We start from the raw sequence: 57,671 nt of genomic DNA, 5'->3' as shown, positions 1-57,671 counted from the left end.
GGCGAGGTCGTCGTGATGCTGCACGGCAACCCGTCGTGGAGCTATTACTGGCGGCATTTGGTGCTGGGTTTGCGCGACCGTTACCGCTGTATCGTGCCCGACCATGTAGGCATGGGCCTGTCGGATCGCCCGGATGACGGTGCTTCAGCGCAGCCGCATTACGACTACACACTGCAATCGCGTGTCGATGACCTCGATACCCTACTTGCGAAGCTGGGCATCACAGGGCCGGTGACGCTGGCGGTGCACGACTGGGGCGGCATGATTGGTTTCGGCTGGGCGCTGCGCGATCCGGCGCGGATCAAACGCCTCATCATTACCAATACCGCTGCGTTTCCGTTGCCCGCAGCCAAGCGCTTTCCCGCGCGTTTGGCCATGGGGCGTGATTCGAAGTTGGGTGGCTGGCTGATCCGCCGCTTTAACCTGTTCGCACGCGGTGCGGCACGTTTTGGCACGGTGCGCAAACTACCTGCGGGCGTGCGCAAGGCTTATGCAGGCGTGTATGACGGCTGGGCGAACGCCATTTCTACCTTACGCTTTATGCAGGATATCCCGCTGCAGGTGGGCGACCGCGCCATGCCTTTGGTGGAAGCCAGTGCCAAGGCGCTTCCCGGTTACGCGGATCGCCCCGCTTTTATTGGCTGGGGATTGCGTGATTTTGTCTTCGATAAGCATTTTTTTGATGGCTTTTGTGCCGCGCTACCTAATGCCGAAGTGCACGCGTACGAAGATGCCGGGCACTATGCGCTGGAAGACAAGCACGAAGCATTGGTGCCGCTTATTCGGCAGTTTTTGGACGCGCATCCACTGCAGGTTTAGGCGGCGGCCAGTCGGCCGGGGTCAGTACCGGCAGGCCGTGCGCAAGCCGCGCCTTGTCGCACTGTGGGCTGGGTGTGCCGTATTCCCATGAGGCATCGACCTGCCTGCATACCGATGGCCGGTTGGGGTGAATCGTGCAGCGGCTGTAGTGTCCAATATCGGCGTCGAGTGCGGTGCAGCGCACGGGCTCTGAGTAGGTGCCATTCATCACCAAGCGGTGCGCATCGAGCTTTTCTGTCAACACGGTGGGGACACCACCAGGTGTGCTGTCGTCGGATTCCATCCAGTGAAACGCAACGCGAAACATGGCGCAGCAGGCGCCGCAGCTGAGACAGGGGTGCATGGTAGCCGGGCCTTGCGCGGCAAATGAATCAAGTGGGGCGCAATTTTTTTCCAATCGGCGGTCTTGCGCAAGTAAGCGGGCGATAATGGGCGCATGAACGAGATTTGCAATATAGCGGCGTCGTTACCGAGGCTTGCGCGCGAGCGGCCGGACCAGATCGCCATGCGCTGCCCCGGTCGCGATGGACGCTACGCCGAAGCGTTGAGCTATGCGCAGCTGGATACGCGAAGCGATGCGATTGCCGCCGGGCTGGCCCAGCACGGCATTGCGCGCGGTAGCCGGGTGGTGGTGATGGTGCGGCCCACGCCAGAATTCTTCCTGCTGATGTACGCCCTGTTCAAAACCGGCGCGGTGCCGGTGTTGGTGGATCCTGGCATTGATAAGCGCGCGCTCAAACAGTGCCTGCAAGAAGCTCAGCCGGAGGCGTTTATCGGTATTCCTCTGGCGATGCTAGCCAAGGCGCTGCTGGGCTGGGCCAAGGGCGTGCGCCTGCGCGTCACCACGGGTCGTACAGCGTTGCTGGCAGATACCACGCTGGCGCAGATTGAAGCGGCGGGTGCGGGCGCTGGGCCGCAGCTAGAAGCCACCGATGGCGAGGATGTGGCCGCGATTTTATTTACCAGTGGCAGCACCGGTGTGCCTAAGGGCGTGGTGTATCGGCATCGGCATTTTGTGGCGCAAATTCAAATGCTGGGTGAAGCCTTTGGCATCGCGTCCGGCGGCATTGATTTCCCCACTTTTCCGCCGTTCGCACTGTTTGATCCGGCATTGGGCCTGACCAGCATCATCCCGGATATGGACCCCACGCGCCCGGCGAAGGCCAACCCGCACAAACTGCATGCGGCAATCAAGCGTTTCGGTGTGACCCAGCTATTTGGTTCGCCTGCATTGATGCGGGTGCTGGCGCAGCATGGCGAACAACTGCCCACGTTGCAGCGTGTGACCAGCGCAGGCGCGCCGGTGCCGCCAGAAACGGTGCAAACCATGTTGGCGCTGCTGCCCGCCGGTGCGCAGTTTTGGACGCCCTATGGCGCCACCGAATGTCTGCCTGTGGCGGCGATCGAGGGGCGCGAATTGCTCACCCTACGCGCGCATACCGAAGCCGGAGCAGGCACCTGTGTGGGCCGCCCGGTGGCGGGCAATACGGTGCGCATTATTCGGATCGATGATGCCGCGCTGCCCGACTGGCGCGATAGCGACGTACTGGCAGCGGGCGTGGTGGGTGAAATCACCGTGGCCGGGCCAAGTGCAACCGATGCCTACTTCAACCGCGACGCACAAACCGCACTGGCAAAAATTCGCGAGTCTTTGCCCGATGGCACGCAGCGCATCGTGCACCGTATGGGCGATTTAGGCTATTTCGATACGGGAGGCAGGCTGTGGTTTTGCGGGCGCAAATCGCAGCGCGTGGTGATTGATGCCACAACCACGCTATGCACCGAGCAAGTGGAGCCAGTGTTCAATGCCCACCCTGCGGTGGCACGCACGGCGCTGGTGGGAGTGGGTGAAAAAGGCGCGCAGCAGTCGGTGCTGTGTTTTGAACTAAAACCCGAGGCGCGCGCAAAGGCCAACGAAGTTGCATTGGCACTACAAGATATCGCGCAAGCGCTGGTATACACCGCGGCGATAAAAACATTCCTGCATTACCCCAAGCCATTTCCGGTGGATATTCGGCATAACGCCAAAATTGGCCGTGAGAAGCTCGCGGTATGGGCGGCTGCACAGCTTGCGAAGGGGGCTGTATGAAGGTGTTGGTGACAGGCGGTGGCGGGTTCTTAGGCCAAGCACTGTGCCGCGCCCTCCTCGCACAAGGGCATGCGGTTACCAGCGTGAGCCGTAGCCGCCACGCCGCATTAGACGCGCTGGGCGTACCGCAGTTGCAGGCAGATCTGGCCGATCGCGATGCCGTTTTGCATGCGTTTTCGCAAGGCTTCGATGCGGTGCTGCATAACGCCGCCAAAGCCGGTACTTGGGGGAGTTTGGAGAGCTATTATTCGGCCAATGTGACCGGCACTCAAAACGTGCTGGATGCCTGCCGCGCGCATGGTATTCGTAAATTAGTGCACACCTCCACCCCCAGCGTTGCGCACCGCGCGACACATCCGGTTGAAGGGTCGACGGCGGATGAGGTGCCTTATGGTGAGGGCGTCAAAGCACACTACGCCACAACCAAAATTGAAGCAGAACGTCGTGTGCTGGCGGCCAATGATGCGGCGCTTGCAACGGTAGCCCTGCGCCCGCGCCTGATCTGGGGGCCTGGTGATACGCAAATTTTGCCGAAGCTGGTGGAGCGCGCACGCAGCGGAAAAATTCGCCTTGTGGCGGGCGGAACGAACCTTGTGGACACCACCTATATTGATAACGCGGCCCAAGCGCATGTGCAGGCGCTGGCGCATCTGCAGGTGGGCGCGGCCTGCGCTGGCAAGGCTTATTTCATCAGCAATGGCGAGCCGTGGCCGCTGCGCGATGTGCTGAATGGCTTGCTGCGCGCCGCAGATGCCCCTGAGGTAAGCAAAAGCATTCCGTTTGGCCTTGCCTATGCCATTGGTGGCGTGTGTGAAGCGCTTTGGAATACCTTGCCACTCTCCGGAGAGCCCCCACTGACGCGCTTCTTGGTCGAACAGTTAAGCACGGCGCATTGGTATTCCATGGCCCCGGCGCAGCGCGGCTTTGGCTATGTGCCGCAGGTGAGCATGGCCGAAGGGCTAGAGCGTCTGCGCGCTTCATTGCAGCACAAGTAACCCCATGTTTCGCCCTACAATGCCCGCATGACCGAACTCTCGTTTAATTGGAAACAGCCTGCGGGCAAAGCGCTGGAGCTGGCGCTTAATCGTGCGCTTGCATTGGATGACGATACACGGGCGAACCTGCAGGCGCTCGATGGCCAGCGCGTCGCACTCAGCTTAATGTCGCCACCGCTGGCGTTAGAAGTGCGGGTGGAGGGCCAATCCCTGCGCGTAGGGCCTGTGGATGCTACGCACGAACCGGATCTGGGTGTACGCGCCAACCTTGGTGGCCTGCTTGGGCAGTTGCCGTTTTTACGTGACGCCAAAGCAAAGCCTGAAGGTAAGTTGCGGATCGAAGGCGATGCGCAGCTGGCGCAGCGGCTGCAAAAACTGGCGCAAGGGTTTGATCCAGACTGGCAGCAACCTTTTGTCAGCGTCTTTGGCGAAGTGCTTGGCGTACAGATCGCAAAAGCCGTTGCGGGTGCGTTCAAGCAGGCACAGGTAGTGAGCAAAAATCTAGCAGAATCGGCTGCGGAATATGTCACTGAAGAAAGCCGTGACGTCGTGCCGCGCGCGGAGTTAGACGCGTTTCATGACGACGTGGACACGCTGCGCGATGACGTTGAGCGCATGGCCGCCAAATTGGCGCGCCTGCGCCGCACGTGCGGGTTAGACGCATGAAGTCGGTGCTGCGCGCACTGCGCATTGGGCGCATCTTGCTGCGTTACCGTCTAGACGCACTATTGGATGGTACGGCCGCAGAGCGCTGGTTAAACCTAATGCGGCCGTTCGTGCCGCGTGCTTCGCGTGACGTGGCCGCATTGTCGCGTGGTGCGCGTCTGCGGCTTGCGCTGCAAGACCTCGGGCCGATCTTCGTTAAGTTCGGTCAAATTCTCTCTACTCGCCGCGATTTAGTACCGCCGGATATCGCAGTAGAGCTGGCGCTACTGCAAGACCGCGTGGCTCCGTTCGATGGCCAACAAGCACGCGCATTAGTGGAAAGGGCTTTAGGGCGTTCTATTGAAACGGCGTATGCCAGCTTTGATGTCACGCCCCTGGCTTCGGCCAGCATCGCGCAGGTGCACGCCGCGCGTTTGCATGACGGGCGCGAGGTAGTGGTGAAAGTGCTGCGCCCAGGGATTGAACGCCAAATCGAAGCGGATATGGCGCTGCTTAAAGCAGTGGCGGCACTCGTGGAACGTACGCATCCGCGCGCCGATAAAATTCGTCCGCACGAAGTCGTTGCTGAAATCGAAAACACACTTGCCGCCGAGCTCGATCTGCAGCGCGAAGCTGGAAATGCCAGCCTGCTGCGCCGCAACTGGCAAGACTCACCTGATCTCTATGTACCCGAAATTATTTGGTCGCATAGCGCAGAAACCGCGCTCACCATGGAGCGCGTGCACGGCATCCCTTCGGACGATATCGCCGCGCTCGATGCAGTCGGAATTGATCGTAAGGCACTTGCTGCAAAAGGCGTGCGCGTGTTTTATCAGCAGGTGTTCCGCGATAATTTCTTTCACGCCGACGCGCACGCGGGCAATATCTGGGTGGACCCTAACCGCAAAACGGATCCTCGCTTCATTGCGTTGGATTTCGGCATCATGGGCCAGCTTTCCAGCGATGATCAATACTGGCTCGCGGAAAACTTCATGGCTATTTTTAACCGCGACTACCGCCGCATTGCCGAGCTACATGTGCAAGCTGGATGGATGCCCGCGCATATTCGGATTGATGAATTAGAAGCTGCAGCGCGCGCCGTGTGCGAGCCATATTTCACCCGCCCACTTTCAGAAATTTCACTGGCGGAAGTGTTGGTGAAGTTATTCCGTACCGCGCAGCGCTACGAGCTCACCTTGCAGCCACAGTTAATTTTGTTGCAAAAAACTTTGCTCAATATCGAAGGCGTAGGTCGTCAGTTAGACCCGCAGATCGATATTTGGGCGGTGGCAAAACCGGTGCTTGAACAAATTCTGCGCCAGCGCTATAGCCCAAAACGCCTGTTAACAGAATTCAAAAAACGCGCCCCAGAATTGATAACGCGTGCGCCAGAAATGCCGCGTCTGCTGCATGCGTGGCTACAGCAGCAAGTGCAGGGCAAGCACACTCTGGCGATGCATTCAGAAGATATTCGCGCACTCAATCAAACCTTGCACAATCTACAACGACGCACGGTGTCCGCAATTTTGGGTGTGGGCCTGATGATCGTGGCGGTGGTGCTGTATGCGCAAGACGCGGGCGGGCCCAAATTAGGTGGGCTTCCGGTCGCCACTTGGATTGCCGGTATTGGTGGGCTGTGGGCGCTGTTGGCGGCGTGGCCTAGGCGGTGAAATTGTGTAACGCGGGCGCTCTTCGCTAGGCTAACCGCGCCTTGAAACGAAGACGCCTGATATGTCGCACGATCACGCACACGAGCATGGCCACGATCATGCGCATAGCCACGTACCTGCGGTGATCAAGCACGAACGGCCACTCTGGATCGCCTTCGCGCTGACCTTTGTGGTGTTGTTGGTGGAAGTGGCGGGCGGCCTTCTGAGTAATAGTTTGGCGCTGCTGTCCGATGCGGCGCATATGATGACCGACGTTGCGGCACTGGGCGTATCGCTGTTTGCAGTGCGCATGAGCCGTCGCCCGGCCGACGCGCAACGTAGTTATGGTTATGCGCGCATGGAGGCCATCGGCGCGTTGATCAACAGCAGCCTGTTGTTTGTCGTGGCTGGATATATTTTGTGGGAAGCGCTGCAGCGTTTCCGCACACCGCAAGAGGTGGCTTCACTTGGCATGCTGGTGGTGGCGGTAATTGGGCTCGCGGCGAACTGGATTTCAATGAAGCTGCTCGCCGCCGGTGCGGGCGATAGCCTGAATGTCAAAGGCGCCTATCTAGAAGTCTGGAGCGATATGCTCGGTTCGCTCGGCGTGATTGCGGGCGCGGTGTTGATCCACTTCACGGGCTGGACGTGGGTCGATCCTATCGTGGCGGTATTGCTTGGGCTTTGGGTGCTTCCGCGTACATGGGTGTTGCTGCGACAGGCGGTGCATGTCTTGATGCAAGGTGTGCCTGCGGGCATGGATGTTGAACGTGTGCGCGCAGTGATGCTGGCCGTGCACGGCGTGACAGCGGTGCACGATTTGCATATTTGGGCGCTAGGTTCCAAAGAACCTATCTTGACCGCGCATATCGTGTTCGATGCAGCGCACGAAGCCGATGCTGTGCGTGCCGCTGTGGCGGAGGTGCTGCACGAACGCTTTGCTGTAGAACATGCCACGCTGCAGATGGAGCGCCGCCACTGCGGCGAACCCCATCTGCATGCGTGAGTACAGCCGCGTTATTTCTTGGGCGCAGTGTCGCTTGCCTTGGCCGCAGCAAAATCCCCAGCCACAAATACGCTGAGCTGTTCAGGCTTTAAGAATTTGCGAATGGCCGCGTTGACCTGCGCAACGGTCAGTGACGCGTACTTGGCGTCGGTTTCGGCACGGCCTAGCATTTTGCGATCCAAATAAGCATCGGAATTGAGCATGCCCGCAACGCTGCCATCATTGGCGCGGCCCTGCTGGCGTGCCACCAAAATGCTGTTAACGGCGTCTTTCAGTTCCGCTTCGGTAATGCCGCTTTCAACAAAACGCGCAAGCTCTTCGCGCACAGCGGCTTCCAGCTTGGCCATGTTTTGCGGTGCAGCGCTGGCTTGAATGGTAAAGCTACCGGCATTATCGGTATTGCTTCGGCTGGAGTCTGCGCTAATGCTGCTGCCGATGCCGTAGCTCAATCCGTCTTGCTGACGCACGCGGTCACCGAGACGCGACTTCAAGCTGCTGCTGCCGAATACATTATTTGCCACTTGCAGCGCTTCGTAATCAGGGTCCACGTCATTTAGCGGTAAGTTCATGCGCGCCGAGAACACCGCGTTGGCTTTGTCGGGTGTTTCAAAACGCTCGTTGCGTGGTGCAACAGCGGTGTAGTGGGTGTCAATCGGCACAAACGCGACGCCCGGCTTCCACGATGCAAAGAGCGAGGCAAGCAGCGGCTTGATCTGTGCGGGATCAAAATCTCCCACAATCGCAATTTGGCCTGCACTGCTGCCGTACACCTCGCGGTGATAGCGCTTGATGTCCTCTAGCTTGAGCGCTTTAAGATCGGCGAGTATTTGATCCAGACTGCGGAAATGGTATGGATGGTTGACGGGCCAAGGGTCGAACGCTTCGCCCATCGCTTGGCTAATGACCGTACCCGGTTCTTTGCGGCCTGCTTCCACACCGGCAATGGCCTGAGCGCGCATTTGTTCAAACTCGCTTTCAGGAAACGCCGGATGGCGCAGGATATCGGCCGCGAGCGTCAACGCTTGGGCAAGGTTATCGCGACGCGACAGCAGGCCGATGGAGGCGATGTTGCCACTACCGTTGATGCTGGCCTGTGTCTTGAGTTCTTGGAAGCGTTTGTCGATCTGTTCGCGGTTCAGACTTTCACTGCCGCGCATCAGCAGCCCACCGATAAAGGGCTGTGCGACTGCAGGAATGCGGCTTAGGGTATCGACATTCGCGAAGCGGAAGTTGGCAGACAACGTGACCGTGCCACCGCGCGTTTTCTTTGGAAGCAGCGATACAGTCAGCCCATCGCCCAGTGTGTAAATTTCGCTGCGCGCAGCGATGTTGGCAGGCGTTGGGTCAAAGGCTTCACCCGCATCAACGGCGGCACGGCCCTGATAATTATCTACAAGCGTCGCCGCCGCTGGGGCTTTGCCAATCACGGCGCGTACCGGTGCATCTGTAGGAATAAAGCGTGCGGTGGTGCGATTGCTGGGGATCAAGTAGGTGCGTGCAACGCGATTGACATCGTCCAATGTCACCTTGTTCATTGCATCGCGCAGCACGAAGCGCAGCCGCCAGTCGCCTGCGGCAATCGACTCCGACAGTGCCAAGCCAATCGCGTTCACATCATTGAATGAAAGCTCATATGCATTGGCGATCCGCTGCTTGGCCGCCTCTAGCTCTTCTGCGGTAATGGGCTTTGACGCCAGTGCTTCGGCCTGCTGGCGTAGCTCTGCTTCGGCTTTGCCAAGGTCCGCATCTTTGGCGACAACCGCAATGAGGTTGAACAGGCCAGGGTCGTGCGAGGCCCCAGCCGAGGCTGCAGTGGCCACCGCTAGTTTATGTTCCACCAGTGCTTTATGCAGACGGCCGCTAGGCGTGTGGGCCAATACATTGGCCAGCACCAGCAGTGCCGGTGTGTCGGGGTGCGTGGCCGCTGGGACGTGATAGGCCAGCCCAGTAATTTGAATATCACCGCTGCGGCGCACATCAACGCTGCGTTCACCGTCTTGGGTGGGTTCTTCGGTCCACGCCACAGGCAGTACACGCGTGGGCTTTTTTAGCGGGCCGAATGTGGACGCGATGCTGGCAAGTGCCGCAGCAGAATCAAACCGCCCGGCCAGAACAAGAACGGCGTTATCCGGCTGATACCAAGTGCGATAAAACGCTTGCAGGTGCGTAATTGGCACATGTTCAACGTCGCTGCGCAGGCCAATGGTTGGTTTGCCGTAGTTATGCCATTGGTAAGCGGTTGCGCGCAGGCGCTGGTTGAACACGCTGCCAGGGTTGTTCTCGTTGCGTTCCAGCTCGTTGCGTACCACCGTCATTTCGCTATCAAGGTCTTTTTTCGCAATGAAGGAATGCAGCATGCGGTCAGCTTCAAGTGCCAGCACATAGTTCAGCGTGGCGTCGTTGGCAGGGAAGCTGCTGAAGTAATTGGTGCGGTCAAGAGATGTGGTGGCGTTAAAGCCAATGCCGCGTTTTTTCATTTCACCGGGAATATCGGTATAGGTGGGCGTGCCTTTGAATAAGAGGTGTTCCAGCAAATGCGCCATGCCGGTTTCGCCGTAGTTTTCGTGCACCGAACCGACCAGATAAGTGAGGTTGACGGTGACGGTGGGCTTGCTGGCATCGGGGAATAGCAAGACGCGCAGCCCGTTCTGCAGGCGATATTCGCAGATGCCTTCGATACACGTATTGGCTGAAACGCCTTTGGGGAGCTTGATGACCGCATCGGCGAGAGCAGTAGCGGGCATGGCCATCAAGCAGGCAAGGGCGAGAGTGTGCAGGCGAATCAATTTCATGATTGGCGTCTTATGCAGGAAAATAGGCGCAAGTTTAGCAATGTCACTGGGAGCCCCTGATGTCTGATTCGTCATGCCTGCATATCCTCTATGCAGACAGCACGCTTGCTGTGGTGTGCAAGCCTGCAGGGCTGATGGTGCACGACAGCGCACTGGCGCGTGGAGAAACCGACTTTGCCGCCGACCGGCTGCGCGAGCAGTTTGGTAAGCCGATTTTTCTTGTGCACCGGCTAGATCGCGCAACCAGTGGCTGTCTATTGCTGGCGTTCGATCGCGACACCGCTTCGGCATTGGGAAAAACGTTGATGGCGCAGGAAGTGGAAAAAGACTACTGGGCCATTTGCCGCGGCTGGCCTGCCGAAACACACTTCACCGTGGAGCATCCGCTGGACGGCGGCCCTGGTAAGCCGGTCAAAAAGGAGGCCACCACAGAGTTTGAAGTATTGAGTCAGTGCGAATTGGCGCTGCCTTCGGCGGGCTTTGCAACCTCGCGTTATGCGTGGTTGCGTGCCTCACCCAAAACTGGGCGGTTTCGGCAGATTCGTCGGCATTTGAAGCATCTTTCCCATCATCTTATTGGTGATACCAGCCACGGCGATGGGCGGCATAACCGCAGTTTTCGTATGTTGGGCATTCACCGCATGTTGCTGCACGCACGCCGCTTGGCGTTTACCCATCCGCATACGGGAGAGCGCATCGAGGCATTGGCGCCAACGGATGCCGAATTTGAGAAGGCGCTGGCCTTCTTTAATCCGCCGAATGCAGGCCTAGCGCCGTAGAATTGCGCTATGCAAATTGGCCGTGTCCACATCGATGATGACGAACTGATCGAACGCTTCGTGCGTGCGTCGGGGCCGGGTGGGCAAAACGTCAATAAGGTGGCGAGTGCAGTGGAGCTGCGTTTTGACGTGGCAAGCTCGCCCTCACTACCCGAGCCAGTGCGGGCGCGGCTGCTGGCCAAACGCGATCGGCGCATGACCGCTGAAGGCGTGCTGGTTCTGCAGGCGCAGCGGTTTCGCACGCAAGAGCGTAACCGCGAAGATGCACGTGTGCGTCTGGCCGCATTTATCGAATCGGGGTTGCGCGCCCCAACACCGCGCATCGCCACCAAGCCAACCCGCGCTTCCAAAGAACGGCGCTTGGGTGAGAAGCGTGGGCGTGCGAATATCAAACAGGGCCGCAGCGGGCGAGGTTGGGATTGAGTCATCAAGAGAAGCACACCGTTGTACTGCCCCTGCCGGCGCAGGCCCCCAAAATGCCGCGTTATCGTTTGGCGCAGTGGCTCGGACGCACGGTGCTGCGTCTTGGCGGTTGGCGCATGGTGGGCGAATTTCCAAACATTCCCAAAGCGGTGTTGATCGCGGCGCCGCACTCGTCCAATTGGGATGGCGTGTGGGGAATCTCCGCCAAGTTGGCTTTAGGTATTCGCCTGTCGATTTTGGGCAAGCACAGCCTGTTCCATATTCCGCTGCTGGGGCCGCTGCTGCGCTGGCAGGGGGTTATTCCGGTCAATCGTTCGGCCCCGCAAGGTGTGGTGGAACAGGCCGTCGCGGCCATGCGCGCAAGTGATTGCATTTGGTATGCCATGGCCCCCGAAGGCACGCGCAAGCAGGTGGCCAAATGGAAACCGGGGTTTTGGCGCATCGCGCATGGGGCGGGTGTACCGGTGATTGTGGCCTCGTTCGACTACCCCAGCCGCACCATTACCATCGGCCCAGCAGTGGCACTCTCCGATGATATGGACACCGATATCGCCCGTATCCAGAGCTGGTACGCGCCGTTCAAAGGGCGCAATCATGATGTGGTGCAGCCAGTGCCGAACAGCGCGACGACATGCGTCGATAAGTGACGTAAATATGGCTGTATACAAGGCGCGTGTGTCTACAAACGCGTGGAAATTCAAGTCATCGATGTGAATGGCATGTGATTTGCATCACACTTTTTTAGATATACTTTCGACTAAAGCCAAGCTGCGTACCTGCCGACATACAGGGAAGTCCTCTGTCAGAAGAGGGGTGGGCGGTCTTTTGCTGCGCGCAATCTACAAGGGGGAGTGGGTGTTCAAGATTCAGTCAAAAAAACGTCTTTGGGTAGGACTTTTGCTGTTGGGGCTATTGGGCTTCTCATTCGGCGTTTGGGTGCTGTTGCACCCGGCAAGCGTGTTCGTGCAGCCGTGGCGGGCCGAGCGTGCGGAGAGCGCCGTCAACGGTGTGCTGTTTGGGCCTTACCCAGTAGAGGCGGATTTTTCCGAGCTAAAAAAGCGCGGCGTGACCACCATCATCAGCCTGCTCGAACCCAATGTGCCCTATGAAAAGGTGCTGCTGGAGCGTGAGCGCAAACTGGCGAGCCAATACGGAATGCGGGTCGAGAACTTCCCCATGGGCAGTATCTTGGGGCAAAAGTTTGGCAACAACTACAGCAAGAACTCCAAAGCCGCCGCGCAAGCCGCACTGGATGCCGACGGCACGGCGTATATCCACTGTTATCTGGGTCTTCACCGGGCGAAAAACGTGCAGCGCTATCTGGCCGAGCATGCCCAAGTACAAACGCAAACCTATGCCGGGACAAATGCCACCAGCGATACAGATTTAGCCACGGAGCGAGCGGCAAAGAAGTTGTTCCGCGCAGGTGAGTTTGAGAAGAGCCTTGAGCTATTGGCCACCATTGAGCGACAGACTCCGCGCGTGCTGCGCGTGAAAGGCTGGAATTTATATCGCATGTCGAAAATTGATGAGGCGCGCGATGCGTTTGGCGATGCGCTGGCGCTAGCCCCCGGAGATTTCGATTCACGCGTGGGCCTTGCTTATTGCGATCTCGCGCAAGACAAGCCGGAGCAGGCCGAGCGCCAGTTCGCCGCGTTGAGCCAAGAGAAGCCGGGCGATGCCTCCGTTCAAGAAGGGCTGGGGAATGCGTATTACCGGCAGGCGCGTTGGGCGGAAGCGGAGAAAGCATTTTCCAAACTGTTAGAAATCGCTCCAGAAAATGAAGAAGCAAAACAAGCGTTGGCGCGGGTAAAAGGCTTCCAAGAGCCTGCTACGTCGGCCGCAACCGACGCGCCCTAAGTATTGACTGCGCAGACAGATCGTGCGCAAAAGGATATGACAATGAATCCCTGGTTATACGGAAATCCACAAATCGTGTTTGCGATTTGGGTGGGGATCGGGGTGACGCTCGCGTCCCTCATCCTATTTATCGCCATCTTGGTGATCCGCCAAGTGGGCAAGCAGCGCGAGCAAAATCACCTGCGCGCAGTTGCGCTCTGGCGGAAGGTTTTGATCGATGCGATGCAGTCCCCTCCGGCGGAGGTGCCTGCCCTCACCAGTAAGGATATGAGTGGTTTTGTGGAAGTGTGGAACGAGCTGCATGAAACGCCTGTAGGCACCGATAACCCGGGCATGTTGCAGGTGGCATCGCTGGTGAATCTTGCACCGAAGCTCGAAAAAATGACGGCGTCCGGCAGCTTTAGCCACCGCGTGATGGCGGTGGTGGCGTTAGGGCATTTGCGCAGCACGTCGAGCTTTGATCGGCTGGCAGGCCTGATCAATGACCGCAGTCCTATTGTTTCCATCACCGCAGCTAGAGCATTGATGCGTATCAATGCTGAGCGCGCCGTGCAGCGTGTGGTGCCGCAGATCGTCGAACGCCACGACTGGGTGGATGGCGGTATTGCACAAATGCTCAACGAGGCGGAACCCGAGACCGTCAAGAATGAACTGGGTGCGGCAACGCTGCGTGCAAATGACGAAGTAGCGCCGCGCTTGGTGCGCTTCTTGGCAGGTGTTAGCCCGGATGCGGCAGCGCCGGTGATACGCAAACTATTGGCCGAGACACACGATGAGCATTTGGTGTCCACCTGCTTACAAGTGATGGTGGACGCGAATGATCTCGATAAAGTGCGGCCCTTGCTGCACCATGAGCGCTGGCATGTACGCATGCACGCCGCCGCCGCGTTAGGCCGTTTGGGGAAAGAGTCCGATACCTCCGTGCTGATGCCGTTATTGGCCGATACCCAATGGTGGGTGCGTTACCGCACGGCGCAGGCTGTGCAGCACCTGTTTGGAAATGATGCAAGCCGACTGGAGCAAGTGCGCGACAGCCGCGAAGACAAATACGCGCGCGATATTTTGACCCAAGTCATTGCCGAGCGTGCGCTGGGAGATGCGTCATGAAAGAGTTTTTCTTTTCCCCAGAAGTCACCTCAACGCTTGAAATGTTGCAGTGGGGGTTTCTTTTCTACTTCATTCTGATCAACGTGGTGTATCTCGCGCTGAACTTCATTTCGATGTTCGCGATCTTGCGCTACACGCGCGAGCACGGCGCTGGCTTTCGTATCAAAAGCTTTGCCGAATACCAGCCGCCGGTCAGTATTTTGGTGCCCGCGCATAACGAAGAGCGCACCATCATTACAACGATCCGTTCGCTGCTGCGCTTGGGGTATCCCAATTTCGAGATCGTAGTGGTCAACGATGGTTCTACCGACAAAACGCTTGAGACTGTGGTGGCGGAGTTTGGGCTTGTCGAATTTCCAGAAGCCTACCGTAGCCGCCTTCCAACGAAGCCGGTCAATCGCATTTTTGCTTCACCGAATGGCGGGCGGGTGCGGCTTGTCGATAAGCAAAATGGCGGTAAGGCCGACGCACTCAATGCGGGGGTCAATACCGCACGCTATCCGCTGTTTTGTGTCGTCGATGCCGATTGCATCTTGCAACAAGATAGCTTGGCACGCGTGGTGCAGCCCTTCCTCGAAGATTCCAGCATGATTGCCACTGGTGGGGTGATTCGCGTGGTCAACGGCTGTAAGGTCAAAGACGGGCTGTTGTCTGAAATCGATTTACCCAAGAAGGTGTTGCCGCTGGTGCAAACCGTGGAATACCTGCGTGCCTTTTTGTTCGGCCGGTTGGGCTGGTCGCCAATCAACGCACTGCTGATTATCTCAGGCGCATTTGGGGTGTTCTATAAAGAACGCGTTATCGCCGCGGGCGGTTATAAAAGCGACTTGGTCGGTGAGGATATGGAGATGGTGGTGCGTCTGCATAAGCAGATGCGCAAAGAAAAACGCCCTTACCGAATTTCGTTTGTTCCCGACCCAATTTGCTGGACGGAGGTGCCTTCGGATTTGCGTTCACTGTATAGCCAGCGCGTGCGTTGGCAGCAGGGTCTTGCGGAAAGTTTGTTCGGCAATTTTGGGCTGATGTTCCGCCGAAACGGTGGCGCTGTGGGCTGGCTGGCATACCCGTTTATGCTGTTGTTTGAATGCCTTGGGCCACTGGTGGAAGTGTTTGGCTATGCGGCAGTGATTATTTTAGGGCTCACCGGGCTACTCTCGACGGAGGCATTCTTTGCCTTCTTGTTCGCAGCGGTAGGCTTGGGGATTTTGCTATCGGTCAATGCGATGATGCTGGAAGAAATTTCCTTCCACCTGTATCCGCGCCCGGGGCAGCAGCTCAAGCTGCTTTCCGTCGCCATTTTAGAAAACTTCGGATACCGCCAGATGACCTCACTATTCCGCGTGATTGGGCTAGGTCGTTGGCTGATTAAGTTGGGCCGTCGTTCAAAATGGGGGCATGTGCGGCGCAATGCGCATTGGCAAGAACAAGAGCACGAACCGCAGGCACCGGCATCGGTGACCTCTCCGGCTGTTCGTTAATCAACGCTAATTTGAAGGAAGCGACCATGAGTTTGCTGTTGTTGGCTGCGCTACAAGCGGCAGGAGTGGCGGGGGGTGTCCAAACGGCGCCTACTCCAGTACAAGAAGTGGTGCAAGCGGCAACGCCAGCGCCAGCGTTGGGGTATGAAGACCAGCTTCGCCAAGCGCGAACGTTGGCCACATCAGGTGACCCGACGCAGCGTGAGCAGGCCATTAGTGTGTACAACGCAATGCTGCAAACCTCGCCTGAGAACAGCGACGTGCTGTTGGCGCGAGGGCGCACGTTCGCGTGGATGGGGCGCTACACAGAAGCCGAGACGGATATGCGTGCGGTAACGACCCGCAAGCCTGATTATGCCGATGCTTGGTCGGCGCTGGGTGATATGTACTTATGGAGTAATCGCCCGCAACAGGCGGCTGAGGCGTATGGCCATTGGATCGCGTTAGTACCAGACAGCAGTGAAGCGCTAATTGCACGTGGCCGCGCTTGGCGCTCGGCCGGGCAAATGGAGCAGGCGCGCGCTGATTTCGCTGCAGCAGGAGCGCATGGCGCAGACGCGGCGCAGGTAGCAAGCTTGAACGACAGCACGATCATTCAACTGGCGCAACCGGATGCATTTCTCGCCGACGGTTACACGTGGCAGTTACGCGCGGGGCTGGATAGCACCGGCTTTAGCGGAGGCCGTGACCGTTGGTTGGACGCCAATGTATCGCTACGACGCAAATTTGCACGCGGCTCACTGGCTTTGGAAATGCTCAACGCCAACAACTTCAAGCGCAGCAATAGCGCGTGGGCGCTGGATGGCTATGTCAGTTTGTGGCCACGCGCCTATGCCAATGTGCGCTATCAGGTGGGCCCATCCAGCGGAATTTTGCCGCGTGATGCGTGGCGCGTGGAAGTCTTTCAAGGTGTGGGTAGCGGCTGGGAGGTGTCTGCCAGCATCGATCACTTGCGGTATAGCTCCGACACCGAGTTTTATGGCATCGGTGTGGGGCGCTACACAGGCAATTGGTATTTCCGTTACAAGCTCCAGCACGTTCCCGGTGTTGGCTCAGGAAGTTGGAGCCATCGCGGCGTGGCGCGCAATTACTATCGCGGCAATGCCGATGATTACATTGAAGTTAGTGCCAGCACCGGACGCAGTTCGGACTTGGATCGGCTTGGCGCACTTGTACGCAATAGCAACGCTTCCTTCGGTGTGAATTGGGTGCGTTACTTCAAGCCGAATTGGGGCGTAAAGCTGGGCGCGGGCTATTCTGATGACGCCGATGGCTTCAACGAGCACGATATTTCCATCGCCCTGTATCGACGCTGGTGAGACGCACAAATGCGCCCGCCGCCGCACCTAGCGGGCACGATTCTGCGGCTTCCCGGTTTCTTGCGGCGCTCCCCGCGCTGCTGCTGGCGCAATTGCTGTTTGCTGGAGTAGCTGCGGGCCGGGCGCTAACAGGCAGCGACGGCGGGTTCTCCGTGCTCGCGTTGGCGGTGGGCAACCAGCTGCTATTTTTGCTGCGCGCGCTGCCACTACTTTTTTTGCTGAGCTGGCCGTTATTGCGCGTGCAAAAACAGACGTTGCGGCTGGGGCTTTTAGCCGCGCTATGGTCGCTGTTTATTGCGCTGGAATTTGCATTGGAGCAGTACTTCCTTACCGCGCGGGTTGCGCTTGGGGCGGATTTATTTGGCTATCGCCTTGATGAAATTCGCACAACAGTAGGGGGCGCTGCCGAAGATGGGTTTGGCATTGGTGCATGGCTCAATCTCGTGCTGCCGCTGGTACTGCTATGGGCCGGTATCTATTGGAACAAGTGGAAGGTGGTCGCATCTGCGTGGGTGCTGGGTGTTTTGTTGGCCGCCGGGATTGGCGCTTGGCTGCTGCCAGCGGCCGTGGGCGTGCAGGGGCTGCGCAGCGAGTCGGCGCGCCTTGTTGCCACCAGTAAAGGGGCTTTCTTTGTTGCAGATACGCTGCGCTATTGGCGAAGTGCGCCGGCAACTATTGCCGCACCATCTCCAGCGTTAAGCAGCAGTGATGCAAAGACTGCGACAGAAAAACAGCTCGACCCGCGCTATCCCTTTTGGCATGAAGAAACAACGCCCGATACGCTGGGGCCGTATTTTTCAGCCACCCAAAATGGGCAGCCACCGAATATCGTGTTGATCGTGGTGGAGGGATTGGGGCGCTCCTTCTCCGGACCCGACGCGACACTTGGCAGCTTTACACCCTTTTTAGATCAGTTGGCCGGACAGAGTTTGTATTTCGACAACTTCATGGCCAACCAAGGGCGCACGTTTGGCGTACTGCCCTCGCTACTCGGCTCGTTACCTGTGGCCGAGCAAGGGTTCGCCGAACTTGGGCCAAAAATGCCAGCGCATGTGGGGCTGTTCAACGTGCTGCACCGGCAGGGCTACCACAGCACCTTTTATTTAGGCACCGACAGCAAGTTCGATAACGAACGCGGCTATCTTCAATTGCAAGAGATCAACAAAATTGTGGATCTACGCAATTTTGGTAGCGGCTACCAAAAGAACCCATTTAGCGAATGGGGCTATCCCGATCGTGAGCTGGTGTCACGGGTGCTGGCCGACAACGCGAACCAGCAGACGCCGTTCGTGCAAGGGATACAAACCATCAGCATGCACACGGCTTATGAGTTTCCGGGGCAGGCCGAGTACAAACAGCGCGTCGAGCAGCGGCTCGATGCACTCGGTATTCCGGCGATTCGGAAGTTTGAATACCGCGCTCATGTGGATATTTATAGCGCGATTCTCTATACCGATGACCAACTGCGGCGCTATTTTGAATCTGTCAAAAAGACCGCGTGGTATCCCAATACGATCTTTATTGTTACTGGCGATCACCGCCTCGCGGAGCTTCCGCAGGATACGCATATCGAGCGCTATCACGTGCCGCTGCTGATCTACTCGTCTTTGTTGAAGAAGCCTGCGCGGATCAAGGCGGTGTCGTCGCATGTGGATGTCACGCCCTCGCTACTGGCGCTGCTGGCGCATACCTATGGGCTGAAACGCCCAGAGCGCGTGACGTGGGTAGGTACGGGCTTGGATATGGCCACGCATTTTCAAAGCACACATAGTTTTGTACTGAAGCAAACCAAAACCAGCGTGCCGGATTTTGTGGATGGCCGTTGGTTCTTGCACGATGGCCAGCTGTTTGAACTTGGTGATGGTATTCGCGCTTCCGCAGTGGACGATCGAAGCACACTAGACAAAGTGCAACAGCACTTTGTGCGCTACCAAGCCGACAACGCCAGTTTCTTGCAGCGCCTCGCGCTCTCACCCGACGGCGCCACGCCGCCGCTGGTGGCGTTCAATAGTGCGGTGGAAGCCCCGCCTTCAGTGGATAGCTTAGCGTTGGCGGCGCAGCCTCCTGGGCTTGCGCTAGAAGAAGTGAAATTAGAGCGAACGGGACGCAATGCCGCACAGATCGTGGCGACGTATGTCAACGGCGATAACGCGGCGTCCCGCATCTTCACGCCCTTGGCTGTTTTGACCGGAGGAGATGGGCGCGAACTGGGTGAAGGCTACGGCACTTCGATTCAGTTGAATGCACACGAACGGCGCGAGGTGCTGTTCTCCATCACCTTGCCGTCGCTCTCACCCGGGCGCTATTTTGTTTCAGTGCTGGCATCGGACCCGGATAGCGGAAAATCGTTTGGTCGGGGCCGTTATCACATTCCATTGGATATCGCGGAGGCAGTGCAGTGAGCATGTGCAAAGGCCACTTCGGTGGAATTGTTTTAGCGCTCTTTCTGCTGCTGGGTACGGCGCGCGCGCAGCAGGCGCACGCACCGTCGCGTGCGGTGTGGACGTGGGAGGAAGACTCTTATGCGATGTTGGAATCCAAGCAGGTTGCAGAAGAAGCACTGACGTTTATGCAGCGCAAGGGTATCAATATCATCTATCTGTACGCCGATGCATTTGAGAAGCGAAACCTGATCGAAAGCCAGCCACAGCTGTACCGCGACTTCATTAGCGCGGCGCACAAGCGTGGCATTCAAACCTATGCGCTGCTGGGCTCTTGGTATCTGCACACCGAGCGCTATGTGTTACCAAAATATCGTCGCACCGCAAATGCGATGACCCAGCGTGTATTGGATTACAACGCGGCCGCCGCACCAGAGCAGCGTTTTGATGGCATCAACTATGATATCGAACCGCATTTGCTGGACGAGTGGGAGGACGCCACGCGGCCGCGCTTGCTGAGAGGCTTTTTGGAGCTCACGGCGGCGATGATGGAGGCCAAGCGCAAATCGGGGCAAACGCTGTTAATTGGCCCGGCGATGCCGTTTTGGTGGGATGGCATTACCCTAGAGTGGCACGGCAAGCGCAAGACAGTGGCCGAACATGTGACCGGCATGACAGATTATGTGGCGCTGATGGATTACCGCAATTTTGCCGAAGGCCGCGACAGTATTTTGTCGCACGCACAGGCCGAGATGCAGTACGCAAAACAGGTGGGAAAGAAAGTGGTCATCGGCCTTGAGTTCAACAAAGGTGAGCCTGCCAAGTTGAGCTTTTATGGCATGAGCGAAGCGGCATTCGAAACCGAGGCCAAGAAGGTTGAAGCGGCCTATCACGGCAATGCGGCATTTGCTGGCTTTGTGTTTCACCATTACCAAGGCTATCGCCGCTTCGTGGGTGAGCCGGTACCGAAGGAATAGCGCATAAAAAACGCCCCGGAAAACCGGGGCGTTAGGTACAGCAGGTGCAGTGAAATTACAGCGGTGCGCCGCCGAATTTGTAGGTGAGCTGGATAAAGTAGCTGCGGCCGATCGAATCGAACCACGAGGTGTCGTAGTACGGATACGCAGACCAAGTTGCGTCTTTCGGCGGCATCTTGTCGAGCAGGTTGTTGACGGTCAGCGCTACGCGGAAATGGCTGCTGATGTCATAACGGGCGGTGCCGTTAAGGCGCCAGGTAGCTTCGGTCCACGCATCGTCGTCGTAGTTGGGTACGCGGCCTAGGTAGTTGCCGAACAGGCTGGCGCCCCATGCATCCTTGTCCCAGCTCACGCCCAGATTGGACTTCACGCGCGGTAGCGCTGGGCTGTAGGAGCTGTAGTCCAACATGTCTTGGGTGGGGTCACCGGGGAACTGTTGGAAGCTATGCTTTTGCACCCATGTGTAGTTGCCGCTGAAGCGGAAATTACCTGCTTGGGCAGTTTGTAGGCGGTAGTTCGCGGTGACATCAAGGCCAGAGGTTTGCTCGTTGGCGATATTGATGGGCCCAAATAGCACGCTGGTGATATCGCCGCTGCTATCACGAACAACACGGGCGATAGCGTCCTGACATGTCGGCGAGTTGATGTCCACACTGGCGCCGGAGTCGGTAGTACCTAAGCGGCAGTTGGCTTCGGTAATCCGCAGCAACTCACGGTCTTGGGTTTGAACTTGGTTGGCGATTTTGATGCGATAGTAATCCACCGCAAGGTCGAAGCTGGCGCTGGGCGACCATACAAACCCAACGGAAGCCGACGTGCTGGTTTCCACGTCCAGCTTGCGGTTGCCGCTGTAAACATCGCGGGTGCTGATATCCCAGCTGCCGTCGTCATAGCAATCGCCATCGCTCATGCTGGGGTCGTCGCTGCGGCAGGTGAAGTAGTCCGTTGATGTTTTGCGGTAGTAGTCGTTACCCGCGAACAGATAGTGCATGTCGGGTGCACGGAAGCCGGTGCCGTAGGAGCCCCGCACAAGCAAGGTGTCCAGCGGGCGCCATTCAAGGCCCATGCTGTAAGTGAATTTGCCGGGGTTCTCGCCGCCATAGCTGTATTGATCATAGCGCCCAGCAAGGCTGGCCTGCAGCGTATTAAGCAGCGGCATACGCAGCTCAGAGGCCACGCTCCAGCGATTGCGGCTACCGCTACCATCGCCATAACGGGGGCCGAAATAGGCGTCGGCGGTCAGGGCCAGGGGATCGGGATTGATGCGGTAGGTCTGGCGGCCATATTCAACGACGCCTGCAAAACCAGCATCACCGGCGGGTAGGGTGAACAGGGCCGAGTTATCGAAAGTGAAGCTGAGGTTGTCGTTTTGGGCCTTGGGGCGGAATGTGGACATGGCCGCCATGGAGGCGAATTCGGCCTCGGTGAGCGGTTTGAATAGACGGTCCGGATCCGACGCATAGATCGCGTAGCCGTCGGCGTCATAGCCAAGGCTGTTGCCGAGGAAAAACTGGTTAGCCACATCCGTTTTGATACGCGGCATCTTCACGATGGCCTTGTACTGGGAGTGGTTGTATGCAGCTTCCCAATTCCAATCTTCACCAAAGAAGCCCTTGAAACCCGTTGTGAGGGCGATGGTCTTTTCGGTGGTGCTATTCATTCGGTTTTTCAGGCCGCCCACTTCTTCGGGGCTAAATTGGCGCTGCCAAACTTCAATATGGCCGGTGTTGGCGTTGTAGAACCGCCCACGGTTGCTGCCGGTGGCATTGGCGTCTTGGAACTGCCAGCCCATATTGTCGCTCACATCGTCGCTGGCGCCGTTGCCGGTCATTAGTTTGACTTCTTGGTGACCTAGTTGGACGTCTGCAAACCACGACAAGCTGTCGTTGATACGGTACTCAAACGAGCCGTAGGCGGTGACGCCTTTGCGCTGGTTGTTGATCGTGCGCTGAGCGATCACGCTGTCGCTGCCGCAGTAGGGCTCGCCGTAGCCGTCGCTGGCAAGAATGGTGCTGCCGCCATTCAGGCCAGCCAGTGCGCTGCAGTCGCCGTTAGGCGACATGGCGACGTCGTCATCCCAGTCGTAGCGACGTGCGACGAGGGTAGGAAGGCGGCTGTCTTCTGTCGGGCCGTCTAATGTGGAGTCTTGGATGTTGCGCTGATAGCCCCACAGCGGGCGCTGATCGACGAACTCAAGGCCCACGATGCCGGTGAACGCGCCGCGCTCAAAACCGGAGGTGAAGGTGAGGTTATGGGATTGTCCGCCGCCGTGTTGGGTGTCGCCGTAGCGGTAATCAATGGTGGCACCGTCGGTAGATTTCTTCAAAATGAAGTTGATCACACCGGCCATTGCGTCCGAACCGTACACCGCCGAGGCGCTGCCGGTGAGGATTTCGACGCGGTCGATCATGCCCAGCGGGATATTACCGATATCGGTGAAGTTGCTCTTGCCGTTCAGCGGTAGCGGGAAGTCGGCGATGCGGCGACCGTTGATCAGCACCAAGGTGTGGTTGGGGCCAAGGCCGCGCAGGTCCACTGCCTGTGCGCCGGGGGTGGACTGTGCACCGGTGGTGTTCTGCTGGCCCTGCACGGTGCCGCTGTTTTGGCTGAGCGAGCGCAGCACGTCGGGCACGGTGGTGAAACCAGCGGCTTGGATCTGCGCCGAGGTGACCACGGTGATCGGCGCCGGGCCTTCGATCTGCGCGCGCGGGATACGCGAGCCGGTGACCTGTATGGCTTGCATATTGGTGACCGGCGCATCTGCTTCCGCTTGCGCGGGTTTGCTCTGCGGTGCTGGGCGGGCGGCGGCGGGTTTGGGGGCCGATGCTGCGGCAACGATCATTACTGCGCCGGAGGCGTCACGCTTGGCGGCAAAGCCGCTGCCTTTAAGTAGATGATCCAGTGCCTGCGGCGAGGCCGCTTGGCCGCTAAGGCCTGCGCTATGTGCGCCTTTGAGCTGATCGGCGCGGTACACCAGTTGCGTGCCAGACTGGCGCGCGTAGGCATCCAGCGCCGAGGCGAGATCACCCGCCGCGATATTGATGGGGGCGGCGGTCTGTGCCTGGGCCGCCAAGGCAGCGGAACAGGCCAGCGACAGCAAGAGCAGGCGGTATGGGCGTGACGATTTCATGTGGAGGTTCCCCAGGGTGCGCCGGATTTGGCGCTGTTATGGTTGGTGACGGACAGAGAGCAAAAATCCCGCCTAGTTTGGCTGATTCAACGCGAATGCAACACGATTTGGGCGCTGGAATAGTCTGCGCGTATTGGGAACCCAACTTCCAGTAGGCGGGCAAAGCCTTCTTCGTTATCCCAGCGAAAACTACCGCCAATCTGCAAATTGGCCGCTTCCGCGTCGGCAACGACCAGCTTGCGCGCGTTGAAGCGGTTAAATTCTGTGACGACTTCAGTCAATGTGGCGTCACGGAAGACCAGTAAGCCGTTTTTCCAGTCGAGCAGGTGCTGGGCTTCCGCTAACGGCAGACTGCGCACCAAGACATCACGGCCGTGGATCAGTGCCACGCTACCCGCTGGAAGTAGGGCCGACGGCGTTGAAGAGGCTGTGCTGGCGGGTGACTCCAAGCGCACGGTACCTTCGGTGACGACAACACGCAGTTCATCTGGGGCGCGCCGCACCGAAAAGCGGGTGCCCACCGCGATGGCGTGATAGCCCTCAGCCTCCACACTAAACGGCCGCTGTGGGTCTTTGGCGACATCAAAAATCGCCTCGCCCTGATGCAGCGAGATGTTGCGCGCTTGGTGCGAAAGCTGGACGTCAACGCGGCTATTGCTCGCAAGAGTGATATGCGAGCCGTCGGCCAGCGGTTGGGTTTGGATTTCCCCTAGTGCCGTATTAAAGGCATATACCGTAGCGGGGGGATGGCGTTCCCACATGGCGGTTGCACCGAACGCGCAGCATGCGAGTGCGGCGGCGATTGCGTAGTGGTGGGTACGTTTTACGGGAGTACGTGCGCGCGGGCGAAATGTAGCGTGCAGCATTTGGTCGCGGCGCAGGCTGGGTGCGGCTTGTTTGCGCGGCGGTGGTCCGCTGCCGCGCTGCCCGGCCGCAAGCGCCTGCAGGCGGCCGCTCTCCTGCCACGCGGCCTGCAGGCGTAGAAACGCGATGCGGTGTTGGGTAGCCGCCCGCAGCCATAGCTGCAGTGCGGCTTCGTCTGCGTCTTGCCAATGCCCACTATTGCGGCGCGCCAGCCACTCGGCGGCGGCCTGCTCGATGCTCAGGCTGTCCTTGGGCGCGGCATTAGTCGGCGTGGCGTTGGGCATCACGGCTTTCGTCCAAGAGCGCTGAATGAAGAGGAGACTCGGGCGTGCCGTACAGCGCATCGGCGAGCAAACGCATTCCTTTTGCGATATGTTTTTCCACAGTTTTTTCACTAATTCCCAAACGTCGCGCCACTTCTTTTTGGGAGAGTTCTTCTACTCGGCGTAGCCACACGACCTCGCGACAACGGTCGGGAAGCTGATCAAACGCAGCGGATAGGTGATGCAAGGCTTGCCGCCCACCGCACCAGCGCTCCGGTGATACTTCATCCAATAAGACGTGCGAAGGTTCAAAATCACCCATTGGTTCGATCGAGACCACTTTGCTGCGACGCAGACGGTCGGTCATCAAGTTGCGTGCACAGGCAAATAAAAAGGCTTTGGGGTTGCTGGGAAAGCCTTTGGCCGCAGCCTCATAGGTACGCGCATACACCTCTTGGCGTAGATCATGTATCTCATCGCGTTGCGGCCAGTGGCGCTGCAGCAAGCGCGTGAGCGCCGCCTCATGGATCAGGATGTCCCGTATGAACCACTGGTCGATGATGTTCTCCATATGCCTAAGATAGCGAAACTTGGCAGTCGCGTGCGGGGGGAAATCCGTGTACGTTCGTCTAAACCCTTATCACCCCAAAAACGGATAAGAAGACGATGAAAAAACGGTGCTCCGGTTGGTCGATTCTGTTTGCAGCGGTTATGGCGGCACTGCCCGCTTCAGCGGCATGGGCTGCAAGTACGGCCGACTATTACGTGCTTGGGAACCCGGCCGCCAAGACACCGGGCAAGGTGCAGCCGGGGCTGTTGCTCGTGGGCGGGGGCGATCGCAATTACGACGCGATGCGCTGGTTTATGAAGAAGGCAGGCAATGGCCACATCGTGGTGCTGCGTGCGTCTTTGGGTGGCCAGATCGGCGAGGAATTCTTCAATAAAGTCGGCGGCATCCAGTCGGTTGAAACCTTTGTCTTCAAGGATCGCGAATCGTCGAGTGATCCAAAAATTCTCGCAGCGCTGAAGCATGCCGACGGCATTTTTATTGCCGGTGGCGATCAGTCGCGCTACGTGCGTTTCTGGCGCGGTACGCCGGTGGCGAAAGCGCTGGATGACCACGTGCGGGCGGGCAAGCCGCTGGGGGGCACCAGTGCGGGGCTGGCGATTCAAGGTGAGTATCTCTACGGCGCAATGGACGGCGGCAGCATCACCAGCCCGCGCGCGCTGGCCGATCCAATGGGCGATAGCAATACCATCGAAACGGGATTTTTGAATTTTAGTTTGCTCGAAGGCGTGGTCACCGATACCCACTTCAGCGAGCGTGCGCGGCTAGGGCGGCTGGCGGCGTTTCTGGCCAAGAGTGAAGAAGTGGCGGGGCGTTCGCTGCTGGGGCTGGGCGTAGATGAGAGCGCGGCCGTTGCGGTGGAGGGCGATGGACGGGCACGCGTGTACGCCACGGTGCCGGGGGCTGGGGCCACCATCGTGCGCGGCAACTTTAGCGCGAAGCAGGTCGCGGACAAGGCGATGCAGCTTGAACGCTTAGATACCGTGGGTGTTGATAAGCATTCAACCTTGCATCTGCCCTCGGGTGAAGTCGAGCGGCCCGCATTCAACCGCCACTATGCCGTACGCGATGGGGTGCTGGTGGCACTGGATACGCCGATGCTGGTGATCCACGGCGGCGCAGGTGTGGAGCCGGGCGATCTCACGCCGGAGGAAGAAGAGGATGTGCGCAAAGCCCTGAAGAAGGCGCTGCGGATGGGCTATGCCAAGCTGCAAACCGGTGCAAGTTCGGTGGATGCCATCGTCGATGCCATCAAGGTGCTGGAAGACGCGCCGCAGTTCAATGCGGGGCGTGGCGCGGTATTTACCCACGATGGCCGTAACGAGCTGGATACCTCGATCATGGACGGTACCAGTGGCAAGGCGGGAGCGGCGGCAGGGCTGCATAAGATAAAAAACCCGATTACGCTGGCGCGCGCCATTATGGACAAGTCCAATCATGTGATGATGATTGGCGACGGCGCTGAAATTTTTGCCAAAGAGCAGGGTGTTGAATTCGTCGATCCTGCTTATTTCCGTACGGAAAAGCGCTGGAATTCGCTGCAAAAAGCACTGCAGGAAGAGCAGAAAGCACAGGCGTCCAATACACCGCTGGTGCTGCCGGGCAAGGCCTATTTCGGTACGGTGGGCGCCATTGCGCTGGACGCACACGGCAATCTTGCGGCAGGGACGTCCACGGGCGGCATGACCAATAAGCGCTATGGCCGAGTGGGGGATTCGCCCATTATCGGTGCAGGCACTTGGGCCGATACCGGCTGCGCGTTCTCCGGCACCGGCTGGGGTGAGTACTACATTCGCAATGCCGCCGCGCACGAGGTCTGCGCGCGGGTACGGCTTGCCGGTGAACCATTGCCGAAAGCGGCCGATACGGTCATCAATAAAGTGATCCCCAAACAAGGGGGCGATGGTGGCGCAATCGTATTAGGGGCCGATGGCGTGCTGTCGTTTCCGTTCAACACCGGCGGGATGTACCGTGGCTGGATTGGCACCGATGGTGTGCCGCATGTGGCCATCTACAAAACCGATGATCTGGAAATGCCCGGTGACAAGCAGCCCGGCGAATTGCCGGATATCGCGATGGATTACTGAGGCGCTTAGCGTTCGGAATGCCCGCTCTCATCGTGGCTGCGCGATGAGAGCGCATCGGGCTTGATCAGCCCCACAAACGCGCGCGCTTGTGGCGATAGAAACTTGCCTTTGCGCATCACGATGCCGTAACTGCGTGGTGGAAACCAGCGCGCCAATGAGCGCGCCACCAAGCGCTGCCGGTCGGCGTCGGTTAGGCAGATGGCCGTCACGATGCTGATGCCCAGCCCCATCGACACATACTGCTTGATGACCTCCCAGCCGCCAACTTCCAGCGCCACGGTGTAGGGCACGCGGTTTTGTTGAAAGACTAGGTCCACCAGTCGGTAGGTGGTGAGCCGTTTAGGCGGGAGAATCAGCCCGTAAGGCGACAGATCTTGCAGGGTGAGCTCTGGCTTGTTCGCCAGGGGGTGCTCGGGCGGCGTAATCAGCATTGGATCGAAGCGATACACCGGCGTGTAGCTGAGGTCGCTGGGAACGTCCAACATCGAGCCTACCGCAAGATCCACCGCGTCGCTGCGCAGTAGATCAAGGCCGCTTGCGCCCGTGACGTTGTGCAGTGAGAGGCGCACGTCGGGATGTTTCTGCCGAAACGCATCCACGATCTCAGGGAGCAAATACAAAATGGTGGAGCTCCCCGCGGCAACGTGCAGCTCGCCTGCATCAAGGCCGCGCACCTGCTCACGAAACTGCGCGGCGATATTGTCTAGGCCTTCCACCAAAGGCCGCGCCATTTCGTAAAGCAGATCGCCTTCGCGGGTGGGCGTTAGGCGGCGGCCGCTGCGCTCAAATAATCGCGCACCGAGCTCGCGCTCAAGCGCCTGTAGCTGCAGGGTGATCGCGGGCTGGCTGAGATACAGCGCCTCGGCGGCGCGCGAAATAGAGCCGAGCCGTACCACCTGACAGAACGCACGCAGGGGCTTGAGGCGGGAGCCTTTGTAGGCAAAACGCAGTGCGGCAGGCGGCTTGGATGTCATGGTTTCAAAACATATTTATTTAATTTATACAAAACATTGATAAAACTCGTTTGTCAAATACTACACGCTAGCGGATGGTTGGTTTCCCCCATCATTACGGAGAAGCTTGATGTCTGCAGTGCTGCAAGAACGCCCCGCGTTGGGGGTGGAAGTGATCGCTCAGCTGGCTGGGCAAGAGGCTGTGCTCAATCCGGCTGCGCAGGAATTTTTAGCCGACCTACACCGCCGCTTTGACGGCACGCGTCAGCGCCTGTTGCAGGCCAGGCGCATGCGTCAGGCCGCATTTGATGCGGGTGCGCTGCCGGGGTTTCGCGCGGAAACGGCGACCATTCGCCAAAGTGAGTGGAAAGTGGCCCAAGCGCCCGCCGCGCTGCGCGATCGTCGCGTGGAGATCACCGGCCCGGCCGAAGCCAAGATGCTCATCAATGCGCTGAATTCTGGCGCCAACTGCTTTATGGCCGATTGCGAAGACAGCACCAGCCCAACCTGGGCGAATATGGTGAACGGCCAGCGCGCCTTGTGCGAGGCGGTGGCGGGAACGTTGTCGTTGACGGCTGAGAATGGCAAACACTATGCCCTCAAGCCAGAGGCCGAACGCGCGACGTTGATTGTGCGCCCACGCGGCTGGCATTTGGATGAAAAGCACGTGCGCGTGGACGGCCAGCGTTTATCGGGCGCGCTGTTTGATGCTGGGGTGTTCCTGTGGCACAACGCGCGTGCACTGGCGAGCAAAGATCGCGGCCCATACCTGTATCTGCCCAAGCTGCAATCGATGGAAGAAGCTCAGCTGTGGGAGAAGGTGCTTAGTCATATCGAACACTCACTGGCGCTGCCGCACGGGCAGATCAAGGTGACCGTGTTGATCGAAACCTTGCCGGCCGCGTTCGAGATGGACGAAATTTTGTTCGCACTCAAAGACCGCATCGTTGGGCTGAACTGCGGCCGCTGGGACTATATTTTTTCTTACATCAAAACGTTCCGCCGCCATCGCGACCGTGTGCTGCCCGAGCGCGGCCAAGTGGGTATGACCCAAGCATTTTTACGCGCTTATTCCGAACTGCTGATTCAAACCTGCCATAGGCGCGGCGCGCACGCGATGGGCGGCATGGCGGCGCAGATTCCCATTCGCGGTGACGAGGCCGCCAATACTGCAGCGCTCGCGCGGGTGCGTGCCGACAAGTTGCGTGAAGTCACTGCTGGCCATGACGGCACATGGGTGGCGCACCCGGCGCTGGTGCCATTGGCGCGGGAAGTGTTCGATGCGCGCATGCCGCAGGCCAATCAACTGCACGTTGCGCGCGAAGACGTCATGGTGGAGCGCGATGACTTGATCAAGCCTTGCCTTGGCACGATTACCCGCGTCGGGTTTGAAAACAATGTCGAGGTGTGCGTGCGCTATTTGGCCGCGTGGCTCGATGGCAATGGCTGCGTACCCATTCACCATTTGATGGAAGACGCGGCGACCGCTGAAATTGCCCGCGCCCAGCTGTGGCAGTGGCTGCATTTTTCCGATCACGGCGGCGACATGCTGCATTTAGATGACGGCACGCAGGTGGATTTCATGCTGCTTGAGCGCGCGCTGATTGGGCTTCCTAGCCGCCTCAACGCGATTCCCAACCTTCCCGGCGCCAGCCGTGTCAGCGAAGCGATCGGCATGCTCGATCGCCTCACCCACGCCGACGAATTGGCAGATTTCCTCACTGTTCCCGCTTACGAACGTATCGACTCATTCATTTAAGGAGCACGCCATGAAAACCCATTTTCCTACCGCTGAGCAGCTGAAGATCGATTGGGCCAATAACCCGCGCTGGGCCGGCATTACGCGTACCTATTCGGCCGAAGACGTGGTGCGCCTGCGCGGCACCGTGGCGGTTGAACATTCGTTGGCAAGGCACGGCGCCGAGAAGCTGTGGAAGTCGTTGCATCACGAAGATTTCGTCAACGCGCTAGGTGCGCTCACCGGCAACCAAGCCATGCAGCAGGTCAAGGCCGGATTGAAAGCGATCTACCTTTCTGGTTGGCAAGTGGCGGCCGATGCCAATGTGGCGGGGGAAATGTATCCCGACCAGTCACTGTATCCGGCCAACTCGGTGCCTCTGGTGGTCAAGCGCATCAACAACACCCTGCTGCGCGCCGACCAACTCAGCCACGCCGAAGGTGATAACAGTATCGACTATCTGCAGCCCATCGTGGCCGACGCTGAGGCGGGCTTCGGTGGCGTACTCAATGCTTTTGAGTTGATGAAGGCGATGATCGAAGCCGGTGCCGCAGGTGTGCACTTCGAAGATCAGCTCGCTAGTGTCAAAAAGTGTGGGCATATGGGCGGAAAAGTGCTGGTGCCAACGCGCGAAGCGATTGAAAAGCTCACCGCAGCGCGGCTGGCTGCCGACGTGATGGGCGTGCCAACGCTGATCGTAGCGCGCACCGATGCCGAAGCTGCCGATCTTCTCACCTCGGACGTGGACCCTAATGATCGCCCGTTTTGCACCGGCGAGCGCACCGTGGAAGGGTTCTACAAAACCCACAAAGGGTTGGATCAGGCCATTAGCCGCGGCCTTGCCTATGCTCCCTATGCGGATTTGGTGTGGTGCGAAACCGGCAAGCCGGACCTGGATTTTGCGCGTAAATTTGCCGAGGCCATTCACGCCAAATACCCCGGTAAGTTGCTCGCCTATAACTGCTCGCCAAGCTTCAACTGGAAGAAGAACCTAGACGACGTCACCATCGCGAAGTTTCAAAAGGAAATTGCCAGCTATGGTTACAAGTTCCAGTTCATTACCTTGGCCGGGTTTCATGCACTGAACTACGGCATGTTTGAGCTGGCGCACGGCTATGCGCGGCGGCAGATGAGCGCCTTTGTTGAATTGCAGGAAAAAGAGTTTGCCGCCGCAGACCGTGGCTTTACGGCGGTGAAGCACCAGCGCGAGGTTGGCACTGGCTATTTCGATGCGATCACGCAGACCATTCAAGGTGGGCAAAGCTCCACCGTAGCGCTGAAAGGGAGCACCGAAGAAGAGCAGTTCCACGGCGCGCGCGAGGCTGCCTAAAGAGGCAGGGCGGTGGCTAAGCAGGCTCAGGCCGCCGCCCTTGTACTCCCACGCTCCAGTGTGCGGTAGCCAATTGCTTCGCTTAGGTGGGGTGTTTCGATCTGCGCGCTGCCAGCAAGGTCGGCGATGGTACGGGCCACGCGCAAGATGCGGTGCAGCGAACGTGCAGAAAGCTGCAGCGCATCCACTGCGCGCTCAAGCAGTAATGAATCACGCGTTTCTAAGCGGCAGAACGCATTGGTTTGTGTTTGGCTAAGCCGCGCATTGGGTGTTTCGCTACGTGTCTGCTGGCGCGCGCGTGCAGCGACCACGCGCGCACGCACGTCTGCGCTTGCCTCAACAGGGGGCGCATCGGTGCGCAGCGCACTGGGTGGCAAACGCGGTACTTCAATATGCAGATCGATGCGCTCCATCAGAGGCCCGGAAATGCGCGCGCGGTAGCGCTGGATCATCTCGGGCGTGCACAGGCAGCGCCCTGAAGGATCGCCGGCCCAGCCGCAGGGGCAGGGGTTCATGGCGGCAACCAGCTGAAAATTGGCGGGAAACTCACAATGCCGTGCGGCACGCGAAATGTGCACATGGCCCGATTCCAGCGGTTCGCGCAATACTTCTAACGCGTGCCTGCTCCATTCGGGGAGTTCGTCGAGAAACAGCACGCCGTTGTGGGCAAGAGAAATCTCGCCGGGCCGAGGGTCGGCGCCGCCACCGACCAAGGCCACGGCACTGGAGGTGTGGTGCGGGGCGCGAAACGGGCGCTGCCGCCAGCGGGTAAGGTCTAGTCCGCGGCCGCTGGTGGAAGCAATACTCGCCGCCTCCAGCGCTTCTGCCTGCGTGGGCGGCGGCAGAATGCCGCCAAGGCGCGAGGCCAGCAGCGTTTTGCCACTTCCCGGTGGGCCAATCAAAAGGAGGTGATGCGCGCCTGCGGCGGCAATTTCCAGTGCGCGCCGCGCTTGGGTTTGCCCGCGCACGTCGGCAAGGTCGGGTTCGGTGCTGGGGCGCTGCGGCAGTGGCTGCGCCGCAGGAAGTGATTTTCGCCCCTCTAGTGCCGCGCACACTTCCAGCAGCGTGCGCGCGGTGTGGGTTTCAACCGTTCCAGCCAATGCCGCTTCAGCGCCGTTATGCGGGGCCACAAGGAGTTTGCGGCCGGACTGGCCTGCCGCCAGCGCAGCGGCAAGTACGCCATCCACCTCGCGCAGCTCGCCGGTGAGCGCAAGTTCGCCCAAAAACTCCCAACCATCGAGCGCCGCAACTGGAATTTGCCCACTCGCCGCGAGAATGCCGAGGGCAATGGCTAGGTCAAAGCGGCCACCACTTTTAGGAAGATCAGCAGGAGCGAGGTTAATCGTGATACGACGTGCGGGAAACTCAAACTGGGCGCACTGAATGGCGGCACGTACACGATCTTTGGCCTCGCGCACGGCCGCCTCAGGTAGGCCAACGATCGACATCGCAGGCAGCCCCCCCGCGAGATGCACTTCGACCCGAATTTCAGGCGCGTGCACACCCACGCGCGCACGGCTGTGCACGATTGCAAGGCTCATGGTGGCGGCGCTTAGTGGCGGGGCGTGGTGCTATCGGCAGAGGCGGCGTCTGCCAGTTCGGTGAGCTGGCGCTCGAGAGCGTCTAGTTTTTCGCGGGTGCGCAAGAGTACCGCGCGCTGCACGTCAAACTCCTCGCGGGTGACAAGATCCAGCTTGCCAAGGCCTGCCTGCAGCACGGTTTTGAAGTTTTGCTGCAACTCGTCGCGGCCTTCGCGTAGGGCGGGCGGCACAAGGCTGCTGAGGCGGCGGGCGAGGTCATCCAGTTGCGAAAGATCGATCATGGGGGCGGTCATCATGGGGGTTCTCCTGCACGTGTGGCCAGCATGCCGCAAGGAGGGGCATGAACGCCGTCGGTGCAGGGCGCGGCGCGGCGTCAGAAAAATCTTAAATTACCAAGGATGCAGTATGCACGGAATAGTCAAGGTATGCTTTGACGCATTGATGAGGAGGCTTACAAGATGAAAATGGTCATGGCGGTGATTAAACCGTTCAAGTTGGACGATGTGCGCGAAGCGCTGGCCGATGTTGGCGTGGCCGGGATCACCGCGACGGAAGTGAAAGGGTTTGGCCGCCAGAAGGGCCATACCGAGCTGTATCGAGGCGCGGAATACGTGGTGGATTTTCTGCCGAAGATCAAGCTGGAAATCGCGGTGACCGATGATCAAGTGGACGCGGTGACAGAGGCGATTATCAAAGCCGCCGGAACAGGCAAGATTGGTGACGGCAAGCTCTTTGTTTGGGATTTAGAACGAGTGGTGCGCATTCGCACGGGCGAGCTGGATGGCGACGCGCTGTGATGTAGGTAAGACGCCGCCAGAATGCGGGCACAGGCGTCTTTAGAGCACAACCTGATTGCGGCCTTGCTGCTTGGCTTGATAGAGCGCCGCATCGGCGCGGGCAATCAGTTCTTCGCGCGTTTCATTCGGCTGGCCTTGGGCGATACCGATGCTGGTGGTGATCGGCAGCAGATCGTGGGCGATTTCAGGCAGCCGCATCATGCGGGTAGTTTGCAAAAGCCGGTCTGCGATCAGTTGTGCCTGCGCTGCATCGGTATTTGGGCAAATAATGATGAATTCTTCTCCGCCAATCCGCCCCAGCGCATCGTTGTCGCGCAGCTGTTCTTTCCAGCAGGCGGTGACTGTGCGCAGCACTTCGTCACCAATGGGGTGGCCGTGGCGATCGTTGATGGCTTTGAAGTAATCAAGATCCAGCATCATCACGCTGATGGGCTGCGCGTGTTGCTGAGTGCGCACAAGGTGACGATCGAGGGCCGCTTCAACCGCACGGCGGCTGAGCGTGCTGGTAAGCGGGTCGGTCATTGCAAGGATGCGTAACTGCTTGGCGCTGCGGATCTGTCGCAGAACAAGCACAAGTAGTGCAACTAGCAGCAGTACGCCAAGCGTAAGCGCGAGGATTTGCCAACGACGCTCACGTTCAAGCGATTGCACTTGCTTTTGCTGGCCCGCCGCTTCGGTGCGTAGTCGTTGGTTTTCAAATTCGCGGCGGCGAATTTCATACTCGTACTCAAGCAGCCGACTTTGCTCCAGCCGCATTTTTTGTTGCAAGCCCAGTTGCAGCGTGCTGTAGCGGCGGTAATCATTCAGTGCTTCTTTGCTGCGGCCAAGCGCTTCCTCGCTCGCCGCCTGCGCTTGGTAGAGCAAGGCAAGGTAACGTTCGTTGCCGTCGCGTTCGATCAGTGGCAGTGCCTTCTGATAGTAAGCAAGCGCTTCGGTATGTTGCCCTTTGCCTGCATGGGCTTGCCCGGTAAGCAGAAGCAGCATGTCTTGGCGCGGGTCGATTCCCGCCTCGGCATACGCGGCCTTGACCTCGGTGAGTGATTGCAATGCATTGTCGAACTGACCTTGGCTGATCTGCGCAGAGGCAAGCCCTAGTTTTGCGCCGCCGATATCGGTGGGGTCTTTGTGCTCGGTCGCCACGGCAACGGCTTGCTCAAAGGCCGCCAGCGATTTTTGCGGGTTGCCGGATTCGTCGTACAAAAATCCAAGTTGGATAAGATTGGTAACAGTGCGCGTCCAGTCTTGCTTGTCCTGCATGCGCTGTACGGAGGATTTGAAATAGCGTTCGGCCTGCGCCCAATCGCCAATGCGGCGATAGGTAATCGCTGACTGCAGCAGCAGTTCATCTAGGTCTTTGGTGATGCCAATGGCGCGGTAGCCTGCACGCGCGCGCTGGTAATCCAGCAGCGCTTTGGCTTGTTCGCCAAGTTCTGAAAGCAGGGTGCCGCGATAGAGGTATAGCTCCGAGAGCAGTTGTTGCTCGGGCGTGTCTTGCAAAAAGGCGATGATTTTATTGACCTCGGCAAGGCCCTGTTTGGTGCCGTGCAGGCGCAGGGTGTAGGCCGTGCGGCAGAACATCGCGCGTGCCTCAGAGGCGATGTCGCCCACCGCATGGGCGCGTTTAATGGCGTCATCGCTGTAGGCTAAGCCCTGCTTGGGGTCGCGCCAGTGTTGGCTGATGCAATACACCGAGCGAAATTGAATCTCGCGAGCGTGGTCACCGCCGGGGATCAATGTGCGCAAACGGTCTAGGTTGTCGTTGTAGAGCGTGGGCGCAAGATCCATGGAGTACGGCCCAACGAGGCGCTCGAGTACTTCATCAAACTGTGCTGCAGGCGTGGCCTTGGGATTTGGCGGGGCCGATTGCGCGCACGCCAAACCGATGCTCAATGCGAAGAGCATCGCCAGCAAGCGTGCTGCGAAAGATTGATCCATCCGGCCCCCTGATCCTAGATCAACAGAGGAACATACCGGGTGTGAAGAAAGTAAAACGTGCCGGGCATCGCAATTTGCAATGCCCGGTGTAACCTTACTCGGCGAGCGCCTTAGCCACGAACGGTGGCAGCACTTGCGCGCCCTTGTGCGCATCGGCGGTGTAGTAGAGCGTGTCGAAGCTCTTGCCGCGGGCATCGACCTCGCGGAAGCCGAAGTCGGCGTTCGTGTCCTTCTTGGCCATGGTGCAGCTCCACCAGCCGGTGGGATAGCAGGGCTGCGGGAACGGCAGGGTCTGGAAGCTGGCGAAACCGGCCTTGCCCATCTCTTCCCGCATTTCCTTGATCAGCTTGAGTAGGGCCAGCGGCGATTCACTCTGCTGCACCAAGATGCCGTCGGCCTTGAGTGCGCGATGGCAGCTTTCAAAGAACGCCTTGTTGAACAGGCCTTCGGCCGGGCCGACCGGGTCGGTGGAATCGACGATCACGATATCCACGCTGTTCGGCGCACAATTGGCCATGTAGGCGATGCCGTCGTCGAACAGCAGCTCGGCGCGCGGATCATTATTGGATTCGCACAGTTCCGGGAAATATTTCTCGGCCATCCGCGTGACTTGTTCGTCGATGTCGCACTGGGTCGCGCTTTCCACGCCCGGGTGGCGCAGCACTTCGCGCAGGGTGCCGCAGTCGCCGCCACCGATGATCACCACCCGCTTCGGCGCGGCGTGGGTGAACAGCGCCGGGTGCGCCATCATCTCGTGGTAGAAGAAATTGTCGCGGCTGGTCAGCATCATCGCGCCGTCGATCAGCATCACATTGCCCCAGTCGGTCGATTCATAGATCTCGATCTTCTGGAATGGCGACTGCACTTCATCCAGCTTGCGGGTGATGCGAAAGCCGATCGACGAGCCGGTGTGCTCGAAATTCTCATGCAGCCAGGTGGCGTCGGTCATGGCGAAATATCCTTTGATAAAGAAAGCTAGGGTGCGGATTGTAGCGGGAATCTAACGGTGGGCCGGTTATCCTTACCCGGATAGGAAGGGGCGGACTCCGCCACCGTCTTAAATGTTTTGGTATTTACAGAAGGCTATCGCATTGGAAATCGCGCACTTTGACACCTTAACCGCCGACCAGCTCCGTGCCGCCGGTAGCCGCAAATGGACGGCGTTCCCAGGCTGCATTGGCGCGTTCGTGGCGGAAATGGATTTCGGTATCGCGCCGCCGATTCGGCAGGCGCTGGATAAGGTGATGACCGATGGCCTCACCGGCTACCTTACCACCAAACTATTGCGGGATCTGCGCGAGGCTTGTGCCAGCTGGCAGCAGGCGCACCACGGCTGGGCGGTGGCTCCCGATGATATTCAGGTGATGCCCGACGTGCTGAGCGCGCTGGAGGTGGTGCTGCGGCATTTCCTGCCGGTCGGCACCCCGGTGGTGGTGCCGACGCCCTGCTACATGCCGTTCATCCCTATTTTGGAATGGTGCGGCAACCCGGTGCTGCAGCTGCCGATGCTGCGTGAGGGGGAGGGCTGGGTGATGGACGAAGCTGGGCTGGACGCCGCATTTGCTCAAGGGGCCGGTTTACTGCTGCTATGCAATCCGCATAACCCAATTGGCAAGGTTTTCTCTCGCGAAGAACTGCTGCGGATCAGCGCGATCGTCGAGCGCCACGGCGCGCGGGTGTTCTCCGACGAGATCCACGCGCCGCTGGTGTTTGAGGGGGCGCAGCATGTGCCGTATGCGGCGCTTAACGAGACCGCGGCGCAGCAGGCCATCACCGCGGTGTCGGCTTCCAAAATGTGGAATCTGGCGGGGCTTAAGTGCGCACAATTCGTGTTCACCCGCGACACGGACCGCGCGCTGTGGCGCAAGATCGGCCACCGCGTCAACGACGCCACCGCCACGTTTGGGGTGATCGCGCAAACGGTAGCGTGGGCGCAGGGCGAGCCGTGGCGGCAACAAGTGCTGGCCTATCTGCAGGGTAACCGCGATCTGCTGGCGCAGGAGCTGGCGGAGCAGCTGCCGCAGGTCGGCCATATTCCCGCGCAGGGCACCTATCTGGCGTGGCTGGACTGCCGCGCACTGGCGCTTACGCCCAGCCCGCAGCCGTTCTTTCTGCAACAGGCCAAGGTGGCGTTGACCGACGGCCGCGACTGCATGGGCGAGGGCCATGTGCGCTTCAACTTTGCCCTGCCGCGGCCGCTGCTGGCACAGGCCGTGCATCAGATGGCGCAGGCGGTTGTGGCGCGCTAAGCGTTTAGCCTGAACGCGGGATCGGGTAGCGCATGCACGAGGGGGCTACAATGCGCCTCCTCTAGTGTTGTTGGTGTGGCTGCAATGTCCTCTTGGTCGCTTGATCTTGCGCGTAAAACCTATTCGATCCCGCATTGGGCGGACGGCTACTTCGATGTGGATGCACAAGGACGCATCATGGTGCGCCCCACCGGTGCGCATGGGCCAGCGCTGGCGCTGCCGGAGATCGTTGATGCCTCGCTGGCGCAGGATGGCAACCTGCCGGTATTGGTGCGCTTCCCAGAAATTTTGGGGCATCGTCTTGGCAAGCTGCAGGCCGCGTTTGCACAGGCGCAAAAAGATTGGAACTACAGCGGTGGTTATACCGCCATCTACCCGATCAAGGTCAATCAGCACCACGGCGTGGCCGGCACCCTGGCCAGCCATCACGGTGAAGGCTTTGGGTTGGAGGCGGGCAGCAAGCCTGAGCTGATGGCGGTGTTGGCGCTGTCGCGGCCCGGCAGTACGGTTGTGTGCAACGGCTACAAAGACCGCGAATACATCCGCTTGGCGCTGATTGGGCGCAAGTTAGGGCTGCAGACGTTTATCGTCATCGAGAAACCTTCTGAGCTGAAAGTGGCGTTGGAAGAAGCGGCCGCACTAGGTGTGAAGCCGGGGTTGGGTGTGCGCATGCGGCTGGCTTCGTTAGGCTCAGGCAAATGGCAAAACAGCGGTGGCGATAAAGCCAAATTCGGGCTCGACCCGCGGCAACTGCTGAACCTGTGGAAAGAGCTGCGCGATAGCGGCATGGGCGATTGCCTGAAGCTGCTGCACTTCCACATGGGCAGCCAGATTTCCAACGTGCGTGATATCGCGGCGGGTATGCGTGAAGCCACTCGTTACTTCGTTGAGTTGTCGCGGCTTGGGGCTAAGATCAGCCATGTCGATGTCGGCGGCGGCTTGGGGATCGATTACGAAGGCACGCGCAGCCGTTCATACAACTCCGTGAATTACGGCATTCATCACTATGCGTCTAGCATCGTGCAGCCGCTGGCGGAAGCCTGCCAGCAAGAAGGGCTTGTGCCGCCGCGTATTCTCACCGAATGCGGCCGTGCGATGACGGCGCATCATGCGGTGCTGGTGACCAATGTCACCGAGGTCGAGCGTGCGCCGGAAGGGCGTGTGCCCGAGTCTCATACGGATGAGTCGCATCCGGTGCGGCAACTGCGTGAGCTGCATGCCGAGATGCACGAGCGCCCGGCGGTGGAAGTGTTCCACGAGGCCGCACATGCGCATGCAGAAGGTTTGACGCTGTACACATTGGGCCAGCTGGATTTGATCCAGCGCGCACGTATCGATGACCTGTTCTACGCCATCGCGCACGCGGTCAAAGCGCGCCTGACGTACGACGAAAAAAGTCATCGTGATCTGCTCGATGAGCTCAACGAACGGTTGGTGGACAAATACTTCGTCAACTTCAGCGTGTTTGAATCGATGCCCGATGTGTGGGCGATCGACCAAGTGTTTCCCATCGCGCCGATTGAACGCCTCGATGAAGCACCTACCACGCGTGGTGTCATTTGTGACCTCACCTGCGATTCTGACGGCAAGATCGACACCTATGTGGAAAACGAAGACCTCGACACGTCGCTGCCGCTACACGCGCTGCGCAAGGGTGAAAATTACCGGCTCGGCTTCTTCTTAGTTGGCGCTTACCAAGAGATTTTGGGTGACATCCACAATCTGTTTGGCGATACCGATGCCATTGAAGTGCGCAGCACCGAAACAGGCTTTGCCATCACTCGCCAGCGGCGTGGCGACACCACCGATGTGATGTTGGATTACGTGGGCTACCAACTGGCTGATCTGCGTGCCGAATACAACGCCAAAGTCGATGCCGCGCAGCTGCCCACCGAGGAGAGCGAACGTCTGAAAGCTGCGCTAGAAGCGGGGCTAACGGCCTATACCTATTTGGATGACACGCCGCAGTAATGTGGCGCGTAGGAATTACTCGTGGCCAAGCTATTATTGAATTTACGCAATGTCCCTGACGATGAAGCAGACGATGTGCGTGCGCTGCTGGATGCTGAGAAGATCGCGTATTACGAAACCAAGCCTAGTCTGTGGGGCATCACTGTTGGTGGGGTCTGGATCAAGGACGATGCCGATATAGACCAAGCCAAGCGCGCTATGGCGGCGTATCAAACGCAGCGCGGTGCGCGTGCACGCGCCGAGTACGCGGCGGCCAAGCAAGACGGGACAGCAGAAACCTTTGCCACGGTGCTGCGCGCTAACCCGGCCCGCGTCGTGCTGACCTTCTTGGCTATCGTCTTTGTGCTTGGGCTGATGGCGCTGCCGGCGGTGCTGTTACTGCGCTGATGTAACGCCTTAGCGCGATCGCGCCTGTAGTTGCAGCGCTGCTTCCACAATGGGTTTCGCCCAATGCGGCGTATCGCGCAGTGCTTCAATGGTGTGTGGATGCGTAATCAGCCCATGTTCCATTTGCAGCAGCAAACGCGGGTTGGGCATGGGCTGGCCGGGAATGGCGTCGATACTGTTGTCGTACACTTGCAGCTGGCTGAGCAGCGGCAGCAGTGCAATTAGGTTTTTGCGCGATGTTTCGTAGCGCTCACGGACTTTGGCTTCAGGTATGTCATGCCCTCCGCGTGAGACACGCAGCTGGATGCGGGCAAGGTGATGTTCTGGCGAATCCAGCCCGGTGAACCACATCAGCACATCGTGGGTTTTGCTGGCTTCGCGTAATTTCGCGGCAATCGTCGTGCCGCCCAGCGTGGTTTCAAAGGCGTAATCACGACCGTAGGCAAGTGCGGCATCCAGTTGGCGGACTCCCTGTTTCCACGCGGCTGCGTTGGCCTCTGCTAGTGCGGTGCCAGTGGCTGCGATGAGTTGCCGGGTGAATGTGTCGGGGTTGAACCACGTCAACCCCTCCTGTGTGAGTAGGCGCTCACCTGCTGTGCTTTTGCCTGCGCCGTTGACGCCTGCCAACACAAAAATCAATGGCCGCGTCACGGCTTAAAATTCATCACCAGTGAAAATTTTGCCGTCAAAGTTGATAGGGCGGCGTAGGATGCCTCGCAGCTTTTCGCGTGCTTCCGGGGTCTGCAGCACCTTCATACGTTCATCAAATTGGTGACTTAACTCGTCCAGTGCGGCCTGCTTGCGCACACGGGTTTCGAGTGCTTCTTGCAGTAGGTCATCATAGGCTTCGGCAGACAAGACAACCGCCTCTGGCCGCCCGTGATTGGTTACCAGTACCTTGCCCTCGCGGTGCACGGTGGCCATCACGCCACGCCAGCCCAACTTTTTTACATCGGAAGCGGGCGTGTGGGGTAGATCCTCCAATAACTTGGGTGCTAACACAGCATTCATAACAGCCCCGTTTGTTCAGAGTAAGGTCAATATACCCCTTTTGGTAATTTTTGCCTGAATTGGAGATTAGCCCTGCCGATACACCTGGAAACCTGCAAACGACTGCGAGGTCGGCATTAGTTCGATCCGGTTGATGTTCAGATGCGGCGGCTGGCTGGCCACCCAGAAAATCGTTTCGGCGATGTCATTGGCGGTCATTGGGTTGGCCCCGCCGTACAGCGCATCGGAGGCGGCTTGGTCGCCGTGGGTGCGCACGACAGTGAACTCGGTTTCGGCCATGCCGGGTTCAATCGCGGTGACGCGCACACCGGTGCCGTGCAGGTCGGTGCGCAGGTTCAGCGAAAATTGGCTGACGAAGGCCTTGGTGCCGCCGTAAGCATTGCCGCCGCTATAGGGGTAGAGGGCGGCGGTGGAGCTGATATTGATGATCGCCCCCTTGCGCGCAATGAGGGTGGGCAGCAGGGTATGGGTCAGGGTCACCAGTGCGGTGATATTGGTGTCGATCATGGTGCGCCAGTCGGTAAGGCTGGCCTGCTGGGCAGGCTTGGTGCCTTGCGCAAGGCCCGCGTTATTGACCAAAAGATCGATCCCGGCAAAGCGCTCGGGTAGGGTGGTGAGCGCGGCACGCATTGCGGCTTCGTCACGCACGTCAAAACAAGCGGTATGTAAGTTATCGCCCAATTCGGCTTGCAATTCGGCCAAACGCTCGGCGCGGCGACCGGTGGCAATGACCTGCCATCCGGCAGCGATAAAACGACGGGTGGCGGCGCGGCCGAAGCCAGCGGTGGCGCCGGTAATAAGTGCGGTGCGGGGAGACGTAGTATTCATCCCCGCATTCTACGACCAAGAAATCGGTGGTCGTTAGTTGGTCTTCACCGCCATCGCTTGCAGGCCGCCGCTGCTGAGTTTGGTCTTGGCGTCGGCGAGTTCTGAGGCGCTTCCATACGGCCCCATGCGCACGCGATAAACCGTCTTACCGCTGATCTGCGCCGATTCCACGCGCGCGGAAAGGCCGAGCATCGCAATTTTGGCTTTAACCGCTTCTGCATCACCCGAAGCGCCGAAGGCGCCCGCTTGCAAGATATAGCGCGCTTCCGCTGCGGTCGGCTTGCTGGACGCTGCACTACTTGCTTCAGATGGGGGCGTTTCAGGGGTTTGTGCGGCAGTGGTGTTTGCCGCTGCGGCAGGAGGCGTTGCTGTAGGGGCCTCGGTGACCGGCGCGGGAAGCGTGTCGGCGGGCTTATTGGCCTTGGCCTGTGCATCTGCTTCGGCTTTGGCGCTGGCGGCAAGCTCGGCGTCGGTCATGGCGACTTCTTGCCCCGGCAGCAGCGTGTAGAAGTCGTACTGCGTGGGCTTCGGCTTCTCGCTGTCCGGTTTGCTCGCGGGCGCCACGTCGGGCGCGATGGCCTCGCCTTCTTCGCTTACCGCAGCGGGTAGCGCGTCGGGGTTGGGTTTGGGCCGGAAGAAGCCGTCGCCGCTATCGGATTTCAAATAGCGGGGGAGCAGGAGCACGGCAAGTAAGGTCAGCACCACGCCGATGACCAGCCAAGCCCATCCGGGCAGGCCGTTAGAGCCATTGCGTTTAGCCTGCGATTTTCCGCGACGCGCCGCCATTACATGCGCTCCGGGGCGGACACGCCGAGCAGGTCAAGTCCGTTGGCCAGAACCTGCTGGCAGGCCAGCGCCAGCGCCAGCCGTGCGTCGCGCAGGGCGGCATCTTCCACCAGCACCGGGCTGGCGTGATACCAGCCGTGGAAGGCATTGGCCAGCTCGCGCAGGTACTGCGCGACCAGATGCGGCTCCAGCGTGGCACCAGCAGCTTCCACCACCTCGGCGTAGCGCGACAGCTCGCGCAGCAGCTCCAGCGCCGGTGCATCGTCGAGCCGGTGCAAATTGGCCGCGCCGTTGCCGGCATCGTGCGGCATGTTCTTCTCGCCGGCCTGACGCAGCAGGCTGCAGACGCGGGCGTGCGCGTACTGCACGTAGTAGACCGGGTTGTCGTTGCTCTGCGAGCGCGCCAGGTCGATATCGAAGGTCAGCTGCGAATCCGGCTTGCGCGCCACCAGGAACCAGCGGGTGGCATCGCGCCCGGCTTCGTCGATCAGGTCGCGCAGGGTGAGGTAGGAGCCGGCGCGCTTGGACAGCTTCACTTCTTCGCCGCCGCGCATCACCGTCACCATCTGGTGCAGCACGTAGTCCGGGTAGCCGGCCGGAATGCCGCAGTCCAGCGCCTGCAACCCGGCCTTCACCCGCGCCAGCGAGCCGTGGTGGTCGGCGCCGAGTTCGGTGACGGCGCGGGTGTAGCCGCGCTGCCACTTGGACAGGTGATAGGCCACGTCCGGCACGAAATAGGTATAGCTGCCGTCGGACTTGCGCATGACGCGGTCCTTGTCGTCGCCGAAGGTAGTGCTGCGCAGCCACAGCGCGCCACCCTCTTCATAGGTATGCCCGGCGGCGGTTAGCGCGGCCACGGTTTCCTCGACCTTGCCGTCGCTGTACAGCGAGGATTCGAGGAAGTAGCGATCAAAGCTCACCCCGAACGCGGCGAGGTCTTCGTTCTGCTCGCGGCGCAGGTAGGCCACCGCGAACTGACGGATCGCGTCGAGGTCATCGGCGTCGTTCTTGCCGGTGATGGTCTGGCCTTCCACTTCCACGCTGTCACCGCGCAGGTAGCTGGCGGCCACATCGCCGATGTAGTCGCCGTTATAGGCATCGGCTGGCCACTGCGCATCGCCGGGCTTGAAGCCCTTGGCGCGGGCCTGGGTGGAGATGGCGAGGTTGTTGATCTGCACGCCAGCGTCGTTGTAGTAGAACTCGCGCGCCACGTTCCAGCCATTGGCGGCCATCACCCGGGCGATGCAGTCACCGATCACCCCGGCGCGGCCGTGGCCGACGTGCAGCGGGCCGGTGGGATTGGCCGACACATATTCCACGCCCACGGTGACGCCCTTGCCGCTGGCATTGCGGCCAAACGCCGCACCGGCAGCGTGGATATCACGCACCTGCTGCTGCCAGGCGGTGGCGGTGAGGTGGAAATTGATGAAGCCGGGGCCGGCGATCTCGACCTTGGCGATCGCGTCGCTCACGGGCAATGCGTCCACCAGCTGCTGCGCCAGCGCGCGCGGGTTGCTCTTGGCCGCCTTGGCCAGCAGCATCGCCGCATTGCAGGAGAAATCGCCGTGCGCGCGCTCTTTCGGCCGCTCGATCACAAAGTCAGGCGAAGCAAGGTCGGAAGGTAAGGTGCCAGCGGCACGCAGGGCGGTTAGGCCTTGCTCGATCAGGGCGCGGAGTTGAGCTTTCACGAAAAGAGGGCTGCGTATCAAACGACCTGTCATTGTACGCGAGGCGGCCGCCGATCTCAGAACCGATGCTTAGCGGCTCACACCATGCCAAGCTCGGCCATGGACGTAGGCGCACCGTCGCCAATGACAAAATGATCCAGCAGGCGAATATCCACCAAGGCCAGCGCTTGCTTGATGCGCGTGGTTACGGCGCGGTCGGCGGCGCTGGGTTGTGGGTTGCCGCTGGGGTGGTTGTGGCCGAGGATGGCCGCAGCCGCCCCATGCGCCAGTGCGCGTTGCACAACAATGCGCGGGTGCACTTCAGCGCCATCAATACTGCCGCGAAAGAGTTCTTCAAAACCCAGCGCCCGATGCTGGGTGTCAAGATAAAGTACGGCAAAAACCTCGTGGCGTAGCCCACGCAGGCGTTGGCAAAAATAGCGCCCGGCGGCATCTGGCCTTGCCAGCGCCTCACCGCGCTGCAGCTGCGCAGCCAAGTGCCGCTGCCCCAGCTCAAGTGCTGCTGCCAGCAGGCAGGCACGCGCTGGGCCAATGCCGCGTAGCTGGGTAAGCGCGTTGGCGTCGCGATCGAGCAGCTTACGCAGGCCGTCGTAGTTGCTTAAAAGGGTACGGGCGCAGCTCACGGCGTCCTGCCCGGCACGGCCAGAGCCAAGGAAAAGCGCCAGCAATTCGGCATCCGACAGGCTGCCGGGGCCACGGGCCAGTAATTTTTCGCGGGGGCGTTCGGCCTCAGGCCAATCTCGGATATGCATGCAAGCAGATTGCATGAACAAAAATGCGCCAGATAGCGGAACTTGCCCCGGCATCAGGTAAGCTGGTGCTTTGGACTAAGGTCAGGGAACGGCCCGATGCAGGCTCCGTGTTTTCCGAATGCTGGCTACCGTGTGCTGCTCTGCGTCAGCGGCGGTATTGCTGCGTATAAATCGGCCGAATTGGTGCGCCGCTTGCGTGACGCCGGGGCCGATGTGCAAGTAGCGATGACCGAAGCCGCGCAGCGATTTGTGGGGCCGCAAACATTTCAAGCCTTATCGCACCACCCGGTACGGGTCTCCCTATGGGACGCGCAGGCCGAAGCGGCGATGGGGCATTTAGAATTGGCCGGATGGGCGCAGCAGGTCGTCGTGGCCCCAGCCACCGCGAATACCTTGGCGAAACTTGCGCACGGGCTTGCCGATGATTTAGTCAGCACGCTCTGTTTGGCCACCGAAGCGCCGCTGGCCGTGGCCCCGGCCATGAATCATCGTATGTGGAAACACCCCGCAACTCAGGCCAATATCGCCACCTTGCTCGCGCGCGGGGCGCGCTTAATTGGGCCAAACGATGGCCCGCTGGCCGAAGGTGAGTCTGGCCCTGGCCGAATGGCGGAGCCTGCACAAATCGTGGCCGCACTGGGGGCAAAGGTATGACACAGTTCGCAGGTGTACGTATCGTGGTCAGCGCAGGGCCCACGTTTGAAGATATTGACCCGGTTCGGTTTTTGGGCAACCGCAGCAGCGGAAAAATGGGGTTTGCCATTGCCGCAGAAGCGGCGCAGCGCGGTGCCGATGTCGTGCTGGTGGCTGGCCCCGTGCAGCTGCCTACTCCTGCAGGCGTGCAACGTAGCGACGTGCGTAGCGCGGCGCAGATGCACGATGCAGTCATGGCTGCACTCCCGTGCGATGTTTATATCGGCGCGGCGGCGGTGGCCGATTTCACTCCGGTGGCGCCGCTGTCGAACAAACTGAAAAAGCGTGCAGGGCAAAATACGCTGACCTTAGAACTTGTGCAGACCCGCGATGTCCTCGCCGATGTGGCCGCTCACAGCCAGCGTCCACGTTTAGTTATAGGGTTTGCCGCAGAAACCAACGACGTGTCCACCTATGCGCGCGGTAAGCTGGAACGCAAGCGGCTGGATATGATCTGCGCAAATCAAGTGGGCTTGCCGGGCAGTGGTTTTGAAAGCGACGATAACGCGCTGTTGGTCATCGAGGCGAGCGCGGAGCGCGCGCTGGGCCCCGCACCGAAAACGGTGTTAGCAGGGGCGCTGTTGGATTTAATTGGAGAACGCTTGATGCAGGGGCAAAAGTGGTGAGTACACACCAGCTGCAGGTCAAACTTTTAGATGCACGCTTTGGCTCCACTTGGCCACTGCCCGCCTATGCCACCGAGCACAGCGCCGGTCTTGATTTACGCGCCGCGCTGGATGCGCCGCTGAGCCTGGCCCCAGGTGAAACTCAGCTGATACCGTCGGGGCTTTCGATCTACATCGCCGATCCGCATTTGTGCGCCGTCATCCTGCCGCGTTCGGGGCTGGGCCATAAGCACGGCATCGTGCTCGGCAATGGCACTGGTTTGATCGATGCCGATTACCAAGGCCCGCTGATGATCAGCACGTGGAATCGCAGCGATACGGCTTTCACAATTGAACCGGGCGACCGTATCGCCCAACTGGTGCTGATGCCAGTGGTGCATGCGAAGCTGCAAGTCGTGGATACTTTTGAAGAAAGCGCGCGTGGTCAGGGTGGCTTTGGCCACACCGGCGTGCGTTGAAGGGGGAGAACATGGGGTTGTTTGGCTTAGGGAAAAAAACACAAGACGCAACGGATGCGGCCGACGACGAAAAGTCGCAGCTGCAGTTTGATCCGTTGCAGGCAGCACGGGCGCTACCGTGGCTCGTGCTGTTGCTGGTTGCATTCGCACTATGGAGCCTGGTGGCAGGTGCGCTGCGTCAGCGCGATGAGAGCCGTCAGCATGCGCTGGAGTTCGCGCGGGACAATGTCGCGATGGCCGTGCGCCGCACCATCAATGAGCAGCGGCAGAAGCTAGGCGCTCGTCTTTCCTCCAAAGAATTTATTGCCGCCGCCAAAGCCGGTGACCGCGCTACAGCCGCTAAAGCACTCAAGGCCGGGTGGGACGACGTGCAGCGCAGCGAGCTTTGGCCCGCCGATCTTGACACGCTCTATCAAGGGTTGCCGCGCAGCGGTTTTGGCGCGCTAGCGGTGGCCGAAGACGCCTTGTTAGACAATAAAACCGCGGAGCGGGTTGTGCAGTCGGGTGGGGAGCACCGGCTGGCGCTGGCGGCGGCTGTGCAAGGGGCTGCGCCATTCGTGGCCTACATTGAACTGCCAATCACCCGCCTTGCCAGCGGCGTAGAAGGGCCACGCCTACCCGAAAACACCTATCTCGCACTGCGCCAAGGCCAGCGCAGCGTGATCGAGCGCGGTGATACAGCGCTCAATGGTGCCGCCGAGGCGTTGGGCGTCAAAGTACCCGACTCGGATCTACGCATCGCTGCAGCGGTTCCGGATTTTGTTGCCGCACCGTTTGGCGTTAGTGGCATTACCGCACTGGTGATGGGCGTGCTGCTACTGCTAGCGGCGGCCGGGCTGTGGTTCAAGCTGCGGCCGAAACTGCTGGCGATGGGCGGTGTGGTGGAAGTGGAATCGGGCCCCACCTTGGCCGACTTGCAACAGAACCAGCCGGTGACAAAAGCCAAAGCGAAGGCAAAAGCCGCGTCGAAAGACCCATCGGCGGATACCGACGACACGCAGACAGAAGCCAAGGTACGCGTGGTCATCGATCATCGCATCTTCCGCGCCTACGACATCCGTGGCATAGTCGGCAAATCACTCGATGCTGGTGTGGCGGAATTGATCGGCCAAGCCATCGGCTCGGTGATGGCCGAACAAGGATTGGATTCAATCGTGGTTGGCCGTGACGGCCGCCTGTCTGGGCCAGAACTATCGGAAGGCCTGATCACAGGGCTGCGTAAAGCCGGGCGTCATGTCGTTGATATCGGCATGGCACCCACGCCGGTGGTGTATTTCGGAAGTTATCACCTGCACACCGGGTGCTGCGTTGCGATTACCGGCAGCCATAATCCGCCGGATTACAACGGCTTCAAAATCGTGGTGGGCAGCGAAACGCTAGCGGGCGATGCCATCAAGGATCTGTACGCCCGCATCGCGGAAGATCGCTTATTGGAATCAAAAGTACGTGGCGATCTGGACGAGCGCGATATCAGCGAAGACTACGTGCAGCGCATCGCCGACGATATTCAGATTGGCCAACGCCTGAAAGTGGTGGTGGATGCCGGAAACGGCGTGGCGGGCGGCATTGGGCCGCGCGTGCTGGAAGCTATTGGGGCGGAAGTTACGCCACTGTTCTGCGAGATCGACGGCACCTTCCCCAACCACCACCCAGATCCCAGCGAGCCGCATAATTTGGAAGCACTGATCCAAATGGTGGAGCGTTTGGACGCGGATCTAGGCGTGGCCTTCGACGGCGACGGCGACCGTTTGGGCGTGGTCACCCGCAGCGGGAAAAATATTTTCCCAGATCGTCTGCTGATGCTGTTTGCCGCCGACGTGCTGGAGCGCAACCCCGGTGCGGTGATCGTGTATGACGTGAAGTGCACCAGCCGCCTGCCCACCCAGATCCTGCGCCACGGCGGTAGCCCACTGATGTGGAAAACCGGGCATTCGCTGGTCAAAGCGAAGATGCGCGAAACCGAGGCCGCACTGGCCGGCGAGATGAGCGGGCACTTCTTCTTTGCCGAACGCTGGTTCGGGTTTGATGACGGCATCTACTCCGCAGCGCGTTTGCTGGAGATTTTGGACGTGCGCGGAGAAGCGCCAGAAGCCGTCTTCGACGCCCTGCCGGATGGTGTTTCCACACCGGAGATCAAGGTCGCGTTGCCGGAAGAAGGCGACCCGCACGAGTTTGTCGAACGCTTCCGTCTGACCGCAGGGTTCGATGGTGCGCGGCTCACCACCATTGATGGCGTGCGCGTAGACTGGCCAGACGGCTGGGGTCTTGTGCGCGCATCCAACACCACCCCGGTGCTGGTGATGCGGTTTGATGCCGACAATAACAGTGCTGTAGCGCGGATCCAGCAGGCCTTCCGTGACCGCCTGCTGCAGCTTGAACCTAAGCTAGAGCTGCCGTTTTAATAATGAAAATTGCTGCGCTGCTTTGAGCAGCGCAGCGTCAGTAAGCCTAGTTAGTTCTTAACAGGCGCAGCCGGTGCTGGTGACGTAACAGGCGGCTTGCCTTCCAGTGCTGCCCGCATGCCGCGATAGCGCTCCAGCGAACTTTGCAGCTCTTGGCCAAGCGCGGCGCGATCGGATTCTTGCACCAGCAAGATCTGTTTCTGCCGGAGCAGTTCGGCGTGCTGCTGCAAAATAGAGTCGGTGAGTTTCTTGGTGACGGGCGCGCCACTGAGTTCTTGGTCACCGGCTTGGCGCAGCAGCGAAAGCAGGCTCAGGCGCAGGTTGGCCACGCCCAAACGGCTTGCTTTAAGCGTTTCATCCAGCAGCGCGGTGCGCTCGCCGTAGGCGCGGCGCAAGTCTTTCTCGGTCATATACGACTCGATCATGGCCAAGTCGCGACGTTTTTGCGTGGCGTCTTGTTCGGCCTGATCGCGCGCTGCATCTGCGGCTTGGGCCGCAGCGCTGCGCTCTTCATCGGTCAGTGCGCGGCCCACTACCGCGGTGGTCATGCCACTTTTTACGCTGAATTCGGTGCGCGCACTGTCCACCGCAGAGGCGGGCAGGGCGTCGCCGCACACCTGCTTGCCGCCTTCATTCCAGCAATAAATTTTCTTCTCAGTAGGCGTTTTGGTTTGCGCAAAAGTCGCGCCCGCTGCAAGCAGCGTGAGTGCAATCAAAATTCCTTGGGTGGTGCGATGGGTGTTGCAATGACGTTCCATGATGTCCCCCTGCGACGAACATTAAGCCTATCAGGCAATCCCGTAGCGTGCGCGGTAGGCAAGCAGGGCATTACGATGGGCGGAAAGCGTGTGGCTGTCGTTGGAAAACGCAAGCAGGTCGGCCAACCCGGCCACGGCAATGACAGGAATCTGGTGCTCACCCGCCACCGACTGCGCCGCAGAAAGAGCAGCGTCTTCCTGTACGCGTTCTTGGCGATCCAGTGCAATCACAATCCCCGCTGGCCTGCCGCCCGCGGCCGCAATAATCCCCAGCGCCTCGCGAATCGCCGTGCCAGCGGTAATGACATCATCCACAATCAGTACGCGCTTGCCCTCCAGCGGTGCGCCAATCAGGCTGCCGCCTTCGCCATGCGCCTTGGCTTCCTTGCGGTTGAACGCCAACGGCAGATCACGGCCGCGTTTTGCGTATTCGCAGCCCAGTGCGGTAGCCAGCGGAATGCCCTTATAGGCGGGGCCAAATAACAGATCGAACTCTAGGCCTGCCGCATCCACTGCATCGGCGTAGCAGGTGGCAAGTTCGGCCAAGGTTGCGCCAGAGTTAAACTGCCCGGCGTTGAAAAAATACGGGCTGACGCGCCCGGATTTGAGGGTGAATTCACCAAAGCGCAAGGCGTCGGCGCGAAGAGCGAGCTGTAAAAAGCGGGTGCGATGGTCGGTCATGGGATAAAAAACGGCGGTTCAACCGCAAAGCGTACAACATACGTCGCGAGACGGCTGCTTGAACCGGCTATGCTTGTCGGGTTTTCACCCACTTTGGGCGCACGCGCATGCGAATTTTGAGTTTCAACGCCAACGGCCTGCGTTCGGCGGCAAGTAAAGGTTTTTTTGAATGGTTGGCGCAGCACGATATCGATGTGTTGTGCGTGCAGGAAACCAAGGCGCAGGAACACCAGCTGGGCGATGCGGTGTTCCAGCCGGGCGGCTACCAGCGCTGGTTCAAAGATGCACAAAAAAAGGGCTATAGCGGCGTGGCGATCTACAGTAGGCGCGCGCCGGATGAAGTGCGCACAAGCCTAGGATGGGCGCCGTTCGACGATGAAGGGCGTTATATCGAGGCGCGTTTCGGTAATCTTTCTGTGGTGAGCTTTTATATTCCCTCCGGCAGCTCTGGCGAAGAGCGCCAAGGCTTCAAAGAAGAGGTGATGGCTTGGCTCAAGCCGATCATGGATGGCTGGCTGGCCAGCGGCCGCGAGTACGTACTCTGCGGCGACTGGAACATCGTGCGCGCCAAGAATGACATTAAAAATTGGACGGGGAACCAGAAAAATTCCGGCTGCCTGCCGCACGAGCGTGCTTGGCTTAGCGGAATGATTGCCGACGCCGCCCACGATGGTTTGATCGTGCCACCCGCACAGGGCTGGAAAGACGCCTTCCGTGTGGCCAAACCCGATGCGGTGGAGTACTCGTGGTGGTCGCAGCGCGGCGCTGCGCGGGCCAATAACGTCGGTTGGCGAATTGACTACCAGATCGCCACGCCGGGTATCGCCGCAACGATTCGTGCCGCCGAGATATTCCCAGAACCGAAATTCTCCGACCACGCGCCTTTGCTGGTGGAGTACGACGAATGAGCGTAGCGCATAAGCAAACCTTTGCCGATGTCGTGCGTGCGCTACGGCGGCCTAAAGTACTGGCGATGCTGCTGTTGGGTTTTTCCTCCGGGCTGCCGCTGTATTTGGTTGGCAATACCATGGGCTACTGGATGCGCGAAAACGGTAGCGAGCTATCGGCTATTGGTTTTCTGTCGTGGGTGGGGCTGGCCTATACCCTGAAGTTTTTGTGGGCGCCCATCATCGATAAAACCAATGTTCCGCTGCTGGGACGGCTGGGCCACCGGCGCGGCTGGATGCTGCTCTCGCAGCTGATCGTGGCGGTGGGGTTGGCGGGGATGGCCATCGTGCAGCCGCAGGGTGGGCTGGTGGTGTTCGGCGCACTGGCACTGATGGCTGCATTTGCATCGGCCACGCAAGACATTGTGGTGGACGCTTGGCGGATCGAGATCGCCGACGATGCCGAAGAGCTAGGTCTGCTCACTTCCGGTACCCAGTTCGGCTACCGCAGCGCGCTGTTGGTCACCGATGCGCTGATCCTGATCCTCGCCACCTATATCGGCTGGGCGCTGTCGTATTGGGCGATGGTGGCGCTAATGGGTGTAGGCGTCGCGGCGGTGCTCCTGCTGGCGCGTGAACCTGCTGCCTCACAAACCCCCAAGGTGCGCGAGCATGCGCCGTTATGGACGCTCTCCGGGCTGTGGGACGCCATCGCCGGGCCGTTTATCGCCTTCTTCAAAACGCACGGCAAGTGGGCGTTACTGATGCTGGCGGCGATCAGCCTGTATCGGCTGCCGGATTTTGTGATGGGGCCGATGAGTAACCCGTTTTATGCCGATATCGGTATCAGTAAGGAATTTGTGGGTGAAATTCGCGCCTCGATCGGGCTGGGAACATCAATGCTCGGAATTGCGGCAGCGGGTATAAGTGCGGTGCGGTTTGGCTTTGTGCCAACCCTGCTCGCCGGTGCCATTCTCGGCCCCGGTTCGAACGCCGCCTTTACCTGGGTGGCCTATGCCAGCGGCGATCACAGCGTGTTTGCCGTGGCGATGGCCATCGACGGCTTCGCCACCGGCTTTGCCGGAACCGCGCTGGTGGCCTATATGTCCAGCCTCACCAGCGTGGGCTATACCGCGACGCAATATGCCTTGCTCAGTTCCTTCTACGCACTGCTAGGAAAGCTTCTGAAAGGCTTCTCCGGGGTGGCGGTGGAGCAACTCGCGCTGGGCCGGAGTCTTGCCGAAGGCTACGGCTTATTCTTCCTTGGCACCGCATTGGCGGGTATTCCAGCGCTGCTGCTCTGTCTGTGGCTATCACAGCGGATGCGCACTGCGCCTGCAGCGGGCGTTCAAGCAGGGTAGCGCGCCCCCAGCACGCGCAGGCCGCGCGCGCCGGTCACTGCAGGGAGGTTGCCGGGGCGGCCCGCGAGGTGTTCACGCGCCAGCCAAGCAAACGCCATGGCTTCGACGAAGTCCGGGTCCAGCCCGTGCGCGGCGCTGGATTCAATAATCGAATTCGGTAGAACTTCGCGGAGCGCCTGCAGCAGCTGCGGATTGTGCACCCCGCCACCGCAAACGATCACGCGCTGGGTGTTGGGCTGGCTGTGCTGCAGCGCGTCGGCCACGCTGCGCGCCGTCAGCGCCAGCAAGGTGGCCTGCACATCGGCGGGGGCTTCAGCACCGCGCAATGCAGCTTGCACCCAACCCAAGTGGAACTGATCGCGCCCGGTGGACTTCGGCGGAGGCATGGCAAACCAAGGCTCGGCCAGCAGGCGCGCCAGTAGCTCAGTATCCACATGGCCTTGTGCGGCGAACGCACCGCCTACATCGTAAGGCTGGCCGGTATGGTGCAAGCACCACGCATCCATCAAGCCATTGGCGGGGCCGGTATCGAAGCCGCGCACCGCTCCTTGTGCGGGGAGCAAGGTGACATTGGCAATCCCCCCTAGGTTGAGGATGGCGCGATCTTCGCTTGGTGTGTGCAAAATCGCAGCGTGAAAGGCCGGGACGAGGGGCGCGCCATGCCCTCCGGCGGCCACGTCGCGGCGGCGAAAGTCCGCCACCACTTGAACACCGCAGTGTTCAGCAATGATGTTGGCATCGCCCAGCTGCAAGGTGAAGGGCGCGTTGCCATGCGGGTGGTGGCGCAGTGTCTGGCCGTGTGAACCAATCGCCAGAACGCACTTGCGCGCGATGCCTGCTGCATCCATCAGGCTGGAAGCGGCCTCAGCAAACGCTTGGCCAATGCGCGTATCCAACGCCCCTACATCGTCTAACGAGAGCGTGTGTGCGTGCTGACCCAGCGCGACAAGCTGCTGGCGCAAATCAGGCGTCCAGCCATAGGTATGGCCAGCGATAAGTTCCGGTCGTGCCTGCGCGGCAGTGCCCTGAAAACGCACCAGTGCGGCGTCGATACCGTCAACGCTGGTGCCGGAAATCAGGCCAAGGAAAAGGTCGTTGTGAGTAGGGTCGGTCATGCGATGCAGTATCGCATCGCTGCCAAATTTACTCAGCCCTTCTTGCGGGTAAGCGTGGGTGTCGGTGCACTCGCCACCCGGCTACCGTCATCCAGCTGGAATACCACGTCTTCTACTTCGCGAATCTTCTCAAGCGCACGTCGGGTCTCGCCCTTGAAGGCCACTAAATCGCTACCGACCAACGGCGTCGGCGGCGGCAAGGTCATCTTCAATGGGTTCATATGCACGCCATTGACGCGGAATTCATAGTGCAAATGCGGGCCGGTGGACATGCCGGTGCTACCCACATAACCGATCACCGTGCCTTGCGCCACGCGCTGCCCAGCACGAATGCTGGCAAAGCGCGACATATGCCCATACAGCGTGGTTTTACCGCCGCCGTGGTTCAAAATCACCGCATTGCCATAGCCGCCTTTACGGCCCACAAATTCCACCTTGGCATCACCTGCCGCCATGATGGGCGTGCCGGTACCGGCCGCGTAGTCAATCCCCATATGGCCGCGCATACGCCCCAGCACTGGGTGTTTGCGCATCCCAAAGCTCGAACTAACGCGTGCATAAGGAATGGGCATACGGATGAAGGGACGCTTGAGTGAACGCCCATCCGGAGTGAAGTATTCAGGCTTGCCATCACGCATATAGCGGAACGCGCTCTTCAGCTTACCATCGACGGTAAACGTAGCCGCAAGCACCGGACCGGTGTCGGACAGCTGGCCATTTTTCCACGTTTGATCGACCACCACGCTGAAGCGGTCGCTCTCTTTCAAATCAGAATCGAAGTCGATGTCGTACTTGAACATCTCGTCAGTGAGTTGGTTCAGCTGACGGCTGCCCAGCCCCAGCTTGCGCGCAGACGCAAATAGCGATTTACCCACTTCGCCGGTCAGCACCACAGTGCGGGTGGTGATTTCCACCGGCACGGCGCGTTCGCGCAGCGCGTCACCGTTGAATTCAAGCTCAATTGGGAACTCGCCCACACCGGGGCCCGGCTCTAGGCGCATCGCGCGCACGCTGCCATCACGCGGCAAGTTGAAGCTCAGCGCAGTCCCCGGGCGCAGTTTGCGCAAGGTCGGCTTGATCTTCGGGTGCTGCATCACTCGCTCAAGTTGGTCATACGGAATGCCCAGCTCTTCGAAGACACCACTGAGAGTCTGGCCCGGCTTGAGCGAGACCGACTGCCAGTTGTCGTCCGTGGATTTCCCGGCCAGTGCGCTGGCTTTCGGTAGCGTCAGCGATAGCGTCATCCGCTGCGCTTTGGCGCTCATCGTGGAGTCAAGCAGATTCGAGAAGCCCGGCACAATGGCCACCAGCAATACGCCCATCGTGGTGACGACGCTGGCGTGGGCCCATTGGCGACGCGTCCAGCGGCCTTGAAACGGATGCTTCTTGGGCGGGGTAACGGGGTGATCCGCATTGGCGCGGGCGCGTTCTAAGTTGTCGCGCCGTACGGCGTCGTGATGCAGATCCGTCATATGATCGTCCCCTGCGTGTAACAAAATCTATCGGCGGGTTACCATAGACACCCGAAAGGCCCGCGTCAACCCGTTGAATCTACAAATGTTTTTGAAGATCACAGTTTAACGGTGGGCTAACGCCTTCTTTAAATACATGAATGCGCGCCTGTAGTGGTGTGCGCCTCGGAGAACCACAATCGTGTCGGAATTACAGCAAGCCCTAGACCTTATCGCGCGCGGCAGCGATGAAATCCTCAAGCGTGAAGAGCTTGAAGCGCGTCTTAAGTTGGGACGCCCACTGCGAGTCAAAGCGGGATTTGACCCCACCGCGCCCGATCTGCATTTGGGGCATACCGTTCTACTCAATAAGATGCGCCAGTTCCAAGGCCTAGGCCATCAGATCATCTTCTTGATTGGCGATTTCACCGGCATGATCGGCGATCCGTCCGGCAAGAACGTTACCCGCAAGCCGCTATCGCGTGAAGACGTACTAGCCAATGCCCAGACCTACGCCGATCAAGTCTTCAAAGTGCTCGACAAAGAGCGCACCGAAATTCGCTTCAATAGCGAGTGGTTCGGCAAGATGTCGGCCTCCGACATGATTCGCCTTGCCGGCCAGCACACCGTGGCGCGCATGCTCGAGCGCGACGACTTCGCCAAACGCTATGCCGCGCAGCAGTCGATCGCCATCCACGAATTTCTCTACCCGCTGGTGCAAGGCTACGACTCAGTGGCGCTGAAGGCCGACGTGGAACTGGGCGGCACCGATCAAAAGTTCAACCTGCTGATGGGGCGTGGCCTACAGGAGCACCATGGGCAAGCGCCACAAATCGTATTGACCATGCCGCTGCTGGAAGGTCTTGATGGCGTCAATAAGATGAGCAAATCACTGGGCAACTACATCGGCATCGCTGAGCCTGCCATCGACATCGTCATCAAAACGATGAAGATTGGCGACGACTTGATGTGGAAGTGGATCGACCTGCTCAGCTTCGATATTGGAATAGACGAAGCCAAAACGCTGCGTGCTGAAGTCGAGGCTGGGTTAAACCCGCGCGATATCAAGCTACGCCTCGCGCGTGAGCTGGCCGCCCGCTTTCATGATGCAGCGGCGGCGGAGCAGGCTTTGGCGGGCTGGCATGCCGCGGTGCGCGGCGAGGGCGACCTCTCTTCTCTGCCGCTGCAAGATGTTGCGGTACCTGCAGAAGGCGTGCGCATCGCGGCGCTGCTCACCGCGGCTGGGATTACGCCCTCTAACTCAGAGGCAAATCGCAAGCTCAAAGAGCGCGCAGTAAAAATTGATGGCGAAATCTTTGAAGACACGGCGCGCCTGTTTACGCCAGGGTTCGAGGGCGTAGTCGCGGTGGGTAAGCGCAATTTCGCGCGCATCCGCCTAGTAACAAGCGCTTGAGGGTAGAAAGCTGAATGCGGGCTCAATATCTGCATTCATTTTGAAAAAAAAGACTTCCCAAAACCGAAAAACAGGCGCATGATTCGCCTCCCTTCTGGAGCGGGCTGCGGTTTGCAGCGGAAGGGGCCGACAAGGCGGCGAAATGAAGTGTTGACAAACACGGAAAGTTCGCTAAGATGTGCGGCTCACTCAGGCGCTTCGGCAGAATGAGTGAAACGAAAAAAAATCGCTTCGGCGTGTTGACAAGTTGAAAAACTTCGGCATAATGGGCGGCTCACTCGGACGCTACGGCGACGGGGTGAACAGGGAAAGGCGCTGAGGCCCAACCCGATGATCTTTGACAGTGTGCGCAGGTAACTTGTGCGGGCGTCTGGTAATGGATAGTTGTCCATAGCAGACGTTCGAACAGAACCTCAATTCTTATAAGTATTCGTACGCAAGTACAACGTACAGCGAGTAATTGGGACTGGGAGAAATTCTGCATTTTTAAGCATTAGAAGCTTCGGCTTCGAAAACTTTAAGTGAAGAGTTTGATCCTGGCTCAGAGTGAACGCTGGCGGCAGGCCTAATACATGCAAGTCGAACGGCAGCACAGCTTAAGCTTGCTTAAGTGGGTGGCGAGTGGCGG

General features: G+C 59.6%; 47 protein-coding genes, 1 rRNA gene and 1 pseudogene (1 of these 49 running past the window's edge). 29 read left to right on the top strand and 20 right to left on the bottom strand.

Annotation, left to right across the window (positions count from 1 at the left end; all coding sequences use genetic code 11):
* Positions 1-819: the 3' portion of an alpha/beta fold hydrolase gene (locus KUL77_RS09025; protein ID WP_297145990.1), read on the top strand. 90 nt of this gene lie to the left of the window's left edge; only the last 819 of its 909 coding nucleotides appear in the window; its start codon lies beyond the left edge, outside the window; it ends in the stop codon at positions 817-819.
* Here the strand turns inward: KUL77_RS09025 and KUL77_RS09020 are convergent.
* A complete protein-coding gene (locus KUL77_RS09020) occupies positions 779-1,162 on the bottom strand; it encodes a YkgJ family cysteine cluster protein (RefSeq protein ID WP_297145988.1) in 384 nt (127 codons plus the stop codon). The two genes, KUL77_RS09025 and KUL77_RS09020, sit on opposite strands and share 41 nt — an antisense overlap.
* 93 nt (positions 1,163-1,255) lie before the next feature.
* Between KUL77_RS09020 and oleC the strand changes: the two genes are divergently transcribed.
* The 5 genes from oleC to KUL77_RS08995 all read left to right on the top strand — a co-directional run bounded on the left by oleC (position 1,256) and on the right by KUL77_RS08995 (position 7,203).
* A complete protein-coding gene (gene oleC, locus KUL77_RS09015; protein WP_297145985.1) occupies positions 1,256-2,908 on the top strand; it encodes an olefin beta-lactone synthetase in 1,653 nt (550 codons plus the stop codon).
* Positions 2,905-3,903 carry an NAD-dependent epimerase/dehydratase family protein gene (locus KUL77_RS09010; RefSeq protein WP_297145982.1) on the top strand — a complete coding sequence of 333 codons (999 nt, stop codon included), beginning with the start codon at positions 2,905-2,907 and terminating at the stop codon, positions 3,901-3,903. The genes oleC and KUL77_RS09010 overlap by 4 nt, the downstream gene beginning before the upstream one ends.
* Positions 3,904-3,930: 27 nt before the next feature.
* Positions 3,931-4,569, top strand: a complete 639-nt coding sequence (locus tag KUL77_RS09005) for an SCP2 sterol-binding domain-containing protein (RefSeq protein WP_297145979.1) — start codon at positions 3,931-3,933, stop codon at positions 4,567-4,569.
* A complete protein-coding gene (gene ubiB / locus KUL77_RS09000) occupies positions 4,566-6,218 on the top strand; it encodes a ubiquinone biosynthesis regulatory protein kinase UbiB (protein WP_297145976.1) in 1,653 nt (550 codons plus the stop codon). The genes KUL77_RS09005 and ubiB overlap by 4 nt, the downstream gene beginning before the upstream one ends.
* A gap of 61 nt (positions 6,219-6,279) precedes the next feature.
* Complete coding sequence (locus KUL77_RS08995; protein WP_297145974.1) at positions 6,280-7,203, top strand: cation diffusion facilitator family transporter; 924 nt, start codon at positions 6,280-6,282, stop codon at positions 7,201-7,203.
* A gap of 11 nt (positions 7,204-7,214) precedes the next feature.
* On the opposite strand, the gene KUL77_RS08990 is transcribed toward KUL77_RS08995, so the two are convergent.
* The gene (locus KUL77_RS08990) at positions 7,215-9,995 is read right to left on the bottom strand and encodes a pitrilysin family protein (protein ID WP_297145971.1); all 2,781 of its coding nucleotides are present in this window, start codon (positions 9,993-9,995) and stop codon (positions 7,215-7,217) included.
* Between the two features lie 59 nt (positions 9,996-10,054).
* Between KUL77_RS08990 and KUL77_RS08985 the strand changes: the two genes are divergently transcribed.
* From KUL77_RS08985 to KUL77_RS08945, 9 genes are all read left to right on the top strand, one after another.
* A complete protein-coding gene (locus KUL77_RS08985; RefSeq protein WP_297145969.1) occupies positions 10,055-10,774 on the top strand; it encodes a pseudouridine synthase in 720 nt (239 codons plus the stop codon).
* Between the two features lie 9 nt (positions 10,775-10,783).
* The gene (arfB, locus tag KUL77_RS08980) at positions 10,784-11,197 is read left to right on the top strand and encodes an alternative ribosome rescue aminoacyl-tRNA hydrolase ArfB (RefSeq protein WP_297145966.1); all 414 of its coding nucleotides are present in this window, start codon (positions 10,784-10,786) and stop codon (positions 11,195-11,197) included.
* Positions 11,198-11,250: 53 nt separating this feature from the next.
* The gene (locus tag KUL77_RS08975; RefSeq protein ID WP_297145963.1) at positions 11,251-11,844 is read left to right on the top strand and encodes a lysophospholipid acyltransferase family protein; all 594 of its coding nucleotides are present in this window, start codon (positions 11,251-11,253) and stop codon (positions 11,842-11,844) included.
* A gap of 208 nt (positions 11,845-12,052) precedes the next feature.
* Positions 12,053-13,057: a tetratricopeptide repeat protein gene (locus KUL77_RS08970; RefSeq protein WP_297145962.1), complete on the top strand. Its 1,005-nt coding sequence runs from the start codon at positions 12,053-12,055 to the stop codon at positions 13,055-13,057.
* 42 nt (positions 13,058-13,099) lie between these two features.
* Complete coding sequence (locus tag KUL77_RS08965; protein WP_297145959.1) at positions 13,100-14,164, top strand: HEAT repeat domain-containing protein; 1,065 nt, start codon at positions 13,100-13,102, stop codon at positions 14,162-14,164.
* Positions 14,161-15,642, top strand: a complete 1,482-nt coding sequence (locus KUL77_RS08960) for a glycosyltransferase family 2 protein (RefSeq protein WP_297145956.1) — start codon at positions 14,161-14,163, stop codon at positions 15,640-15,642. Before KUL77_RS08965 ends, KUL77_RS08960 begins: the two co-directional genes overlap by 4 nt.
* Before the next feature lie 26 nt (positions 15,643-15,668).
* Positions 15,669-16,961: a YaiO family outer membrane beta-barrel protein gene (locus KUL77_RS08955; RefSeq protein WP_297145954.1), complete on the top strand. Its 1,293-nt coding sequence runs from the start codon at positions 15,669-15,671 to the stop codon at positions 16,959-16,961.
* A complete protein-coding gene (locus tag KUL77_RS08950) occupies positions 16,958-19,363 on the top strand; it encodes an LTA synthase family protein (RefSeq protein ID WP_297145952.1) in 2,406 nt (801 codons plus the stop codon). The genes KUL77_RS08955 and KUL77_RS08950 overlap by 4 nt, the downstream gene beginning before the upstream one ends.
* 2 nt (positions 19,364-19,365) lie before the next feature.
* Positions 19,366-20,319 (top strand): hypothetical protein, encoded by a 954-nt coding sequence (locus tag KUL77_RS08945; protein ID WP_297146047.1) that lies wholly within the window; start codon positions 19,366-19,368, stop codon positions 20,317-20,319.
* 55 nt (positions 20,320-20,374) lie between these two features.
* Here the strand turns inward: KUL77_RS08945 and KUL77_RS08940 are convergent, their stop codons facing one another.
* From KUL77_RS08940 to KUL77_RS08930, 3 genes are all read right to left on the bottom strand, one after another.
* Complete coding sequence (locus tag KUL77_RS08940; RefSeq protein ID WP_297145950.1) at positions 20,375-23,449, bottom strand: TonB-dependent receptor; 3,075 nt, start codon at positions 23,447-23,449, stop codon at positions 20,375-20,377.
* 86 nt (positions 23,450-23,535) lie between these two features.
* Entirely contained in the window at positions 23,536-24,597 is a 1,062-nt protein-coding gene (locus KUL77_RS08935) for a FecR domain-containing protein (protein WP_297145947.1), read from the bottom strand.
* On the bottom strand, positions 24,575-25,147 hold the full coding sequence (locus KUL77_RS08930) for an RNA polymerase sigma factor (RefSeq protein ID WP_297145944.1): 573 nt from the start codon (positions 25,145-25,147) through the stop codon (positions 24,575-24,577). The genes KUL77_RS08935 and KUL77_RS08930 overlap by 23 nt, the downstream gene beginning before the upstream one ends.
* A gap of 95 nt (positions 25,148-25,242) precedes the next feature.
* Here KUL77_RS08930 and KUL77_RS08925 point away from each other — a divergent pair, with 95 nt between their 5' ends.
* Positions 25,243-27,231 carry an isoaspartyl peptidase/L-asparaginase gene (locus KUL77_RS08925; RefSeq protein ID WP_297145942.1) on the top strand — a complete coding sequence of 663 codons (1,989 nt, stop codon included), beginning with the start codon at positions 25,243-25,245 and terminating at the stop codon, positions 27,229-27,231.
* A 5-nt stretch (positions 27,232-27,236) separates the two neighbouring features.
* Here the strand turns inward: KUL77_RS08925 and KUL77_RS08920 are convergent, their stop codons facing one another.
* Positions 27,237-28,205: a LysR family transcriptional regulator gene (locus tag KUL77_RS08920; RefSeq protein ID WP_297145939.1), complete on the bottom strand. Its 969-nt coding sequence runs from the start codon at positions 28,203-28,205 to the stop codon at positions 27,237-27,239.
* A gap of 109 nt (positions 28,206-28,314) precedes the next feature.
* On the opposite strand from KUL77_RS08920, the gene aceB reads away from it, so the two are divergent.
* Positions 28,315-29,943, top strand: coding sequence for a malate synthase A (gene aceB, locus KUL77_RS08915; protein ID WP_297145936.1), 1,629 nt, complete (start codon positions 28,315-28,317; stop codon positions 29,941-29,943).
* Between the two features lie 10 nt (positions 29,944-29,953).
* Positions 29,954-31,252, top strand: coding sequence for an isocitrate lyase (gene aceA, locus KUL77_RS08910; protein ID WP_297145934.1), 1,299 nt, complete (start codon positions 29,954-29,956; stop codon positions 31,250-31,252).
* Positions 31,253-31,278: 26 nt separating this feature from the next.
* On the opposite strand, the gene KUL77_RS08905 is transcribed toward aceA, so the two are convergent.
* Together KUL77_RS08905 and KUL77_RS08900 are read right to left on the bottom strand one after the other, a co-directional pair.
* Complete coding sequence (locus tag KUL77_RS08905) at positions 31,279-32,793, bottom strand: YifB family Mg chelatase-like AAA ATPase (protein ID WP_297145931.1); 1,515 nt, start codon at positions 32,791-32,793, stop codon at positions 31,279-31,281.
* Between the two features lie 11 nt (positions 32,794-32,804).
* A complete protein-coding gene (locus KUL77_RS08900) occupies positions 32,805-33,074 on the bottom strand; it encodes an accessory factor UbiK family protein (RefSeq protein ID WP_297146045.1) in 270 nt (89 codons plus the stop codon).
* A gap of 177 nt (positions 33,075-33,251) precedes the next feature.
* On the opposite strand from KUL77_RS08900, the gene KUL77_RS08895 reads away from it, so the two are divergent.
* Positions 33,252-33,590, top strand: a complete 339-nt coding sequence (locus tag KUL77_RS08895) for a P-II family nitrogen regulator (RefSeq protein ID WP_297145929.1) — start codon at positions 33,252-33,254, stop codon at positions 33,588-33,590.
* Positions 33,591-33,629: 39 nt separating this feature from the next.
* Here the strand turns inward: KUL77_RS08895 and KUL77_RS08890 are convergent, their stop codons facing one another.
* Together KUL77_RS08890 and speE are read right to left on the bottom strand one after the other, a co-directional pair.
* Entirely contained in the window at positions 33,630-35,525 is a 1,896-nt protein-coding gene (locus KUL77_RS08890; protein WP_297145927.1) for a diguanylate cyclase, read from the bottom strand.
* A gap of 94 nt (positions 35,526-35,619) precedes the next feature.
* The gene (gene speE, locus KUL77_RS08885) at positions 35,620-36,474 is read right to left on the bottom strand and encodes a polyamine aminopropyltransferase (RefSeq protein ID WP_297145925.1); all 855 of its coding nucleotides are present in this window, start codon (positions 36,472-36,474) and stop codon (positions 35,620-35,622) included.
* 112 nt (positions 36,475-36,586) lie between these two features.
* Here speE and KUL77_RS08880 point away from each other — a divergent pair, with 112 nt between their 5' ends.
* From KUL77_RS08880 to KUL77_RS08870, 3 genes are all read left to right on the top strand, one after another.
* A complete protein-coding gene (locus tag KUL77_RS08880; protein ID WP_297145922.1) occupies positions 36,587-37,774 on the top strand; it encodes an aminotransferase class I/II-fold pyridoxal phosphate-dependent enzyme in 1,188 nt (395 codons plus the stop codon).
* Between the two features lie 84 nt (positions 37,775-37,858).
* Complete coding sequence (speA, locus tag KUL77_RS08875; protein ID WP_297145920.1) at positions 37,859-39,745, top strand: arginine decarboxylase; 1,887 nt, start codon at positions 37,859-37,861, stop codon at positions 39,743-39,745.
* Between the two features lie 21 nt (positions 39,746-39,766).
* Positions 39,767-40,132, top strand: a complete 366-nt coding sequence (locus KUL77_RS08870) for a DUF6164 family protein (protein WP_297145918.1) — start codon at positions 39,767-39,769, stop codon at positions 40,130-40,132.
* A gap of 9 nt (positions 40,133-40,141) precedes the next feature.
* Here KUL77_RS08870 and KUL77_RS08865 read toward each other — a convergent pair whose 3' ends face one another.
* The 6 genes from KUL77_RS08865 to radC all read right to left on the bottom strand — a co-directional run bounded on the left by KUL77_RS08865 (position 40,142) and on the right by radC (position 45,197).
* Complete coding sequence (locus tag KUL77_RS08865; RefSeq protein WP_297145915.1) at positions 40,142-40,783, bottom strand: AAA family ATPase; 642 nt, start codon at positions 40,781-40,783, stop codon at positions 40,142-40,144.
* A 3-nt stretch (positions 40,784-40,786) separates the two neighbouring features.
* Positions 40,787-41,143 carry a type II toxin-antitoxin system prevent-host-death family antitoxin gene (locus tag KUL77_RS08860; protein WP_297145911.1) on the bottom strand — a complete coding sequence of 119 codons (357 nt, stop codon included), beginning with the start codon at positions 41,141-41,143 and terminating at the stop codon, positions 40,787-40,789.
* A 66-nt stretch (positions 41,144-41,209) separates the two neighbouring features.
* Positions 41,210-41,971 carry an SDR family NAD(P)-dependent oxidoreductase gene (locus KUL77_RS08855; protein WP_297145907.1) on the bottom strand — a complete coding sequence of 254 codons (762 nt, stop codon included), beginning with the start codon at positions 41,969-41,971 and terminating at the stop codon, positions 41,210-41,212.
* Between the two features lie 33 nt (positions 41,972-42,004).
* Complete coding sequence (locus KUL77_RS08850) at positions 42,005-42,757, bottom strand: SPOR domain-containing protein (RefSeq protein WP_297145904.1); 753 nt, start codon at positions 42,755-42,757, stop codon at positions 42,005-42,007.
* On the bottom strand, positions 42,757-44,445 hold the full coding sequence (gene argS / locus KUL77_RS08845; protein WP_297145901.1) for an arginine--tRNA ligase: 1,689 nt from the start codon (positions 44,443-44,445) through the stop codon (positions 42,757-42,759). Before argS ends, KUL77_RS08850 begins: the two co-directional genes overlap by 1 nt.
* 77 nt (positions 44,446-44,522) lie before the next feature.
* Positions 44,523-45,197 (bottom strand): DNA repair protein RadC, encoded by a 675-nt coding sequence (radC, locus tag KUL77_RS08840; RefSeq protein ID WP_297145898.1) that lies wholly within the window; start codon positions 45,195-45,197, stop codon positions 44,523-44,525.
* Positions 45,198-45,293: 96 nt separating this feature from the next.
* Between radC and coaBC the strand changes: the two are divergent.
* From coaBC to KUL77_RS08825, 3 genes and pseudogenes are all read left to right on the top strand, one after another.
* Positions 45,294-46,516 (top strand): annotated as a pseudogene (coaBC, locus tag KUL77_RS08835) (bifunctional phosphopantothenoylcysteine decarboxylase/phosphopantothenate--cysteine ligase CoaBC).
* Positions 46,513-46,974 (top strand): dUTP diphosphatase, encoded by a 462-nt coding sequence (dut, locus tag KUL77_RS08830; protein ID WP_297145897.1) that lies wholly within the window; start codon positions 46,513-46,515, stop codon positions 46,972-46,974. Before coaBC ends, dut begins: the two are co-directional and overlap by 4 nt.
* Before the next feature lie 11 nt (positions 46,975-46,985).
* Positions 46,986-49,376: a phosphomannomutase/phosphoglucomutase gene (locus KUL77_RS08825; RefSeq protein WP_297145894.1), complete on the top strand. Its 2,391-nt coding sequence runs from the start codon at positions 46,986-46,988 to the stop codon at positions 49,374-49,376.
* A 50-nt stretch (positions 49,377-49,426) separates the two neighbouring features.
* Here KUL77_RS08825 and KUL77_RS08820 read toward each other — a convergent pair whose 3' ends face one another.
* The gene (locus tag KUL77_RS08820; RefSeq protein WP_297145892.1) at positions 49,427-50,134 is read right to left on the bottom strand and encodes a hypothetical protein; all 708 of its coding nucleotides are present in this window, start codon (positions 50,132-50,134) and stop codon (positions 49,427-49,429) included.
* Positions 50,135-50,164: 30 nt separating this feature from the next.
* On the bottom strand, positions 50,165-50,815 hold the full coding sequence (gene pyrE / locus KUL77_RS08815) for an orotate phosphoribosyltransferase (RefSeq protein ID WP_297145889.1): 651 nt from the start codon (positions 50,813-50,815) through the stop codon (positions 50,165-50,167).
* A gap of 107 nt (positions 50,816-50,922) precedes the next feature.
* Between pyrE and KUL77_RS08810 the strand changes: the two genes are divergently transcribed.
* Together KUL77_RS08810 and KUL77_RS08805 are read left to right on the top strand one after the other, a co-directional pair.
* Positions 50,923-51,723: an exodeoxyribonuclease III gene (locus KUL77_RS08810; protein ID WP_297145887.1), complete on the top strand. Its 801-nt coding sequence runs from the start codon at positions 50,923-50,925 to the stop codon at positions 51,721-51,723.
* Positions 51,720-53,063, top strand: a complete 1,344-nt coding sequence (locus tag KUL77_RS08805) for an MFS transporter (RefSeq protein ID WP_297145885.1) — start codon at positions 51,720-51,722, stop codon at positions 53,061-53,063. The genes KUL77_RS08810 and KUL77_RS08805 overlap by 4 nt, the downstream gene beginning before the upstream one ends.
* Here the strand turns inward: KUL77_RS08805 and KUL77_RS08800 are convergent.
* Together KUL77_RS08800 and KUL77_RS08795 are read right to left on the bottom strand one after the other, a co-directional pair.
* Entirely contained in the window at positions 53,051-54,178 is a 1,128-nt protein-coding gene (locus KUL77_RS08800; protein ID WP_297145882.1) for an anhydro-N-acetylmuramic acid kinase, read from the bottom strand. The two genes, KUL77_RS08805 and KUL77_RS08800, sit on opposite strands and share 13 nt — an antisense overlap.
* A 32-nt stretch (positions 54,179-54,210) precedes the next feature.
* The gene (locus KUL77_RS08795; protein ID WP_297145880.1) at positions 54,211-55,650 is read right to left on the bottom strand and encodes a M23 family metallopeptidase; all 1,440 of its coding nucleotides are present in this window, start codon (positions 55,648-55,650) and stop codon (positions 54,211-54,213) included.
* Between the two features lie 181 nt (positions 55,651-55,831).
* On the opposite strand from KUL77_RS08795, the gene tyrS reads away from it, so the two are divergent.
* Together tyrS and KUL77_RS08785 are read left to right on the top strand one after the other, a co-directional pair.
* Complete coding sequence (gene tyrS / locus KUL77_RS08790) at positions 55,832-57,043, top strand: tyrosine--tRNA ligase (protein ID WP_297145877.1); 1,212 nt, start codon at positions 55,832-55,834, stop codon at positions 57,041-57,043.
* A gap of 518 nt (positions 57,044-57,561) precedes the next feature.
* Positions 57,562-57,671: ribosomal RNA gene (locus KUL77_RS08785) — 16S ribosomal RNA — on the top strand; the annotation flags it as partial.

This window comes from Thermomonas sp., from assembly GCF_019104945.1.
Lineage (GTDB): Bacteria > Pseudomonadota > Gammaproteobacteria > Xanthomonadales > Xanthomonadaceae > Thermomonas.
Note: the sequence above shows the minus strand (reverse complement) of the source record. Positions and strands in the feature narration are given on the sequence as shown.

Coding starts and splice junctions, on each gene's coding strand:
- KUL77_RS08975 (WP_297145963.1), top strand. CDS start 11,251: ATGCCGCGTTATCGTTTGGCGCAGTGGCTCGGACGCACGGTGCTGCGT.
- KUL77_RS08985 (WP_297145969.1), top strand. CDS start 10,055: ATGTCTGATTCGTCATGCCTGCATATCCTCTATGCAGACAGCACGCTT.
- KUL77_RS08825 (WP_297145894.1), top strand. CDS start 46,986: ATGGGGTTGTTTGGCTTAGGGAAAAAAACACAAGACGCAACGGATGCG.
- KUL77_RS08955 (WP_297145954.1), top strand. CDS start 15,669: ATGAGTTTGCTGTTGTTGGCTGCGCTACAAGCGGCAGGAGTGGCGGGG.
- KUL77_RS08965 (WP_297145959.1), top strand. CDS start 13,100: ATGAATCCCTGGTTATACGGAAATCCACAAATCGTGTTTGCGATTTGG.
- KUL77_RS08895 (WP_297145929.1), top strand. CDS start 33,252: ATGAAAATGGTCATGGCGGTGATTAAACCGTTCAAGTTGGACGATGTG.
- KUL77_RS08860 (WP_297145911.1), bottom strand. CDS start 41,143: ATGAATGCTGTGTTAGCACCCAAGTTATTGGAGGATCTACCCCACACG.
- speA (WP_297145920.1), top strand. CDS start 37,859: ATGTCCTCTTGGTCGCTTGATCTTGCGCGTAAAACCTATTCGATCCCG.
- KUL77_RS08920 (WP_297145939.1), bottom strand. CDS start 28,205: ATGACATCCAAGCCGCCTGCCGCACTGCGTTTTGCCTACAAAGGCTCC.
- oleC (WP_297145985.1), top strand. CDS start 1,256: ATGAACGAGATTTGCAATATAGCGGCGTCGTTACCGAGGCTTGCGCGC.
- KUL77_RS08905 (WP_297145931.1), bottom strand. CDS start 32,793: ATGAGCCTTGCAATCGTGCACAGCCGTGCGCGCGTGGGTGTGCACGCG.
- KUL77_RS08990 (WP_297145971.1), bottom strand. CDS start 9,995: ATGAAATTGATTCGCCTGCACACTCTCGCCCTTGCCTGCTTGATGGCC.
- pyrE (WP_297145889.1), bottom strand. CDS start 50,815: ATGACCGACCATCGCACCCGCTTTTTACAGCTCGCTCTTCGCGCCGAC.
- ubiB (WP_297145976.1), top strand. CDS start 4,566: ATGAAGTCGGTGCTGCGCGCACTGCGCATTGGGCGCATCTTGCTGCGT.
- KUL77_RS08930 (WP_297145944.1), bottom strand. CDS start 25,147: ATGGAGAACATCATCGACCAGTGGTTCATACGGGACATCCTGATCCAT.
- KUL77_RS08800 (WP_297145882.1), bottom strand. CDS start 54,178: ATGACCGACCCTACTCACAACGACCTTTTCCTTGGCCTGATTTCCGGC.
- aceB (WP_297145936.1), top strand. CDS start 28,315: ATGTCTGCAGTGCTGCAAGAACGCCCCGCGTTGGGGGTGGAAGTGATC.
- KUL77_RS08890 (WP_297145927.1), bottom strand. CDS start 35,525: ATGGATCAATCTTTCGCAGCACGCTTGCTGGCGATGCTCTTCGCATTG.
- KUL77_RS08925 (WP_297145942.1), top strand. CDS start 25,243: ATGAAAAAACGGTGCTCCGGTTGGTCGATTCTGTTTGCAGCGGTTATG.
- KUL77_RS08900 (WP_297146045.1), bottom strand. CDS start 33,074: ATGATCGATCTTTCGCAACTGGATGACCTCGCCCGCCGCCTCAGCAGC.
- KUL77_RS08855 (WP_297145907.1), bottom strand. CDS start 41,971: ATGAATACTACGTCTCCCCGCACCGCACTTATTACCGGCGCCACCGCT.
- KUL77_RS08940 (WP_297145950.1), bottom strand. CDS start 23,449: ATGAAATCGTCACGCCCATACCGCCTGCTCTTGCTGTCGCTGGCCTGT.
- speE (WP_297145925.1), bottom strand. CDS start 36,474: ATGACCGACGCCACCTGGCTGCATGAGAATTTCGAGCACACCGGCTCG.
- KUL77_RS08945 (WP_297146047.1), top strand. CDS start 19,366: ATGTGCAAAGGCCACTTCGGTGGAATTGTTTTAGCGCTCTTTCTGCTG.
- KUL77_RS08820 (WP_297145892.1), bottom strand. CDS start 50,134: ATGGAACGTCATTGCAACACCCATCGCACCACCCAAGGAATTTTGATT.
- KUL77_RS08805 (WP_297145885.1), top strand. CDS start 51,720: ATGAGCGTAGCGCATAAGCAAACCTTTGCCGATGTCGTGCGTGCGCTA.
- arfB (WP_297145966.1), top strand. CDS start 10,784: ATGCAAATTGGCCGTGTCCACATCGATGATGACGAACTGATCGAACGC.
- aceA (WP_297145934.1), top strand. CDS start 29,954: ATGAAAACCCATTTTCCTACCGCTGAGCAGCTGAAGATCGATTGGGCC.
- KUL77_RS08795 (WP_297145880.1), bottom strand. CDS start 55,650: ATGACGGATCTGCATCACGACGCCGTACGGCGCGACAACTTAGAACGC.
- KUL77_RS09005 (WP_297145979.1), top strand. CDS start 3,931: ATGACCGAACTCTCGTTTAATTGGAAACAGCCTGCGGGCAAAGCGCTG.
- KUL77_RS09020 (WP_297145988.1), bottom strand. CDS start 1,162: ATGCACCCCTGTCTCAGCTGCGGCGCCTGCTGCGCCATGTTTCGCGTT.
- KUL77_RS08935 (WP_297145947.1), bottom strand. CDS start 24,597: ATGCCCAACGCCACGCCGACTAATGCCGCGCCCAAGGACAGCCTGAGC.
- KUL77_RS08880 (WP_297145922.1), top strand. CDS start 36,587: ATGTTTTGGTATTTACAGAAGGCTATCGCATTGGAAATCGCGCACTTT.
- KUL77_RS08810 (WP_297145887.1), top strand. CDS start 50,923: ATGCGAATTTTGAGTTTCAACGCCAACGGCCTGCGTTCGGCGGCAAGT.
- radC (WP_297145898.1), bottom strand. CDS start 45,197: ATGCATATCCGAGATTGGCCTGAGGCCGAACGCCCCCGCGAAAAATTA.
- KUL77_RS08995 (WP_297145974.1), top strand. CDS start 6,280: ATGTCGCACGATCACGCACACGAGCATGGCCACGATCATGCGCATAGC.
- KUL77_RS08960 (WP_297145956.1), top strand. CDS start 14,161: ATGAAAGAGTTTTTCTTTTCCCCAGAAGTCACCTCAACGCTTGAAATG.
- KUL77_RS09010 (WP_297145982.1), top strand. CDS start 2,905: ATGAAGGTGTTGGTGACAGGCGGTGGCGGGTTCTTAGGCCAAGCACTG.
- KUL77_RS08850 (WP_297145904.1), bottom strand. CDS start 42,757: ATGGCGGCGCGTCGCGGAAAATCGCAGGCTAAACGCAATGGCTCTAAC.